At 63.4% G+C, this 55,992-nt stretch carries 57 protein-coding genes (2 of these 57 running past the window's edge); 36 read left to right on the top strand and 21 right to left on the bottom strand.

What is annotated here, in order from left to right; translation table 11 throughout:
- Positions 1-908: the 5' portion of an amidohydrolase family protein gene (locus ACQUSY_RS05865; RefSeq protein ID WP_428903571.1), read on the bottom strand. The gene continues 304 nt to the left of window position 1, outside the view; only the first 908 of its 1,212 coding nucleotides appear in the window; the start codon lies at positions 906-908; its stop codon lies beyond the left edge, outside the window.
- 68 nt (positions 909-976) lie between these two features.
- Positions 977-2,059 carry an acyltransferase family protein gene (locus tag ACQUSY_RS05860; protein ID WP_428903570.1) on the bottom strand — a complete coding sequence of 361 codons (1,083 nt, stop codon included), beginning with the start codon at positions 2,057-2,059 and terminating at the stop codon, positions 977-979.
- A 150-nt stretch (positions 2,060-2,209) separates the two neighbouring features.
- On the opposite strand from ACQUSY_RS05860, the gene ACQUSY_RS05855 reads away from it, so the two are divergent.
- Together ACQUSY_RS05855 and ACQUSY_RS05850 are read left to right on the top strand one after the other, a co-directional pair.
- Positions 2,210-3,412: an LLM class flavin-dependent oxidoreductase gene (locus tag ACQUSY_RS05855; protein ID WP_428903627.1), complete on the top strand. Its 1,203-nt coding sequence runs from the start codon at positions 2,210-2,212 to the stop codon at positions 3,410-3,412.
- 3 nt (positions 3,413-3,415) lie between these two features.
- Positions 3,416-4,060, top strand: coding sequence for an FMN reductase (locus tag ACQUSY_RS05850; RefSeq protein ID WP_428903569.1), 645 nt, complete (start codon positions 3,416-3,418; stop codon positions 4,058-4,060).
- Between the two features lie 80 nt (positions 4,061-4,140).
- On the opposite strand, the gene ACQUSY_RS05845 is transcribed toward ACQUSY_RS05850, so the two are convergent.
- The 10 genes from ACQUSY_RS05845 to ACQUSY_RS05800 all read right to left on the bottom strand — a co-directional run bounded on the left by ACQUSY_RS05845 (position 4,141) and on the right by ACQUSY_RS05800 (position 15,629).
- Entirely contained in the window at positions 4,141-4,650 is a 510-nt protein-coding gene (locus ACQUSY_RS05845) for a nitroreductase family deazaflavin-dependent oxidoreductase (RefSeq protein ID WP_428903568.1), read from the bottom strand.
- Positions 4,651-4,757: 107 nt separating this feature from the next.
- A complete protein-coding gene (locus ACQUSY_RS05840) occupies positions 4,758-5,579 on the bottom strand; it encodes an HpcH/HpaI aldolase/citrate lyase family protein (protein WP_428903567.1) in 822 nt (273 codons plus the stop codon).
- Positions 5,576-6,784 carry a CaiB/BaiF CoA transferase family protein gene (locus tag ACQUSY_RS05835; RefSeq protein WP_428903566.1) on the bottom strand — a complete coding sequence of 403 codons (1,209 nt, stop codon included), beginning with the start codon at positions 6,782-6,784 and terminating at the stop codon, positions 5,576-5,578. Before ACQUSY_RS05835 ends, ACQUSY_RS05840 begins: the two co-directional genes overlap by 4 nt.
- Positions 6,781-8,745, bottom strand: coding sequence for a formylglycine-generating enzyme family protein (locus ACQUSY_RS05830; protein WP_428903565.1), 1,965 nt, complete (start codon positions 8,743-8,745; stop codon positions 6,781-6,783). Before ACQUSY_RS05830 ends, ACQUSY_RS05835 begins: the two co-directional genes overlap by 4 nt.
- Positions 8,746-8,757: 12 nt before the next feature.
- Positions 8,758-10,134 carry an ADP-ribosylglycohydrolase family protein gene (locus ACQUSY_RS05825; protein ID WP_428903564.1) on the bottom strand — a complete coding sequence of 459 codons (1,377 nt, stop codon included), beginning with the start codon at positions 10,132-10,134 and terminating at the stop codon, positions 8,758-8,760.
- Positions 10,119-11,276 (bottom strand): ADP-ribosylglycohydrolase family protein, encoded by a 1,158-nt coding sequence (locus ACQUSY_RS05820; protein WP_428903563.1) that lies wholly within the window; start codon positions 11,274-11,276, stop codon positions 10,119-10,121. The genes ACQUSY_RS05825 and ACQUSY_RS05820 overlap by 16 nt, the downstream gene beginning before the upstream one ends.
- Positions 11,277-11,377: 101 nt before the next feature.
- Entirely contained in the window at positions 11,378-12,679 is a 1,302-nt protein-coding gene (locus ACQUSY_RS05815) for an ABC transporter substrate-binding protein (RefSeq protein WP_428903562.1), read from the bottom strand.
- 76 nt (positions 12,680-12,755) lie between these two features.
- Positions 12,756-13,580, bottom strand: coding sequence for a carbohydrate ABC transporter permease (locus ACQUSY_RS05810; protein ID WP_428903561.1), 825 nt, complete (start codon positions 13,578-13,580; stop codon positions 12,756-12,758).
- A 1-nt stretch (position 13,581) separates the two neighbouring features.
- A complete protein-coding gene (locus ACQUSY_RS05805) occupies positions 13,582-14,541 on the bottom strand; it encodes a carbohydrate ABC transporter permease (protein ID WP_428903560.1) in 960 nt (319 codons plus the stop codon).
- Entirely contained in the window at positions 14,538-15,629 is a 1,092-nt protein-coding gene (locus ACQUSY_RS05800) for a LacI family DNA-binding transcriptional regulator (protein ID WP_428903559.1), read from the bottom strand. The genes ACQUSY_RS05805 and ACQUSY_RS05800 overlap by 4 nt, the downstream gene beginning before the upstream one ends.
- Positions 15,630-15,833: 204 nt before the next feature.
- Between ACQUSY_RS05800 and ACQUSY_RS05795 the strand changes: the two genes are divergently transcribed.
- Positions 15,834-16,286 (top strand): hypothetical protein, encoded by a 453-nt coding sequence (locus ACQUSY_RS05795; protein ID WP_428903558.1) that lies wholly within the window; start codon positions 15,834-15,836, stop codon positions 16,284-16,286.
- Positions 16,287-16,364: 78 nt separating this feature from the next.
- Here ACQUSY_RS05795 and ACQUSY_RS05790 read toward each other — a convergent pair whose 3' ends face one another.
- Positions 16,365-16,529: a DUF5302 domain-containing protein gene (locus ACQUSY_RS05790; protein ID WP_428903557.1), complete on the bottom strand. Its 165-nt coding sequence runs from the start codon at positions 16,527-16,529 to the stop codon at positions 16,365-16,367.
- Positions 16,530-16,869: 340 nt separating this feature from the next.
- Between ACQUSY_RS05790 and ACQUSY_RS05785 the strand changes: the two genes are divergently transcribed.
- From ACQUSY_RS05785 to ACQUSY_RS05765, 5 genes are all read left to right on the top strand, one after another.
- Positions 16,870-19,134, top strand: coding sequence for a polyribonucleotide nucleotidyltransferase (locus ACQUSY_RS05785; RefSeq protein WP_428903556.1), 2,265 nt, complete (start codon positions 16,870-16,872; stop codon positions 19,132-19,134).
- A gap of 180 nt (positions 19,135-19,314) precedes the next feature.
- A complete protein-coding gene (locus tag ACQUSY_RS05780) occupies positions 19,315-20,331 on the top strand; it encodes an aldo/keto reductase (protein ID WP_428903555.1) in 1,017 nt (338 codons plus the stop codon).
- Between the two features lie 61 nt (positions 20,332-20,392).
- Complete coding sequence (locus ACQUSY_RS05775; RefSeq protein ID WP_428903554.1) at positions 20,393-20,995, top strand: histidine phosphatase family protein; 603 nt, start codon at positions 20,393-20,395, stop codon at positions 20,993-20,995.
- Between the two features lie 36 nt (positions 20,996-21,031).
- Entirely contained in the window at positions 21,032-21,784 is a 753-nt protein-coding gene (gene dapB, locus ACQUSY_RS05770) for a 4-hydroxy-tetrahydrodipicolinate reductase (protein ID WP_428903553.1), read from the top strand.
- A complete protein-coding gene (locus ACQUSY_RS05765) occupies positions 21,781-22,227 on the top strand; it encodes a tetratricopeptide repeat protein (RefSeq protein WP_428903552.1) in 447 nt (148 codons plus the stop codon). Before dapB ends, ACQUSY_RS05765 begins: the two co-directional genes overlap by 4 nt.
- Positions 22,228-22,244: 17 nt before the next feature.
- Here ACQUSY_RS05765 and ACQUSY_RS05760 read toward each other — a convergent pair whose 3' ends face one another.
- From ACQUSY_RS05760 to ACQUSY_RS05745, 4 genes are read right to left on the bottom strand one after another with little or no spacing between them, the layout of a single operon-like run.
- Positions 22,245-23,147, bottom strand: a complete 903-nt coding sequence (locus ACQUSY_RS05760) for a DUF1731 domain-containing protein (protein WP_428903551.1) — start codon at positions 23,145-23,147, stop codon at positions 22,245-22,247.
- Positions 23,140-23,565: an OsmC family peroxiredoxin gene (locus ACQUSY_RS05755; protein ID WP_428903550.1), complete on the bottom strand. Its 426-nt coding sequence runs from the start codon at positions 23,563-23,565 to the stop codon at positions 23,140-23,142. The genes ACQUSY_RS05760 and ACQUSY_RS05755 overlap by 8 nt, the downstream gene beginning before the upstream one ends.
- Before the next feature lie 56 nt (positions 23,566-23,621).
- On the bottom strand, positions 23,622-24,185 hold the full coding sequence (locus ACQUSY_RS05750) for a DUF4395 domain-containing protein (RefSeq protein WP_428903549.1): 564 nt from the start codon (positions 24,183-24,185) through the stop codon (positions 23,622-23,624).
- A complete protein-coding gene (locus tag ACQUSY_RS05745) occupies positions 24,163-24,615 on the bottom strand; it encodes a TlpA family protein disulfide reductase (protein ID WP_428903548.1) in 453 nt (150 codons plus the stop codon). Before ACQUSY_RS05745 ends, ACQUSY_RS05750 begins: the two co-directional genes overlap by 23 nt.
- Positions 24,616-24,691: 76 nt before the next feature.
- Between ACQUSY_RS05745 and ACQUSY_RS05740 the strand changes: the two genes are divergently transcribed.
- The 13 genes from ACQUSY_RS05740 to dapF all read left to right on the top strand — a co-directional run bounded on the left by ACQUSY_RS05740 (position 24,692) and on the right by dapF (position 38,748).
- On the top strand, positions 24,692-25,444 hold the full coding sequence (locus tag ACQUSY_RS05740; RefSeq protein ID WP_428903547.1) for an SDR family NAD(P)-dependent oxidoreductase: 753 nt from the start codon (positions 24,692-24,694) through the stop codon (positions 25,442-25,444).
- A 72-nt stretch (positions 25,445-25,516) separates the two neighbouring features.
- Entirely contained in the window at positions 25,517-26,494 is a 978-nt protein-coding gene (gene dapA, locus ACQUSY_RS05735; RefSeq protein WP_428903546.1) for a 4-hydroxy-tetrahydrodipicolinate synthase, read from the top strand.
- A 9-nt stretch (positions 26,495-26,503) separates the two neighbouring features.
- Entirely contained in the window at positions 26,504-28,180 is a 1,677-nt protein-coding gene (locus ACQUSY_RS05730; protein ID WP_428903545.1) for a ribonuclease J, read from the top strand.
- A gap of 119 nt (positions 28,181-28,299) precedes the next feature.
- Complete coding sequence (locus ACQUSY_RS05725; RefSeq protein ID WP_428903544.1) at positions 28,300-31,119, top strand: DNA translocase FtsK; 2,820 nt, start codon at positions 28,300-28,302, stop codon at positions 31,117-31,119.
- On the top strand, positions 31,119-31,703 hold the full coding sequence (pgsA, locus tag ACQUSY_RS05720; RefSeq protein WP_428903543.1) for a CDP-diacylglycerol--glycerol-3-phosphate 3-phosphatidyltransferase: 585 nt from the start codon (positions 31,119-31,121) through the stop codon (positions 31,701-31,703). The genes ACQUSY_RS05725 and pgsA overlap by 1 nt, the downstream gene beginning before the upstream one ends.
- Positions 31,690-32,169 carry a CinA family protein gene (locus ACQUSY_RS05715; RefSeq protein WP_428903542.1) on the top strand — a complete coding sequence of 160 codons (480 nt, stop codon included), beginning with the start codon at positions 31,690-31,692 and terminating at the stop codon, positions 32,167-32,169. The genes pgsA and ACQUSY_RS05715 overlap by 14 nt, the downstream gene beginning before the upstream one ends.
- A 233-nt stretch (positions 32,170-32,402) precedes the next feature.
- Positions 32,403-32,729: a helix-turn-helix domain-containing protein gene (locus ACQUSY_RS05710; RefSeq protein ID WP_147825790.1), complete on the top strand. Its 327-nt coding sequence runs from the start codon at positions 32,403-32,405 to the stop codon at positions 32,727-32,729.
- A gap of 6 nt (positions 32,730-32,735) precedes the next feature.
- Complete coding sequence (locus tag ACQUSY_RS05705) at positions 32,736-32,957, top strand: DUF3046 domain-containing protein (protein WP_428903541.1); 222 nt, start codon at positions 32,736-32,738, stop codon at positions 32,955-32,957.
- Positions 32,958-33,237: 280 nt separating this feature from the next.
- Positions 33,238-34,278 (top strand): recombinase RecA, encoded by a 1,041-nt coding sequence (recA, locus tag ACQUSY_RS05700; protein WP_428903540.1) that lies wholly within the window; start codon positions 33,238-33,240, stop codon positions 34,276-34,278.
- Positions 34,275-35,294 (top strand): regulatory protein RecX, encoded by a 1,020-nt coding sequence (locus ACQUSY_RS05695; RefSeq protein WP_428903539.1) that lies wholly within the window; start codon positions 34,275-34,277, stop codon positions 35,292-35,294. The genes recA and ACQUSY_RS05695 overlap by 4 nt, the downstream gene beginning before the upstream one ends.
- 66 nt (positions 35,295-35,360) lie before the next feature.
- On the top strand, positions 35,361-36,917 hold the full coding sequence (gene miaB / locus ACQUSY_RS05690; RefSeq protein WP_428903538.1) for a tRNA (N6-isopentenyl adenosine(37)-C2)-methylthiotransferase MiaB: 1,557 nt from the start codon (positions 35,361-35,363) through the stop codon (positions 36,915-36,917).
- Entirely contained in the window at positions 36,914-37,831 is a 918-nt protein-coding gene (miaA, locus tag ACQUSY_RS05685) for a tRNA (adenosine(37)-N6)-dimethylallyltransferase MiaA (protein WP_428903537.1), read from the top strand. Before miaB ends, miaA begins: the two co-directional genes overlap by 4 nt.
- A 38-nt stretch (positions 37,832-37,869) precedes the next feature.
- Positions 37,870-38,748: a diaminopimelate epimerase gene (gene dapF / locus ACQUSY_RS05680; RefSeq protein ID WP_428903536.1), complete on the top strand. Its 879-nt coding sequence runs from the start codon at positions 37,870-37,872 to the stop codon at positions 38,746-38,748.
- A gap of 41 nt (positions 38,749-38,789) precedes the next feature.
- Here the strand turns inward: dapF and ACQUSY_RS05675 are convergent, their stop codons facing one another.
- A complete protein-coding gene (locus tag ACQUSY_RS05675; protein ID WP_428903535.1) occupies positions 38,790-39,431 on the bottom strand; it encodes a class I SAM-dependent methyltransferase in 642 nt (213 codons plus the stop codon).
- 135 nt (positions 39,432-39,566) lie between these two features.
- Between ACQUSY_RS05675 and hflX the strand changes: the two genes are divergently transcribed.
- Both hflX and yczE read left to right on the top strand, forming a co-directional pair.
- Positions 39,567-41,090: a GTPase HflX gene (gene hflX, locus ACQUSY_RS05670; RefSeq protein WP_428903626.1), complete on the top strand. Its 1,524-nt coding sequence runs from the start codon at positions 39,567-39,569 to the stop codon at positions 41,088-41,090.
- Positions 41,090-41,764 (top strand): membrane protein YczE, encoded by a 675-nt coding sequence (yczE, locus tag ACQUSY_RS05665; protein ID WP_428903534.1) that lies wholly within the window; start codon positions 41,090-41,092, stop codon positions 41,762-41,764. Before hflX ends, yczE begins: the two co-directional genes overlap by 1 nt.
- Here yczE and ACQUSY_RS05660 read toward each other — a convergent pair.
- Positions 41,757-43,631 carry a S9 family peptidase gene (locus ACQUSY_RS05660; RefSeq protein WP_428903533.1) on the bottom strand — a complete coding sequence of 625 codons (1,875 nt, stop codon included), beginning with the start codon at positions 43,629-43,631 and terminating at the stop codon, positions 41,757-41,759. The genes yczE and ACQUSY_RS05660 overlap by 8 nt on opposite strands.
- Before the next feature lie 151 nt (positions 43,632-43,782).
- Between ACQUSY_RS05660 and ACQUSY_RS05655 the strand changes: the two genes are divergently transcribed.
- The 3 genes from ACQUSY_RS05655 (at position 43,783) to ACQUSY_RS05645 (ending at position 47,708) form a co-directional block, all read left to right on the top strand.
- Positions 43,783-44,727: a methylenetetrahydrofolate reductase gene (locus tag ACQUSY_RS05655; RefSeq protein WP_428903532.1), complete on the top strand. Its 945-nt coding sequence runs from the start codon at positions 43,783-43,785 to the stop codon at positions 44,725-44,727.
- The gene (gene metE / locus ACQUSY_RS05650; RefSeq protein WP_428903531.1) at positions 44,724-47,039 is read left to right on the top strand and encodes a 5-methyltetrahydropteroyltriglutamate--homocysteine S-methyltransferase; all 2,316 of its coding nucleotides are present in this window, start codon (positions 44,724-44,726) and stop codon (positions 47,037-47,039) included. Before ACQUSY_RS05655 ends, metE begins: the two co-directional genes overlap by 4 nt.
- Positions 47,040-47,192: 153 nt before the next feature.
- Positions 47,193-47,708, top strand: coding sequence for a nuclear transport factor 2 family protein (locus tag ACQUSY_RS05645; protein WP_428903530.1), 516 nt, complete (start codon positions 47,193-47,195; stop codon positions 47,706-47,708).
- Between the two features lie 34 nt (positions 47,709-47,742).
- Here ACQUSY_RS05645 and lexA read toward each other — a convergent pair whose 3' ends face one another.
- The gene (gene lexA / locus ACQUSY_RS05640; protein WP_428903529.1) at positions 47,743-48,438 is read right to left on the bottom strand and encodes a transcriptional repressor LexA; all 696 of its coding nucleotides are present in this window, start codon (positions 48,436-48,438) and stop codon (positions 47,743-47,745) included.
- 243 nt (positions 48,439-48,681) lie between these two features.
- Here lexA and ACQUSY_RS05635 point away from each other — a divergent pair, with 243 nt between their 5' ends.
- From ACQUSY_RS05635 to ACQUSY_RS05610, 6 genes are all read left to right on the top strand, one after another.
- Positions 48,682-49,086 carry a LysM peptidoglycan-binding domain-containing protein gene (locus tag ACQUSY_RS05635; protein WP_428903528.1) on the top strand — a complete coding sequence of 135 codons (405 nt, stop codon included), beginning with the start codon at positions 48,682-48,684 and terminating at the stop codon, positions 49,084-49,086.
- 139 nt (positions 49,087-49,225) lie between these two features.
- Positions 49,226-50,257, top strand: a complete 1,032-nt coding sequence (locus ACQUSY_RS05630) for a histidinol-phosphate transaminase (protein ID WP_428903625.1) — start codon at positions 49,226-49,228, stop codon at positions 50,255-50,257.
- Positions 50,258-50,259: 2 nt separating this feature from the next.
- Complete coding sequence (gene hisB, locus ACQUSY_RS05625; RefSeq protein WP_428903527.1) at positions 50,260-50,865, top strand: imidazoleglycerol-phosphate dehydratase HisB; 606 nt, start codon at positions 50,260-50,262, stop codon at positions 50,863-50,865.
- On the top strand, positions 50,862-51,509 hold the full coding sequence (hisH, locus tag ACQUSY_RS05620) for an imidazole glycerol phosphate synthase subunit HisH (RefSeq protein ID WP_428903526.1): 648 nt from the start codon (positions 50,862-50,864) through the stop codon (positions 51,507-51,509). Before hisB ends, hisH begins: the two co-directional genes overlap by 4 nt.
- Before the next feature lie 41 nt (positions 51,510-51,550).
- Entirely contained in the window at positions 51,551-52,300 is a 750-nt protein-coding gene (gene priA, locus ACQUSY_RS05615) for a bifunctional 1-(5-phosphoribosyl)-5-((5-phosphoribosylamino)methylideneamino)imidazole-4-carboxamide isomerase/phosphoribosylanthranilate isomerase PriA (protein WP_428903525.1), read from the top strand.
- Entirely contained in the window at positions 52,281-53,051 is a 771-nt protein-coding gene (locus ACQUSY_RS05610) for an SseB family protein (protein ID WP_428903524.1), read from the top strand. The genes priA and ACQUSY_RS05610 overlap by 20 nt, the downstream gene beginning before the upstream one ends.
- An 86-nt stretch (positions 53,052-53,137) precedes the next feature.
- Here ACQUSY_RS05610 and ACQUSY_RS05605 read toward each other — a convergent pair whose 3' ends face one another.
- Positions 53,138-53,497, bottom strand: coding sequence for a DUF1844 domain-containing protein (locus tag ACQUSY_RS05605; RefSeq protein WP_254367692.1), 360 nt, complete (start codon positions 53,495-53,497; stop codon positions 53,138-53,140).
- A 294-nt stretch (positions 53,498-53,791) separates the two neighbouring features.
- Between ACQUSY_RS05605 and infC the strand changes: the two genes are divergently transcribed.
- The 4 genes from infC to ACQUSY_RS05585 all read left to right on the top strand — a co-directional run.
- Positions 53,792-54,424: a translation initiation factor IF-3 gene (infC, locus tag ACQUSY_RS05600; protein ID WP_428903624.1), complete on the top strand. Its 633-nt coding sequence runs from the start codon at positions 53,792-53,794 to the stop codon at positions 54,422-54,424.
- Positions 54,425-54,487: 63 nt separating this feature from the next.
- The gene (gene rpmI / locus ACQUSY_RS05595) at positions 54,488-54,682 is read left to right on the top strand and encodes a 50S ribosomal protein L35 (RefSeq protein ID WP_428903523.1); all 195 of its coding nucleotides are present in this window, start codon (positions 54,488-54,490) and stop codon (positions 54,680-54,682) included.
- 33 nt (positions 54,683-54,715) lie between these two features.
- Complete coding sequence (gene rplT, locus ACQUSY_RS05590) at positions 54,716-55,102, top strand: 50S ribosomal protein L20 (RefSeq protein WP_217337872.1); 387 nt, start codon at positions 54,716-54,718, stop codon at positions 55,100-55,102.
- A 119-nt stretch (positions 55,103-55,221) separates the two neighbouring features.
- A protein-coding gene (locus ACQUSY_RS05585) for a TrmH family RNA methyltransferase (protein ID WP_428903522.1) crosses the window boundary here: on the top strand, positions 55,222-55,992 show its 5' portion. 36 nt of this gene lie beyond the right edge of the window; only the first 771 of its 807 coding nucleotides appear in the window; it begins with the start codon at positions 55,222-55,224; its stop codon lies off the right edge, out of view.

The following is a 55,992-nucleotide window of genomic DNA, read 5'->3' as shown; positions in this document are numbered from 1 at the left end:
TAGGGGCTCCAGTAGTCGCGCTGACCGTCCTGCCCAAGCCCGAGACGCACGCCCGCTTCGGTGAGGGCGATGGGGGAGAGATGCGTTGATGTCGAGGGAGCGATCGTTGCCATCGAGATATCGAGCTCGGCGAACTCATCGATCAGGCGGCGGCTGACCGCTTCGCTGACCCCGCCGAGGCCGTATGCGTGTGACATCGTCACCTTGCCCTGCATGCCGAGGGCCCGCGTGCGCTCCATCACGAGGTCGGTGCTGAAAACGCCGAGCTCGCCGGGCTCGTGAAGGTGAATGTCGACCTCAACCTGATACTTTTCGGCCAGCCCAAACACAATGTCGAGGTGCTTCGCCGGGTCGCGGTCGAGCTGGCATGGGTCAATACCGCCCATGATATCGGCGCCCTGGCGAAGCGACTCTTCGAGATATTCGACAGTGCCAGTCTCGCGCAAAATGCCCGCTTGCGGAAATGTCATGACCTGCACATCAGCGTGCTCGCTAAACCGCTCCTTCGCGGCCATCACAGCATCAAACTTCTCTAGTTTGCAATCAACGTCGACCTGCGCGTAGCTGCGCACGCGGGTCGTGCCGCGGGCAATCATCGTCTCGAGCGTGCCCGCAACGCGCGTCGGCAGGTCGATCTCGGCGGTCCGCCAATTGTTGCGGTCGTTCATCATCATGCCCCACACGCCCGGAGCGCCGGTGTGCGGTCGAAACGGCAGGCCGATGCGCGTTGAGTCAAGGTGCACGTGCACATCACTGAACGAGGGCAGTAACAGGCGACCGCGGCCGTCGACATCTCCGTCAGCGAGCGGAACCATGGCGTCGTGCGCGCTGATCTCGCTGATAGTGCCGTCGGCAATGACGATGTCGACAGCAGGGGCGCCCCACGGGCGAACGTTACGAATGAGCATGATTCCTTTCTACATACTCATCGCGGGGCGTGCCCCGATTCTGGCGGCGCGTGCCGACGTGCTCGAAACTAACGCTCGCGAAACAACCAGTCCACCCGTGGTTCCACAATCGGTCGTGCGATTTTTCGCACGACCGATGACGACAAGAAGAATGCGATGCAGACCGAACCGACGACGAGAATGATGACCCACAGCCAGTCAGGTTCGAGCCCCACGGTGATCGTGTGATTCTCGCCAGGCACCTTGGTTTCCCGCAGCGGGAAGAGCACGAAGGTGTGCAGGAGGTAGACGTACAGCGTGTAGGTGCCGAGCTTCGTCCATCGATACTCGCGGCGCGGAGCGAGGGTGAAGAACGCCCAGCACATAAGGAGGGCCAGCGCGATGACGCCGAGGCGGATGAGTCCGCCCCACGGCCCGGGGGTCACATTCTCGGGGAGTGAGAGGTCAACGTAACTCTCGCGAAAGAAGAACCAGCGCTGCATGTTGTCGGCGCGCAATGGTTCCGCGAGCACAAATGCGATGGTGAGTGCCGACGCCAGGAGGGCACCTGCCGCCGCAACCACGGCGGGGTGACGGGGCGCGAAGAAGTCTGCGCGCGTGAGGATCCCTCGGTCTTTCAGCGCCCAGCCGATCACGAAGAACGGCATCAACGCGATGATGCGATCCATGGCGAATGTCGAATCGATCGCGGGCAGGTAGCCGGCTGCGACCGAAATGACAACGGATATGGTGACGGGCCAGCGCAGGAGCGCGAGGTAGGGGATGATGATGCGGAAAACCGCGAGCGCCAACAAGAACCAGAGGGTCCACGACACGGATGCGTAGTTGAGGCTCAGATGGCCACTGATCGCGAACGAGACCGCTGACCAGATGGTTTCAAAGATGAGGTACGGAACCAACAGGTTGGTAATCACACCTTTGATGCTGGAGCGGGTGGGTGGGCCGGACTTTGAGAAGTATCCGGCCATGATCGCAAACGCTGGCATGTGAAACGTGTAGATCACGAGGTAGACCGCGTAGGCGATATCGGAGGCGCGAGACATGGGTTGAATGGCGTGCCCTGCGACGACAAGCACGATGCACAGGAATCGCGCGTTGTCCCAGAACGGATCCCTCGTCTTCTTCGACGACATCTGACTAAACGCTGTCATGGCCCCAACTTACGTATCTGCGCTGAGAAGGCAAGAGAGGTTTTTGTGCTACGGGAATAGATTCGCGTGAATGGGGTTATATCATGTATATTCAGTTGCATACAAATCGCAAGGAGCGATGGAATGAGCACTTCACAGACCTTCCCCGGTATGCAGTTCGGTTTAATGACCGTTTCTGACATCACACAAGACCCCACTACGGGGCGCACACCGTCCGAGGGCGAGCGCATCAAGGCTGCGGTCACGATGGCCAAGCACGCTGAAGAGGCCGGTCTTGACGTCTTTGCGATCGGCGAACACCACAACCCGCCGTTCTGGTCTTCGTCACCCACGACAACGCTCGCGTACATCGCGGCACAGACCGAGCGCATCATCCTGTCGACGTCCACGACGCTGATCACGACGAACGACCCCGTGAAGATCGCTGAAGACTACGCGATGTTGCAGCACCTGTCTGACGGTCGTATGGACCTGATGATGGGCCGCGGCAACACCGGCCCCGTGTACCCCTGGTTCGGTAAGGACATTCGTCAGGGCCTGCCCCTCGCGATCGAGAACTACGGCCTGCTGCACCGCCTGTGGCGGGAAGACGTTGTGGACTTCGAGGGTAAGTTCCGCACCGCTCTGCAGGGCTTCACCTCGACCCCGCGCCCGCTGGACGGCGTTGCACCCTTCGTGTGGCATGGTTCCATCCGCACGCCGGAGATTGCCGAGCAGGCCGCCTACTACGGTGACGGCTTCTTCGCGAACAACATCTTCTGGCCCGCAGAGCACTACCAGCGCCTGATTGGTCTGTACCGCAAGCGTTGGGAGCACTACGGTCACGGTGCCCCGGAGACCGCAATTGTCGGCCTCGGAGGCCAGGCGTTCATCCGTAAGAACTCGCAGGATGCGAAAAACGAGTTCCGCCCGTACTTCGATAACGCACCGGTCTATGGCCACGGTCCGTCGATGGAAGATTTCACGCAGATGACCCCGCTCACGGTGGGTTCGCCGCAGGAGGTCATTGACCGCTACGCCGGCATGCGCGAAATCTTCGGTGATTACCAGCGCCAGCTGTTCCTGATGGATCACGCGGGTCTGCCGTTGAAGACAGTCTTGGAGCAGATTGACATTCTGGGTGAAGAGGTCGTGCCGGTGCTCCGCAAGGAGCTGGCCCTAAACCGTCCCGCGAATGTTCCTGACGCACCGACGCACGCCCAGCGCGTGAAGGCGCAGTACGGCGACGCGGGCCCGCGGGTCGCCATCCCCAACGCAAACCGTGGCGACAACCTGACCGCAGGTTCCAGCCCCTACCAGGACGCCACGCCGAAGCCTGGTAGTGCCTTCGGCGCCGCTGCAACCCGAAAGTAGATCATGGACACTCGTCGTATCGTTGTCATTTCGGCCGGACTCTCCAACCCATCGTCGACACGCATGCTCGCCGACCGCTTGGCGGCCGCGACCGTTGAACAGCTCACCGAGCGGGGCATTGCCAGTGATGTCCAGACGTTTGAGCTGCGCGACTACGCGCACCAGATCGTCGACAACATGCTCACCGGCTTCGCGCCGACGGAGCTCGAGGCGATGATCGCTCAGGTGACGGATGCGGACGCTCTCATCGTCGCCACGCCGATCTTCTCCACGAGCTACTCCGGCCTGTTCAAGTCATTTGTTGACGTGCTTGACCCGGACTCGCTCGCCGCCAAGCCCGTGCTGATCGGTGCGAACGCCGGAACCGCGCGGCATTCGTTGGCCATCGACTACGCGATTCGCCCCCTGTTTGCGTACCTGCACGCCGACACGGTGTCGTCGGGTGTCTTTGCCGCCTCCAGTGACTGGGGCACCAACGCCGATGACGTGGCACCGTTGGGGCGTCGCGTCGACAAGGGCGCGCGCGAGCTTGCCGACCGTATCGCCGCCAACCAGCCGGTGCGCTCCAGCGACCCGTTCGATCCAGCCAACTACCTGGGTGAGGGCAAGTCGTTCGGCCACCTGCTGGGCGGTCTGACGGGGGAGTAGTCCTCACAATGACAGAGGTGGGCTATCCACGTGGATAGCCCGCCTTTTTGTTATGGAACCACGGGGTGCGGAACCACGGATCAGGCGTCGCGCTCCTGGAGCACGCGGGTCGGCTGCAGCAGAAAGAGTCGAACCTCGCGACCAGATTCTCGCTCGTACGAACGGTAGCCCGGCCACTGTGCTTCGATGCGGGCCCACGCGGCGTCGCGGCCCGATTCCGGGATCCGCGAGGCTTGGACCTCCAATACCCGACCCCGCACCGTGATCTGTGCGGTCGGGTGCGCAGCGAGGTTGACGGTCCAGCCGGGGTGGCGGCCGCCAGCAAAGTTTGTGCCTGCGATTATCGCGCGTCCGTTTCCGTCTGGTGTGTACATGAGCGGTACGTCACGGACCAGGCCGGTTTTCGCGCCCGTGCAGTGCAACACGAGCGATGGCACGAGTAGGCCGCTCAGTTGCACCTGATTGCCGCTGACTTTGGCGATGACGAACTCCACGGGCGGCATGAGCTTCGGCGCCCAGGCGCGGAACAACCTCGTCCGTGTGAGCGGCGCGATTGTGTGACGCACGACGGTAACGATCGGAGCTTTCATGCGAACCCATCATGTCGGAAATGACGCAGACGGTGCCCCATCGTCTGTCTGCGTGTTGGAACTTACCAGCGCTGATGAAACGCACCGGCGTTCACCGACTGCGCAGACTATTCGGCCAGCGCTACCGTTTCGCGGGCGCGTTCGATCATCGCAACGTCTAAGAAGGTTCCGTCTGCCAGCGCTATCGCCCCGGTGCCTGCTTGCGTTGCGGTTTCGATAGCAGCCAACACGAGCCGCGCGCGTTCGAGTTCGGCGGCCGTCGGGCGAAAGGCAGCGTCGATCGTCTCCAACTGCGACGGATGTATCGCAGCCCGTCCGCGGAACCCCAGTGCGCGGCCATCAGCGCATGACGCAGCCAGGCCCGTTGTATCCCGGACGTTTGCGAATACCGACATGTGGGGTGATGGCAGGCCAGCCGCCCGGGCGGCTAACACGACACGCATGCGCGCAAAGGTCAGGCCCTCGTCGCCGTCCACGCGCAGATCTCCGCGCAGATCGGCTTCGCCGAGCCCGATCGATGCCACAGCTTCATGCGCCGTAGCGATCTCGAACGCTCGCTCAACCCCGAGTGCCGTTTCCAGAAGTACGTGCAGTCGTCGCTCCGGCATTGCAGTCGCGAGCGCCTGCACGTCGGCAGCAGACTCCACTTTCGGTACCCGTACCTCCACGAATGACGGTGCCTCATTGATGAGCGCAACGTCGTCAGCGTGCCAGGGGGTCGAGGAATGATTGATGCGGACGTGGATGGCGCGGGGGGCGGAACCGCTGAGAAAGTCGCGCAGGTTGTTTCTGGCTTCGTCTTTGCGAGAGGCAGCGACAGCATCTTCCAGATCGAAGATCACAACATCGGCCGCAGATTTCCATGCACCGGCCATGCGTTCGGTGCGATCGGCTCCGGTGTAGAGGAGAGTGATAACCGGGCGGCTCATACCGCGCCCTCTTCCCGGAGCTGGGTGATTGTTGCCTCGTCATAGCCCAGCTCGTGCAGCACGCTGTCGGTGTTCGCGCCGTGCGGGCGCCCGGTGAACGCGATAACCGAATCGGCATCAGAGAGACGGAACAGCGGACCCTGCATGCTCATCGCACCCAGTTCGTCGTCAGTAATCTGGTGAATGGTTCCGAGGGCCTGGAACTGCGGATCGTTCGAGATGTCTTCGGCGTCATAGATTGGCGCGACAGCGGCTTCGGCCGCTTCGAACGCCGCAATAACATCGTCTCGTGAGCGCTGCGCAATCCACGATCCCACAGCCTCATCAAGAATGTCTGCGTGCTGGGCGCGCTCGCGGCCGGACGCAAACCAGGGTTCATCAATGAGCTCGTCACGGCCGACCAGACGCATGACGCGCTCGGCGATCGACTGTGCTGACGTCGAGATCGCGACCCACTGACCATCCGCCGTGCGATAGGTATTGCGGGGTGCGTTGTTGATGGTGCGGTTGCCGGTACGCGGCTGCACGGACTGGAGCTGATCCCACCGAGTAATTTGCGGGCCGAGCATCGCCAAGATCGGCTCGATGATGGCGATATCCACGACTTGACCGACACCGGTGCGTTCGCGCGCATTGAGTGCGACCATGACGGCGAACGCTGTCGCCAACGAGGCGACACCGTCGGCCAATCCGAAGGGCGGAAGGGTCGGCGGGCCATCGGGCTCACCCGTCATTGCAGCGAATCCACTCATCGCTTCAGCGAGTGTGCCAAACCCGGGTCGAGTGCGATACGGGCCCACTTGACCAAATCCGCTCACGCGGGCTAACACGAGGCGAGGGTTACGGGCGCTCAATTCTTCCCAGCTGAGACCCCATCGCTCAAGAGTCCCTGGGCGAAAGTTCTCGATGACGACATCCGCGGTCTCTACGAGTTTAAGGAAGACCTCGCGGCCGCCCGGCGACGACAAGTTTGCTGTCACGGTTTGCTTGTTACGCCCAAGGGTCTTCCACCACAGGTTGATGCCGTCCTTCGCGACACCGTGTGTGCGGGCCGGGTCGGGGCGCGTAGGGTGCTCAACCTTGATGACCTCGGCGCCATTGTCGCCGAGATGCATGGCAGCCATGGGGCCAGCGAACAGGGTTGCGGTGTCGATTACTCGGATGCCAGCAAGCGCGCCAGCATCTCGGTTCGTGTTGACGCTCATGATGCCTCCCCATCCCATGCAATACGGAATCCCACGGTGGCTGACCGGTCAAGCCCGAGCCCGGCACGGAGATACTTCACCGCGTAGTCGGGCGCATGAATGCCGCCTTCGATGTACCAATCGGAACCTTCTGCGCAGTAGTCGGCGCCACCCTTGATCATGGAAAAACGCGTGCGGCCGTCAGAATACTCAGAATCGGTCCAGTTCCATACGCGTGGTGTGCCACGGCCGAAATCGGCGCTCGCCGCAGCCAACTGCCACTCATCTTCAGTTACCAAGCGGGCGCCGCGCCACTGCGCGTAGGCCCGCGCGTCATCCAGGTTCACGAACGTCACCGGGTCGGCTTCTGTGCCCGCGGCAGGCGCGTCCGCAATCCAATGCGCGAGGTATCGGTGGCGCACGGCTGGTTCGTAACCTGAGGTGGCCACAAACTCTGCGAACTGCGCGTTGGTCACTTCAGTTGCAGCCACTCGCACGGCCTGCTCCAGTATGACTTCGCGTTGCAAGGTTCGTGCGTCATGGAGGCGCGGTGGGAGCGGCTTGAACTCGTCAACGTACGGTGCACCCTGATACATTCCCGTCTCACGAGCGCGGTACCGCACCGTGAGTACATGCTCGCCACTCGCAATCGGCACCGATGGTTCCGATGCCGGCTGACTCGATGTAGTAGCGCGCCCGACCGGACGTGCCATGCGGTGTTCAAACGCCGGAGAGCCTGCCGGGATTGCGTTGGCGGCTTCCACCGCCGCCGCAAGTTCGGCGTACCACGCAGGAGCATCTGCACTGACGGTGGTGGCCGCGGCGATTGAACGCCCCGGAACCACGACGACGGGTGCGTCGTCGCCATCCGTGAGAGGCCCAGTCCAGTCCGTCGTACCGCGGTTCACGAGCGTGAACAGCGTGACGCCGTCCTTCTCCCAGGCGGAGGCGTAGACGCCTGCCGATTCTGCTGCTGCGCTTAGCGGGGCGAGCGGAGTCCACTCGCCGGTCAGAAGGAGATCTTCAGCTGCGCGGGCGACAGTGAGTAGACGCCGTAGCGTGTTGGCGTCGCGTTCGCTCCAACCGACCCACACGCCAAAAACGACCTCCCACACCATGAGGCCTACGCCGTTGAGCCAGGCCGATTGCAACTCTTCGCTGTGATCACGGTGCCAGCGCCGGACATGATGTTGCATGTGGCGACGCTCGTACCAGTGTGCGCGCAGAACACCCGGCACCTCGGAGTCAGCAAAGAATTGGGCCCACGATGAAGCGTGGTCTTCCGTGCGCTCGACGGCGAGCTTGCTTTCGCCTTCGAGAACGATGCCCTCTTTCGCTGTGTTTAGGGCGGAGACGAGTTCGGGATCAGCCTTCTTCAAAGTGTCGAGAAAGACACCGTCGGCGTCGAAGTCACGGATGACCGCGGTAAGCTCGTCCTGATCGGTGCCGCCACGTCGGGTGCCGATATCCCACGGGTTGTAGTCGACGAAGACGCGCAGTCCAGCTGCGTGGAGGTCATCAACGAGCTGGCGGAGCCCGGGAACATCGCGGTAGTAGTCCCACTGATTGCGGTCATCGAGACCGATGATCGGGTACGCGTGCCACAGCACGACGCCGTCAAGCCCCGCGAACCGCTCCTTCGCATCCGCGATGAAGAGTTCTGGCGTGAATCGGTTCTCGTCAAACGAATAGAGCAGTTCATCCCACAACCACACCTGCGCAATCGTGCGGCAATGGGCCGCCCACTGGGCGCGCGGGTTGTCGTAGGTTGCGCCCACATAGTTGTGACGCGAGCGGGCGTCTTCTCGCCACGCATGGAGGCGAGTACGCCACGCGTCGCGATCGCCGACCCGAGCTGGCCCAGAGAATATCTTGGCTTCGTCGAGCGCGACGCTGAGTTCGGGCGTGAACGTGGCGGTCAGGTCGATGGGTGTCGGCTGATCGATCGGCCGGGGGACGAGGGGATCAAACGTGTACGTCACGTCACATGCTTTCTATTGCGAGTGCGTCGAGGAAATAAGGGCCAAAGTGCGGTCGACCAGATCAGTGATCTGCTGATCGCCACCCGGTAGCGATGTTGCGATGCTGTTGCGCAGCGGTGTCGTCCATCGCGGCTCGATGCCGTCGAATCCCGCAAGTGCGCCAACGACAGCTCCAACGGTGGCGCCTGCAGAATCGGTGTCCCACCCGGCAGTCACTGCGATCGAAATGCTGGTTGCGAAGTCGCCGCCGCCCGCCTGCAGCGCGTAGGCGATGACGGCAGCGTTGTTCAGGGTGTGTACCCAGTGCAAGGAGCCAAACTCATCGTGGATCGCGTCGAGAGCCTGGCGAACACCTGCTTCGCTGGTGTCACCGTCACGGCCACGCTCGCGGCCGAAGGCTACAGCGTGCGCAAGCCGACTCTGTGGAGGAATGATTGTCCCGGCGGCATCCAGTACTTCGTCGGTGTTCGAAGCGGTCAGCGCGGCCGCGCCGAGTGCGGCCGCCCACATCGCACCGTAAACACCGTTGCGGGTGTGGCTGAGGCGCGCGTCTTCATATGCCAGCCGAGCGGATGCGAGTACATCGCCCGGATTCACCCACCCGAAGACATCGGTGCGAATCAGGGCCCCGATCCACTCGCGGAATGGGTTGTGATACGTGGCCGTTTCGGGAACGGGGCGAGCATCGAGAATATTGCGATACGCCGCGCGCTCTGCTGTGAAAGAGCGACCAGCGGGCAGAGCATCGAGCCACAGCTGGGCGACGTCTTCGGTGGTGAACTCGCGACCGTGAGATTCCAATAGCGTCAGCGCGAGCAACGGGTAGTTCAGGTCGTCGTCTTCTGGCATGCCGTTGATATTTTCCGCCAGCGAGGTGGGTGCTGACCGTTTGTTCCATGGCCAGCGGGCGTTGACGTCAGCTGGCAATCCTTCGGCGGTAAACCAGTCGTTGAGCGGCCAGCGGCCAGTCGCGCGCAGAATCTCTTCAATGCCCTGGCGCGGAATCTTCTCCACGGGTTTGCCGAGCAGACAGCCTGCGGCGCGCCCTGCCCAAGCTCCGTGCACGCGTTCGCGCAGGTCGTCACCGACAGGCTTGCGGGGTGCCGGTGACAGAGTCGCAATGATGGCGCTCCATGACTCTGGTTCGTTTGGGCTGGGTGCGGCAGGCTCCTCCTGGAGTTCGTCGAGCAAACGGCGAGCGAGCGGGCGCAACGCGACCATCGCTGGATCGGTGCCAGCCCCGCTCACTTCGGGAATCGTGGTTCCTCCCGCCGCTTGCCAGGCCGCAACGACAGCATCGACGTGTTTGCCCTCGACACGAGCTTGAACGATTTCGTGGGGGAGGAGGTCTTCGGGCTGAGCCCACGTGAGTCTCACAACGATGCCCATTCGCTCAGTCGAGCGTTGCGCGCAGCGGCGCGCTCACGGTCGGCGATGAGGATGTCGCGTGCGGCGCTGGCCATAAGCCGACCGGTCTCACGGATGTCCATCTTGCTTGCCTGCTCAATGTCATCGAGCCAGTCAGTGGGGACGACCTCAGTACCGCCGAGACCAGCGCAAATCGCGGCCGCCATGACGGCAATAGAGTCAGCGTCGCGACCGTAGTTGACGGATGCGAGAACGGAACCACGGAAATCACCACGGTGGGCGAGCACGAATGCGAATGCAGCGGGTAGCTCTTCGATAGCCTTCGTGCGTGATGGCCGACGAGCGTCCATCGACATCTGGCGGTATTCGGGGCCGACGGAGTCGAAGGGCGCGACGACCTCGCGAACACGTGCGGCGAGAGCGCGTTCGTCGTCGTCATCCTGCGGAACCGGTGAATCGCGGAAAGCAGCGATAACTGCGCGCATAGCGTCGGCGGTTCCATCATGGGAGAGATCCAGGCAGGCCGCTGTCACGTCATCGAGAGTGGCGCCCGGGGCAACGGCAGCGGCAACCATGGCTGCGAAAACGCCGGCGGCCTCGCGGCCATAGCTGGCTTGGTGAGCGCCAGTCACGTCAATCGCCTCGGCATAGGCGCCGGCCGGGTCGCCTGCGTTCGCGAGACCGATCGGAGCCACATACATAGCCGCGCCACAGTTGATGATGTTGCCGACGCCAGCCTCACGTGGGTCAACGTGGCCGTAGTGCAAGCGGGCGACGATCCACTTCTCTGCAAGGAAGACGCGCTGCAAAAGCAACGCGGTTGATTCAAGCTCGGGAATCCAGCGCGGCTCGCCAATCATGAGCGGCACCAGGTCTTCGGCGACGGCGTAGGCGTCAAGGTGAGTACGTCGCTTCGCGTAGACCTCGACGAGAGCGCGTGTCATGAGAGTGTCATCCGTGATGTGGCCATCACCCTTGTGGTACGGCGCGATGGGGCGGGCGTTGTGCCAGTTTTCGAACCACGGCTCCACGATGCCGGTGACGCGGCCCCCATGGCGTTCTTCAATCTGTTGCGGGGTCCATCCTTCGACGGCGCCGCCCAGGGCATCGCCCACAGCCGCTCCGGTAATGACAGCGATCGATCGGTCCTCGAGCCAGCTCACGGTTACTCCTGTCGTGTTGCGCTTGCGCGTCGTGCTTTTTGCGCCATGCGCAGTGTTTAGGGAGGGGGTGAGACATCGTCGTGTCTCACCCCCCTCGGTTACTACTTGGTGATCGCGTCCCAGCCGCTGAGCAGCTCGTCTGCCGTCTTCTTCGAGTCGTTCTCGCCAGCGATGTACTTCTGGTACGCCGGGGTCGCAACCGTGTCCTTCCACTGCGCGTAGGCGTCAACGAAGAGGTAGGGGGCGCTGGTCATGTGCTGACCCGACTTCAGGATCTGGTCCCAACCGGTTTCGCCAGCCATCTCTGCGGCGAGGGCTTCCTGGCCGGACGCGGTTGCCGGGATCAGAGCATCAGCCTTGTTGAGCGCTGCGAGGTTTTCTCCCTCGGTGAAGAACTCAATGAAAGCTGCGGACTCTTCAATGTGCTCCGAGTCGATGTTCACCGACAATGTCTGCGGGTTAGCGGCCTGGCTTGCACCCTCCGGACCCTCGAGCGGCGGCAACGCAATCCAGTCGAAACCTTCCGGAGCGTCTTTGGCAATGTTGGCGGCTTGGAACGAACCTTGCATCGTCATCGCGATTTGACCCGCGTAGAAGGACGCGAGCACTTCACCACCGGACTGCGTGAGGCCGACAGGCAGCATCGACTTGTCTTTGTGTGCCATCGTGTCAACGAGGTCGGGCAGCGCCATCTCACCCTCACCAATGATGAGCTTGGCGTCGGATCCAGAGCCTTCGAAGTACTCGCCACCGAATTGCGGTGCCATCGCCATGTACGCGGCCGTCGGGCTCTTGAGGCCCCAGCCGAGGCCGTAGACGTCAGCGGTGGTGGTTGCCTTCGCAATCTCCTGCAATTCGTCCCAGGACATCGTGTCGCCGCTCGGGATCTCTACTCCAGCAGCATCAAGCAACGTCTTGTTTGCGAACACCATGTATGACTGCAGTTCGGTCGGGTAGGCGATGACCTGACCATCCACCGTCACCGAGTCGAGGATGCCCTCAGGGATGTCCTTTTTACGCTCATCCGACATGTATTCGGAGAGATCCGCAAGGTAGCCGTCGCGTGCGAACGGAACAATGCTGGCCGCTTCGTAGTGGATGATGTCGGGTGCTGCGCCGCCGTTGAACTGGGTGATGAGCTTGTCGTAAATGCCGTCCCAACCCGCGGGCACGATTTCGACCTGAACGTCGGGGTTTGCTTTGTTCCATTCGTCGACGATGGCCTCTGTTGCCGCGATAGCGGCGGGCTGGTCAGACAGCGACTGGAAGGTGAGCGTAATGGGCTCGCCGCCGGCGTCACCGCCGTTGGTGTTGCCGGTGTCAGAACCACCGGCCGAGCAACCAGTCAGGACGAGAGTGGTCAGTGAAAGACCGGCTGCGATGGATACGCCACGAGAATTCATGGGTTTACCTTTCGAGTGGGTGTTACGGAACATCTGCGTTAAACCGAAACTGCTGTTGTTGGGAAGGGGAGGGGGTTTACCCCTTGACGGCGCCGGACATGAGTCCGCCGACGAGCTTGCGTTGCATGATGGCGAAGAAGATGATGCTCGGAATCGAAGCCAAGACAGCACCGGCGGCCAACGGACCCAGAGATACCTTTCCTTCGCCACCGATAAACATCTTGAGCGTGATGGGTAGCGTGTAATTCTCCGGCGATTGCAAGAGCACGAGAGCAAAGAAGAACTCGTTCCAGCTCGAAACGAAGCTGAACATTGCGGTGGCGACGACACCAGGGGCGAGCAACGGAAACACCACGCGCCGCAACGCTTGGAATCGGCTGGCGCCATCCATGGCCGCTGCCTCTTCGAGTTCCACCGGAATTGCCGCGACATAACCCTGCAACATCCACAGCGCGAATGGCAGCGTATACGTCGTGTGCACCAGGGTGAGGCCCAGCAGGCTGTCGTTGATGCCGATCGTTCGGAGGATGAGGAACAACGGCAGGATGATCAGAATGACCGGGAACACCTGGCTCACCATGATCCAGCCAACACCTGCCGCGCGGATTTTGCCTTTCAAGCGAGCAAGCACGTATGACGCCGGGAGCGCGATCAGGATGACCAGTGCCGTTGAGGCTAGGGCCACCACGGCGCTGTTAACGGAGGATGAGATCAGGCCCTGCTTCGCAAGGGCATCCGAATAGTTCTCGAAGTGCCATTCGTTAGGAATGAGCGACACATTGAGTGAGTTCAACTCGCCAGAGGACTTGAACGACGCTGAAATCAGCCAAATCAGGGGGAACCCGAGGAAGAAGATGTATCCGACGAGTGCGATGTACTGAGCGACGCGACCGATGCGCACTTTACTTCTCCTTCTCTTCACGGAACTGTGCGCGGAGGAACAGCGCGAGCAACAGCACAACGACGATCACAAGGACGACACCCATCGCAGCGGCGTAGCCGATGTTGCGGTTCTTAAATGCCTCGATGTAGGTGAACAGCATGGGAAGCATGGTTTTACCGCCCGGGCCGCCCTCGGTGAGGACGTAAATGAGCGAGAACGAGTTGAAGTTCCAAATGAAGTTCAGCGATGTGATGGAGACGATGATGGGTCGGAGCGACGGCAACGTCACGGTCGTGAATCGACGCCAAGCGCCAGCCCCGTCAACGGCGGCAGCTTCATAGAGCTCGGACGGAACCTGCTGCAGACCAGCCAGGAGGGTGACAGTTGTCTGAGGCATGCCGACCCATACACCCACGACAATGACGGCAGGCAAAGCCAGTGAGAAGTTGCCGAGCCAGTTGATGTCATCAGGCAGTCCGACAGCGCCCATAAACGCGTTGAGCGGGCCGGCGTTGGGCGAGTAGATCATGCGCCACATGATGGCGACAACCACCGGCGGCATCGCCCAGGGGATGAGTGCGAGGAGTCGCGTGAGACCCTGCAACTTCATGTTCGAGTTCAGTAGCAGCGCAAGCCCCATCGAAGCGACGAGCTGTAGGGCGGTGACGGAAACAGCCCACACCATGCCGATCCGGAAAGAGTCCCAGAAGAACCCGTTGTCCATCAGCCGGACGAAGTTATCCATCCCGACAAACTGATACTCGGGATTACGGACCAATCGTGCATCGGTGAAGGCGAGTGCGATCCCCATCACGAGCGGCGCAATGCTCAACACGATGATCGGCAGGAGCGAAGGCATGACGAGGAGGATGGCCTCGCGCCGCCGGCTGCGCTCGATGCCGCTAATGCGTGACTTTCGCTTTTTGGATCCGGGCGGGTGCTCCGCCAGATCAAGTGCGGTCGGCAGACTCTGCGTCATTGTGGAGTTCCATCCGATTCTGAGGGCGTCGTGGCGAGTGCAGTCAGGAGGGGGTCGGGAGTACCGGTCGACTCCCGGGCGATGAGCGTGGGGCCGACGTGAGCTTGACGCACGTCTGTCTGGCGCGAGGTATCAGGCGCGATACGTTCCAGCACGATTTGAGCAGCCATCCGTGCGCGCTCAGTAGAGCCGAGGGAGACGCTCGTGATGCTTGGGTGGAACAACGAACCAATTTCGGTGTCGTCGATACCGGTGACGGCTAGATCTTCTGGCACGCGGATGCCGAGGCCGCGTGCGGCCCGGATTACTCCGATGGCAAGCAGATCGTTTGCAGCGACGATGGCATCCAGCGGTGCGTTGCCGCGCTGCGAGCGTGAGAGCAACGCATGCGCGGCGGTAAGGCCAGCAGCCACAGTGAAGTCGTCAGCAATCTCGACCGGTGCGTCGTTGTTCGGTAGGTGTCGTTGCTGGGCATCTCCAAATCCACGCTGTCGCGCTGCACCAGGAGTGGTGTCGAGCGGACCATTTACGAAACCGACGCGGGTGCGTCCGATGGCGAGGAGGTGCTCGACGGCCAGGCCAACGGCAACGGCCGAATCCGTCGACACCGAGTCGATTCCGTGTTCGGGGAGCGGGCGGCCGATCACGACGATCGGCATGGGCGCGCTTGTCAGCGCTTCCAGGAGGTCGTCGTCGACGCGGAGGGGCGAGAGGATCATCGCGTCGATGACGCCAGCACTCATCGTGCGAACGAGATCGGCCGTGCTGCGCGCAGTTTCACCCGTCTGCATAACGACAACGCGGTATCCCCCGGGGGCGACTGCTTCATGGATGGCGGAGAGCATTTCCACGTAAACCGGGTTGCCGATGTCAGCAACTGCAAACGCGATTTGCTTGGTCTGGCGCATGCGCAACGAGCGCCCGCTGGCATCGGGGCGGTACCCGAGTTCGGAAGCAGCGGTTCGGACACGATCGATCATGGCCTCACTGGCGCCCTGGCCATTCATGGCGCGTGAGGCTGATCCCAACGACACGCCAGCGCGCTCGGCGACCTCAACGAGCGTGATCTTGCCTGGTCGTTCGTCCACCGCTGGTCCCAATCATCGTTGATTCGATCTCTCGGAAACGTTTCCAATTCGGGTGAGACTAGGGCTGGAAACGTTTCCGTTTCAGCACCGTATCACTCATTGAAGCGAGGCGCCAGAGCGTTAGTGAAAGTTCCCGACGATGCCATCGCGATAAAACCGGTGCAACGCGGAGCCCGGTAGATGAGCAGCACATACGGTTGAATCATGACCCGCATGCTTTCGCTGTGGCGCATCATCATTCCCACGCTGTGGCTCGGCATGATCATTGCGCTGTCGTTTATCGAGCCGATCCTCAAGTTTCAAGCTCCCGGCATCACGACGCCGCTCGGCCTAGGCATTGGCCGGCTGACGTTCGTTGCGATGGCGATCGCGGGTTGGACTTTGCTGATCGCGACGACACTCGTGAGCCTGCGCGGTATTACGCGTGGCGACATCATCAATCTGGCACTGATGTGGGTGGTGCTGGCCACGCAGACCTTCATCGTGCGCCCGCCGCTCACTGCCCGGAGCGACATCATTATCGCCGGGGGAGAGCCGGGCGAATCCGTGCTGCACTACGTGTACATCGCAACCGACGTTGCGTTGCTGACGTTGCTCATTATCTGGGTGACGCGAGCGGTCCGCCGGGCCGCAGCCGTGGTTCCGGCTACCGCATAGTCGGTTGCAACGATGAAGGGGTGTGATCCGTATGGATCACACCCCTTCAGTGCTTTTCTCCGCGTCAGCGGATCGTGTTTACCCGCTCTTGCGGCGGAACTCGCGCTTGTGGCCAGCAACATCATGCGTGCCGGTCACGGCACCGCGCGCGTCTTCGTGCGCTTCGCCGGTACGCGATTGCGCGTTCTTCTTGGCTAGTGCCTCACGGAACTTGGCCTTCATATCCTCGTTATTGTCAGACATGCGGTCAGCATACCGGCGCACTCCGGGGGATGCCAGGGCGAATCGCTGCGAGCCAGTTTTCTGGCTGATCGGTGCAGAAACCGCAGATTGTCAGGCCCTACTGATAGCATCAGAAAGGTTCACTACTGGTGAGCTGACAACTCAATATCAGCGGAGCGGACTGGGCAGAAAGCTGGTCCCCTGTGGTGGGTTCCTCGTCGAGACGCCGAGTGATCTTCTACTGGTGGCCAGCATTAGCGGTTCGCATCAATGATGCACGCTCTTTTCTGACCGTTCCGCTCCTTCACGAAACTCGCTCCTCACACGGAGGCGCGAGTCAAAACAAAGAAGGAGAGACCTCTTGGAAGGTCCTGAAATCACCGCTGCTGAAGCCGTTCTCGACAACGGACGCTTCGGCAAGCGCACCATCCGCTTCGAAACCGGTCGCCTCGCTCAGCAGGCACAGGGTGCCGTAGCTGCTTACCTCGATGACGAAACCATGTTGCTGTCGGCAACGAGTGCATCGAAGAGCCCCCGCGAGGGCTTTGACTTCTTCCCGCTGACCGTCGACGTTGAAGAGCGTTCGTACGCAGCAGGCAAGATCCCCGGTTCGTTCTTCCGTCGTGAGGGTCGCCCGTCGACCGAGGCAATTCTCGTTTGCCGCCTCATTGACCGCCCGCTGCGCCCGTCGTTCGTCGACGGCCTGCGCAACGAGGTTCAGATTGTTGTGACCGTGCTGTCCATCGCTCCGGGCGAGTACTACGACGCGCTGGCCATCAACGCTGCCTCCGCATCGACCCAGATTTCCGGTCTGCCGTTCTCGGGCCCGATCGCTGGTGTTCGCCTCGCGCTGATCCCGGGTATGGGCGCGCACGAAGACCAGTGGGTCGCGTTCCCGAACCAGGAGCAGGTCGGTCAGGCTGTCTTCGACCTGATGGTTGCTGGTCGCGTTGTGAAGAACAACGACGGCACCGAAGATGTCGCCATCATGATGGTTGAAGCCGAAGCTACCGAGCAGAGCTGGGACCTCATCAAGAGCGGCGCTACCAAGCCGAGCGAAGAGATCGTTGCTGCTGGTCTTGAGGCGGCAAAGCCGTTCCTCAAGCAGCTCGTCGAGGCTCAGGCTGAGATGGCTTCGCACTCATCGAAGGAGCCGGGCGTCTACCCCGTCTTCCTGCCGTACAGCGAAGAGACCTTCGCGTTCGTCAACGAGAAGGCATACGCCGAGCTCGTCGACGTGTACCAGATTGCTGACAAGCAGGAGCGTCAGAACGCTGACGACGCGATCAAGGACCGCGTCAAGGCAGAGCTCATCGCCAAGGTCGAGGCAGGCGAACTGTCGGCCGTGGCAACGCTCGAGTTCTCGGCTGCTTACAAATCGGTTACCAAGAACATCGTTCGCGGTCGCATCCTCTCCGAGGGTGTTCGCATCGATGGTCGTGGCCTGGCAGACATCCGTCCGCTCGACGCTGAGGTGCAGGTCATCCCGCGCGTTCACGGTTCGGCTATCTTCCAGCGCGGTGAGACCCAGATCCTGGGCGTCACGACGCTGAACATGCTCAAGATGGAGCAGCAGATTGACTCGCTGTCGCCGACGACGAGCAAGCGCTACATGCACCACTACAACTTCCCGCCCTACTCGACAGGTGAGACGGGCCGTGTTGGTAGCCCGAAGCGCCGCGAAATCGGCCACGGCTTCCTCGCAGAGCGCGCACTTGTTCCGGTGCTCCCGAGCCGCGAAGAGTTCCCGTACGCGATCCGTCAGGTCTCCGAGGCTCTCGGCTCCAACGGCTCGACCTCGATGGGCTCGGTCTGCGCATCGACGCTGTCGCTGCTCAACGCTGGTGTGCCGCTGCGCGCCGCTGTTGCCGGTATCGCCATGGGTCTGGTTTCGGACGAGGTTGATGGCGAGACGCGCTACGCAGCGCTGACCGACATTCTCGGTGCCGAAGACGCCCTCGGCGACATGGACTTCAAGGTCGCTGGTACGCGTGAGTTCATCACCGCTATCCAGCTCGACACGAAGCTCGATGGCATCCCGTCGTCCGTGCTGACGGCTGCCCTACAGCAGGCACACGACGCTCGTAACACGATCCTCGACGTTCTGAACGCCGCAATCGACGAGCCCGACGAGATGGCACCGACCGCTCCGCGCGTGATCTCGGTTCAGATCCCTGTCGACAAGATCGGTGAGCTGATCGGCCCGAAGGGCAAAACGATCAACTCGATCCAGGACGAGACTGGCGCTCAGATCTCCATCGAAGAAGACGGAACCGTCTACATCGGTGCAACCGATGGTCCGTCGGCTGAGGCTGCTCGTGCGCAGGTCAACGCGATCGCTAACCCGACCAACCCCGAGGTTGGCGAGCAGTTCCTGGGTACGGTTGTCAAGATCGCTACCTTCGGCGCGTTCGTTTCGCTCCTCCCGGGCAAGGACGGACTGCTCCACATCAGCGAGGTTCGTAAGCTCGCCGGTGGCAAGCGCGTTGAGAACGTCGAAGACGTTGTCTCGGTCGGCCAGAAGCTTCTCGTTCGCATCACGAAGATCGACGACCGCGGCAAGCTGTCGCTCGAGCCGGTCACCGATGAGAACGAAGCAGCAGCTGAGGCTCCTGCCGAAGACTAATCGCTACAAAGGGCCCATCCCCTCGGGGATGGGCCCTTTGCCTTTGTAACCGGAACGTTATGCGCTGTTTCAGAAAAGTTCGCGTCAAACGCAAAATTCCCAGAGAACGCGTTCTACTCTCGGAGAAGACGAAGTGCACCATGCAGGGGTATGGCGCAAAAAGTCGGAAGCGGGTAAATCATGACCAGCGGAGAAGCCATCGCTCACCCCTCGGTTGTGCTCGCGCCAGAAACCCACCCCTCCGCACCGATTCCGGTTCAAGGGCGATCGCTCGGTAGCCGGATCAGGGTGCCGCTTGGCGAAACCGGGTTCTCCATCTTCCCCGTCATTCTTGGCGGTGGTGAGTTCGGCTGGAACGTTGACCAGCAGCACTCCAACGCGATTCTGGATCGCTTCTTCGATCTCGGTGGCAACATGGTGCACACCGCAGACAGCTTCGCTGCCGGTCGGAGTGAGCTCATCATCGGTCAATGGCTGTCATCGCGCGCCGTGCGCGATGACGTGGTCCTGGCCACGCGTGTCGGCGGACACCCCGACAACCCCGGTCTTGGTTCCACCAACCTCGTGCGCGCGGTAGAAGCGTCGCTGCAACGACTCGGAACCACGCACATCGACGTTCTCTACCTGGATGGCACCGACACGCGCGCCGCCACGGAAGACACCCTCGCGACGGCGGAATGGCTCGTCGACACGGGCAAGGTACGCGCCATTGGTGCGCACCGATTCAGTGCCGAACGCCTCGTAGAGTCGCGAATTCTGGCATCCGCCGGCTACCCGCGCATCACGGTCGTCGACGTGCCGTACAACATGGTTCGACGTGATGAATTTGACGGCGACCTGCGCCTCGTCGCCGGCGCCCAGGGGCTGGCCGTCACGCCGTCGCACCCGCTCGAACACGGGTTCCTCTCCGGCGCCCACCGCTCACGCTCACGCCTGCAGCCTGGCGCTCGCGCCGACCAACTTCGCACCAACATGAACCGTCGCGGCACGCGCCTACTGCGCGCGCTTGACGCGATTGCCGCAGAGCTGGGCGTACCGGATGCCGCGGTCGCTATTGCGTGGCTTCGTGCACAGCGACTCATCGTCGCGCCCATCGCCAACGTGTACTCCACGGCGCATGTCGATGAGCTGATGCAGGGCGTTGGTGTCTCCCTCGGGCGTGCCCACCTTGCCGAGCTAAACCGCGCTCTCGGATGACCCGGAGCGCTCGCCTCGCCCGGTAGGGTGGAGATGATCCGGCAAAGAGACGAGCGAGTTCGTGACGCACTATATCTACCTGGTCCGGCACGGTGAGCAACAGGGCGCCGAGCACGGGCTTCCTGATGGCCCCCTCTCTCCTCGAGGCGTTCGCCAGGCCGAAGCTATCGCCGACCGACTTTCGGGTGTTCCGCTCGACGCCGTGTGGCATTCACCGCTCGAACGTGCGAGCGAAACGGCCCGCATCATCGCGGAGCGCCTACCCGCCGTCGAGCCCCAGCCGCACGCCCTGCTCTTTGACTGCATTCCCACCGGAATGGAAGAAGACACTCCTGCCGCATTCGAGCCGTTCTTTGGTTCCATTACCGAGGAAGAAATCGAAGCGGGTAAGGCACAGATGTCTGACGCGATGGCGGAGTTTCTCGGTCGTAAGCCCGGCGACGTTCACGAGCTGCTCATCACCCACAACTTCGTGATTGCGCGGTTCGTTACCGAGGTTCTGGGAGCACCGGCTTGGCGCTGGATGACCCTGAACCAGGCGAATGCGGGTCTCACGATTCTGGCGCAGAAGCAGAGCCGCCCGTGGACCCTCATCACCCACAACGACCTCGCGCACCTCGCATTCGAAGACCGCACCGGTCTGCCCGAGAACACGCTCGTCTGACTCGTCGCGCCTGAGCCCGCGATTTAGGATGGAACAATGACCACCCGCGTTGCCCTCGTTGGCGCCTCCGGCAAGCTCGGAACCATTATTCGTCGCGTTATCGACTCGCTCGACGGCTTCGAGGTGACGCACGCGCTCGGCTCACGCGACACCTTCGCCTCGTTTACCGAGGTTGACATTGTCATCGACGCGACCCACCCGGCGGTGAGCACCGAGGTCGTGGCCGAAGCCATTGCGGCTCGCGTGAACGTGCTCGTCGCTACGTCGGGCTGGTCGGCCGACCGCATCGCGGCGCTGCGCCCCGACGTCGTCGAAGCGGGCATCGGCATCGTCTTCATCCCGAACTTCTCGCTCGGCTCCATCGTCGCGACGGCTCTGGCAGCCGCCGCCGGCCGCCTGTTTGACTCGGTCGAAATCATTGAGGCACACCGCGATACGAAGGTCGATTCGCCGAGCGGAACCGCGGTGCGAACTGCCGAGATGATTGCTGCGGCTCGTGAGATGCCGGTTGCTGCGCCGCACGTTGACCAGCGCGCGCGTGGCCAGCAGGTGGCCTCGGTGCCGGTGCACTCGCTGCGTCGCCCGGGTGTCATCGCCCGGCAAGACGTCATTTTGTCGGGCCCGGGGGAGTCGGTAACGATCACGCACGACACGATCGACTCGGCCGCGGCGTACGCGCCCGGCATCGCGATCGCCGTGCGCTCCGCACTCGACGTCACCGGCATCGTTGTGGGCTTGGAGAACTTCATCGACATCGGCATTGGTGCACCAGCCGGAGCTGACTCGTGAGCAACCGCATCGGTGCCGTCATCATGGCGGTCGTGCTTGCGCTCTACATCGTCTTTGTCGCGCAGCGCGGTGTCATCATGCTCTCGACCGGTGACCCGATTGCGATCGCAATGGGTGTTGCCCTGCTCGCGCTTCCGCTCATCGGTGCGTGGGCGCTGTGGCGCGAAGTGCAGTTCGGTCGGCACTCGCAGCGCCTCGGCAATGTACTGGAGGCCGAAGGCGCACTGCCGCAAGAAGATGTTGCGACCTACCCGAGCGGCCGCCCCCGCAAGGAGGCAGGCGACGAGCTGTTCCCGCGCTACCGCGCCGAGGTTGAAGCGAACCCCGACGACTGGCGTGCCTGGTATCGGCTCGGATTGGTCTACGACGCCGCCGGTGACCGCACCCGCGCGCGTCAGGCGATTCGCAAGGCGATTGCCATCGAGAAGCACGCTACGGCGTAACGCACCCGCTGGTTGCGCTAAGCGTCCAACCGCAGCGGCGCAAGCGAATCATGGATCGCTTCTTCCGCCGTTTCGTAGCGGAACACGAAGCCGTTCTCGAGTAAGCGTTGTGGGCGCACTTCAGCGTCGATGAGCAACATATTGTTGGCGGCTTCGGCACCGATCACCGCGCGCAGTGCGAATGCGGGTACCGGAACCACGTAGGGCTTGTTGAGTTCGCGCGCGACAGCGAAAGTGATGTCGGTTGCCGTGGCGCGCGTGGGGCCGGTGAGGTTGACGGGGCCTGCGAGCCGGTGTTCGGCGACAAATCGCAGACCGGCAACGGCGTCGTCGAGGGAAACCCACGGCCAGCTCTGCGCGCCGGAGGCGAGGCGCCCCGCGAGACCGAGCAAAGTGAGCGGAATAAGGGGTTTGAGCACACTCTCCGGGTGCAGCACGACGCCAATGCGGGCGTGCGTGGTGGGCGTTGTGGTGAGAGACGCCGCGGCTTCGGTGACCTCGGCGAGCTCGGCAGTGAAACCGGTTCCGATCGCTGCGTCTTCGGCAACAACGCCAGCGTCGAAGCCGTAGATGCCGGCAGCGGAGGCATGCACGAAGTGTGGGGCGTCGTCACCCAGCTGCATGAGCGCGCGAGCAATGAGGTGGCGCGGAATGACGCGCGACTGTCGAAACTCAGCACGTTTCTTCTTCGTCCACGGCAACGATCCGACGGAGGAACCGTTGAGGCAAATGACCGCGCTCGCACCACGCAAGACAGCGGGATCGAGCTCATTGCCGTCGAGCCAGCGCACTTCGTCGGCGCTGGTCGGCTCGCGGCGCACGAGCCGCACGACGCGAACGCCGTCGTTTTCGTATGACGAAACGAGGGCGCGCCCGATAGAACCGGACGCGCCCCCGATAACGACGAACTCGTTAGGCAAGCGTTGCCTCGAGCGTGATATCAATGCCGGCGAGTGCTGCCGAAACCGGGCAGCCCGCCTTTGCCTCGGCCGCGATCCGCTGGAAGTCTTCCTCCGAGAGTCCCGGAACCGTGGCGTTCAGGTTGAGGTGGCTGCCGGAGATACCGACACCGGGCTGGAACGTGACAGACGCGGTGGTCTGCAGGCGCTCCGGGGGAGTGCCGTTCTGCGTCAGCGCGTGCGACAGCGCCATGCTGAAGCACGAAGCGTGAGCGGCGGCGATCAGCTCTTCGGGCGTGGTCGTCGAGTCAGAACCCTCCGAGCGTGCCTTCCAGTCGATGTTGAACGTGCCGACACGCGACGTGTCGAGGGCGACGGTTCCGGAGCCTTCGCTCAGGGAGCCTTCCCACACTGTTGTTGCTTCACTGGTTACCGCCATGGGTCCTCCTGTCGTTGGCCTACGTGTTGAGCCTAACGAGGTTTTGGGGGCCGTGGCTAGGCCGCTGGGCGCGGCTTCAGCCGTCGCAACACCAGGTACATCTGGCAGCCCAGGCAGAAGTCGAAGGCGACGTTCAAAAAGGCTGCGGCGAAGGCGAACCCAGCGGCAACAGGAATCGCCAGCGGAACGCCGAGCAAGTGCAGAATCACACCAATACCGCTAACCGCCAGCCCGACGCCCTGCGCGAATCGTGGCGGGCGCGGGTCTTCGAGCTCTGTCGGTTTGGGCAACCGCGGCGCGATGACGGTGCGGTAAAGCACGCCCCACGGCGCCGTGCGCGGCGAAAGCACACCCCACGCGAAGAGCGCGGTGACGATCGCGAGCAGAATGAACCCGACGTCGGCGACGCGTGCCGCTATCGGGATAGCCGGTAAGACGAAGCCGCCAGCAACATATCCAAAGTCAATGGGCTCGGTGCTGAACCACCCGAAGCTGGCGCCGATGAGGCGTGCAGCGCTGACGCCGACCAACCCGAAGACGACCGTCACTGCAAGCAGAGTTGCGGTGATGCCAGCAGCAAAGCGCGGGCCGCGCGGGTCAATACCGTGAGGACGAGACATGCTGCTCCGTTCGGAGGGCGGCGAGGTGCTCGCGCACCGCATCAAGTGTGGGGGTGCCGGCGATGCGCGCGCGAATGGAACCATCGCTGGCTATGACGAGGGTCGTCGGGGTTTGCATGATGCCAAAGCGGGAGGCGAGATCGACGCGGTGAGTGAGATCGACGTCGACATGCACGATGCCGGCCTCGTCAGCGGCAAGAGCTGACAGCAGGCGTCGAACTCCGGGGCAGCGAGCGCAGGTTGCCGTCGAGAACTGTACGAGCGCGGCGCCATCGGCAAACCGCGCGAGGCCAATCTCAGCGGGGTCGACGACCGTGCCAGTGGGCGCCGTTACCGTGATGCGGCCATCCCGGGAGCGCAGGTACACGCCCAGCACCGTGACCGAGACGATGATCGCGGCAAGCGAGGCCAGGGCTGTTCCGATTTCCACGTCAGGAAGCGTACGACTGCGAGCGCGCGAAGTGGCTTATGTGTCCAAATCTTTCATTTACCCCTAGGTTGGCCTCATGCCCCGCACCGCACTGATCACTGGCGCCAGCTCCGGGCTCGGCGCTGAATACGCCCGCCAGCTCGCCAAGCAAGGCGCCGCACTCGTCTTGGTTGGGCGCTCCACTGACGCGCTCCAAACGGTCGCCGACGAGGTCACCGCAGCTGGTGGTTCCGCCACCATCCTGGTCGCAGACCTGCTCAACCCTGACGATCTTGCTCGGGTGGTCGAGCGCGTGAAATCAACCGCTGAACCGATTGAGCTGCTGATCAACAACGCCGGCTTCGGGTTGCCGCTGGAATTTGCGTCAAACGATGTGGCTGCTGAGCTTGACCACCTGACTCTGCACGTTGCCGTGCCCCTCCAGCTTTTGCACGCGGCACTGCAGGTGATGCGGGAACGCGGCGGGCGGATCTTGAACGTCGCGTCGATTGCGGCCTACATTCCGCGCTCGACATACGGTGCCTGTAAACAGTGGCTCGTGTCATTCTCGCGGTGGGCCAACGGTCACTATGACAACGTGTCGGTGACGGCCGTATGCCCGGGCTACACGCACACGAATTTTCATGAGCGGATGGGCCTCGCCCCCGGCAATGAGGGGATTCCGGGCTGGATGTGGCTGAATGCGCCCGACGTTGTCGCGGAGTCTCTTCGCGATGTCGCCCGAGGTAAAGCGGTGTCGATTCCGTCACTGAAATACAAGCTGATCGCCAAGCTGACCGGGATTCTTCCGGACCGCACATTGGCTCGGATGGGTTCGCGCGGGCGGTAACTCCTCGAGCATCGCCGACATTTCGTGCCCTACTGTTTCGCGGGCACGCGGTGCGACCGCTACTCTGGGAGCATGGCCGCTACCCCCAATCCCTTCGGACAGGTTCTTGTTGCGCTCGTCACTCCGATGACGGCTGACGGTGAAGTGGATTGGCCCGCGGTCGAGAAGCACATCGACCGGGTCATCACCGACGGTGCTGACGGCATTGTCGTCACCGGAACCACGGGTGAGACGTCGACACTGACAGACGCTGAGAAGCTGAAGCTCGTCGAAGTGGGCAAGAGCGTCTCTGCCGGTCGCGCCAAGATCATCACTGGCGGCGGCTCCAACGAGACGGCGCACGCGATCGAGCTGTACAAGGCCAGCGAAAAGGCTGGCGCCGACGGCCTCATGATCGTCACGCCGTACTACAACAAGCCCACGCAGGCGGGTATCCTCACGCACTTCCGCCTGGTCGCTGATGCCACTGACCTTCCGGTCATCCTGTACGACATTCCCGGGCGCACCGGCGTTCCGATCAAGTACGAAACAATCCTACGCCTCGCGAACCACCCCAACATTTTGGCCGTCAAAGACGCGAAGGGTGACTTCAGCGAAGTCAGCCGCGTGCTCAACCAGACGGATCTGATGTATTTCTCTGGCGATGACGCCAACGTTCTTCCGCACCTGTCGATTGGTGCAACGGGCCTCATCGGTGTGACGGCAAACATTGCTGCCGCACCGTACCGGGCCATCGTGGACGCCGTAAACCGCGGCGACCTTCACGCGGCAACCGAGCAGCACCGCAGCTTGGAGCCCCTGGTACGCGCAGCAATGACGCACGTTCCGGGCACTGTCGCAGCAAAGTACATCCTGCACGGCCTCGGCCGTATCAATAGCCCCCGTGTCCGTCTTCCGCTCGTCGGACCGGAAGAGTGGGAAGCCGCCAAGATTGAAGACGAATTGGCGCTTGTGCGCGACGTCGCTGGCATTGACTTCTCGAACTTCCGCCCTGACCGCAATGCCGCTGCAGGCGGCGCGCTGCCGAAGGTGCACGGGACGACTCGCTGAAAGGCGTTCATGCCCACCACGATTTATTCACCTCCGCCGCTTGAACCCGGCACCCTTCGCGTAACGCCGCTCGGCGGTCTCGGCGAAATCGGTCGCAACATGACCACCTTCGAATACGAAGGCAAGATCATTGTTGTCGACTGTGGCGTGCTGTTTCCGGAAGAGCACCAGCCCGGTGTCGACCTGATCCTGCCCGACATCGAATCCCTGCGCGACCGACTGGACGATGTCGAGGGCGTCGTGCTCACGCACGGTCACGAAGACCATATTGGTGCGGTTCCGTACCTGTTGCGCCTCAAGCCCGACATTCCACTGATCGGCTCGCAGCTGACGCTCGCGCTCGTCGAAGCGAAGCTCAAAGAGCACAAGATTCGCCCCTACACGCTCGTCGTGAAGGAGGGCCAGCAGGAAAAGGTTGGGCCCTTCGACCTGGAGTTTGTTGCGGTCAACCACTCGATTCCTGACGCACTGGCTGTCGCGATTCGCACGCCCGCTGGTATGGCACTAGCAACGGGTGACTTCAAAATGGATCAGTTGCCGCTCGATGGCCGTCTGACCGATCTGCGCGCGTTCTCGCGCCTGGGCGAAGAGGGCGTTGACCTGTTCCTCGTTGACTCCACGAACTCGGACGTTCCTGGATTCACGCCGACCGAACGTGGCATTGGCCCGGTGCTTGACCAGGTCATCGGTAAGTCGCCGCGCCGTGTGATCGTTGCAAGCTTCTCCAGCCACGTGCACCGCGTACAGCAGGTGCTGGATGCCGCCGCTGTACACGGCCGCCGCGTCGCGTTGCTCGGCCGCAGCATGGTGCGCAACATGACGATCGCCGAAGAGCTCGGCTACCTCAAGGTGCCAGAGAACATCCTGATCGACTACAAGAAGGCGCGCGATCTTCCCGAAGACCAGATCGTCTACATGTCGACGGGTTCGCAGGGCGAGCCGATGGCTGTGCTCAGCCGCATGGCCAACCTTGATCACGCGATTGAGCCGGGCCCCGGCGACACCGTGATTCTGGCCTCGAGCCTCATCCCGGGCAACGAGAACGCGGTCTACCGCGTCATCGACGGGCTGACCAAGCTCGGTGCCAATGTTGTGCACAAGTCCAACGCGATGGTGCACGTCTCCGGTCACGCCGCGGCCGGTGAGCTGCTGTACTGCTACAACATTCTGAAGCCGAAGAACGTGCTGCCGGTGCACGGCGAATACCGCCACCTGGTTGCCAACGCCAAGCTCGCGCAGCAGACCGGTATTGCGCCCGAGCGCACGATTCTCGCTGAGAACGGCACCGTGATGGACCTCAAGGCCGGCGACGTCACCGTCGTCGGCCAGCTCGACGTCGGCAAAGTCTACGTTGACGGTTCCAGCGTGGGCGCGATCACCGACGCTGACCTCAAGGACCGCCGTATCCTCGCGGAAGAGGGCTTCATTTCTGTCATCGTGGTCGTCGATTCGTCGACCGGTGCCGTGATTTCCGGGCCCGACATTCATTCGCGCGGCTTTGCCGAAGATGACGCTGTCTTTGACGACGTGCGTCCGAAGATTGAAGCCGCACTGGCCGAGGCCGCCGCTGCGGGTGTGCGTGACTCGCATGCGCTCAGCCAGGTGGTGCGTCGTACGATTGGCCGCTGGGTCAACCAGCGACTTCGTCGTCGCCCGATGATTGTTCCGCTCGTCATCGAAGCCTAAGTATCCTGACAAAACGTGCCGCCTTCGCTCAGAAGCGCGGCACGTTTTGCTTTGCCTGGTCTTGCGCCTAGCCGAGCGAAATCCGGCTAAATGTCGGGGCCTCGACGTACCGTGGAGGCATGGCCAGGACGAACAGCCAAGCCGCGAAATCTGACGCGCCCGCAAAGGGCACGTCGTCGCGCGCAAAAAAGGTACAACCCGCACCCAAGAACTACGTCGATGAGCCGGTGAAGCCGGCAGCGTCGACGCGCGCATTCACGGGTCTCGCACACGGGGTTGGCGGCATGTTCCGGGCCTTCGGCCCGGAGTCACTGGAGAAAGATCAGCGCCGCGATGGCCTGCCTTTCCTGCTCGTGTTGCTGGCGATCGCCGGCGCCGTCAACGAGTGGTTCTTCATCGGCAACGATGTTGCCGCCACGATCAGCGCCTACTCGTTCGGCGGTCTGATCGGTCGCGTTGCCTTCGTCTTCCCGGTCATGCTCATTCTTCTGGCCGGCTGGCTTTTCCGTCACCCATCGTCCGTTCACGACAACGGGCGCATCGGTATTGGGTTCGGTATTTTCACCCTGGCGCTGGCAGCCTTCTGCCACATCGCTGGCGGCAAGCCGCAACCGACGCTGTCGGAGACAGCGGCCGCAGACGCCGTACAGGGCATGCCCGCGCTGAGCGCGGCTGGTGGCCTATTCGGCTGGATGCTGGGTCAGCCGCTCTCGTTGCTGACCGACGTGGTCGCCTACATTCTGTTGTCGCTACTGACCGTGTTGAGCGTGCTGATCCTCACGAAGACCCCGCCGAACCGTATTCCGCAGCGCGTGGGTGACCTGTACGCATGGTTGTTTGGTGAGGACCGTCAGGAGAAGGGCGAGAGCGCCGGCCCGACCTTCCGCGATACCGAAGACGAAGCGGCCAAGGGTGACGAGAGCGTGCCCTGGTGGCGTCGCAATAAGTCGGGCCGCGAAGAAGCCGACGACTCTGGTCTCGACTCCGACGCGCTCACCGCGCTCCTTGATCCTTCGAAGGACGACGGGAGCTTCGAGCAGGCCGTGACGAAGGCGACCCCCGCCGCACCCACGCCGACAATTTCTCCCGATGCCGCCACGCAGGTTCTCACTGACCTGCGCAACGCCGCAGACTTCTCCACGAAGACCGCCGCCACGTCGATCAAGGACGACCTTGATCAAAATGAGACGGCCACCGATCTGCCGGGTCTGTCCGGATTCGGAACCGATGGGCCGGGCGAGCGCGGAATGGGTTCGCCCGTTGCGCCGTACACGTTGCCCAGCGACTCCGCGCTGAAGGAGGGCGCGCCGGGCGTTGCCCACTCGGCAGCGAACGATGCTGTCGTCGCGGCCGTCACGGGTGTGTTCGAGCAGTTTGGTGTTGACGCGAAGGTCACCGGATTCTCCCGTGGCCCGACAGTTACGCAGTACGAGGTTGAGGTCGGCCACGGCGTTAAGGTCGAGCGCATCACCGCGCTCACGAACAACATCGCCTACGCCGTCGCCTCGAACGAAGTGCGCATCCTGGCGCCCATCCCGGGCAAGAGCGCCATCGGTATTGAGATCCCGAACACCGACCGCGAGATCGTCACCCTCGGTGACATCCTGCGCTCGGACGCGGCGAAGAAGAGCACGCACCCGATGACGATTGGTGTCGGTAAAGACGTTGGTGGCGGCTACGTTGTCGCAAACCTTGCGAAGATGCCTCACCTTCTCGTTGCCGGTTCGACCGGTTCCGGTAAGTCCAGCTTCGTGAACTCGATGATCACGAGCCTGCTGATGCGCTCCAAGCCGAGTGAAGTTCGCATGGTGCTCATCGACCCGAAGCGCGTTGAACTCACGTCGTACACCGGTGTTCCGCACCTCATCACGCCCATCATCACGAACCCCAAGAAGGCCGCAGAAGCGCTGCAATGGGTCGTGAAAGAGATGGACATGCGTTACGACGACCTCGCGTCGTTCGGCTTCCGTCACATCGACGACTTCAACAAGGCCGTCGTTGCCGGCGAGATCGAGGTGCCGGCTGGCAGCGAGCGCGTACTCAAGCCGTACCCGTACCTCCTCGTCGTCGTCGACGAGCTCGCCGACCTCATGATGGTCGCCCCGCGCGACGTTGAAGATTCGATCGTGCGCATCACGCAGCTCGCTCGTGCGTCGGGTATCCACCTCGTGCTCGCAACCCAGCGACCGTCTGTCGACGTCGTAACGGGTCTCATCAAGGCCAACGTGCCGTCACGTCTCGCGTTTGCCGTGACGAGCGTCACCGACTCCCGCGTTATTCTCGACCAGCCCGGCGCTGACCGCCTCATTGGTCAGGGTGACGGCCTCTTCCTGCCGATGGGCGCTTCCAAGGCTCTCCGTGTGCAGGGCGCCTGGGTCAGCGAGTCGGAGATTGAGAAGGTCGTCAAGCACGTCACCGGCCAGGCCCGCCCTGAGTACCGCGCTGACGTTGAGCAGGTTGCTGAGAAGAAGGAAGTTGACGCCGACATCGGTGACGACCTCGAACTGCTTCTGGCCGCGGCCGAGCTCATTGTTTCGAGCCAGTTCGGGTCGACCTCGATGCTGCAGCGCAAGCTGCGTGTCGGCTTCGCCAAGGCCGGTCGCCTCATGGATCTGCTCGAGTCGCGCGAAATTGTCGGCCCGTCCGAAGGATCCAAGGCGCGCGATGTGCTGGTGACGACGGAACAATTGCCGTCGGTTCTCGCCCGCTTGCGTGGCGAGGAGCCGCCGTCGGCAGCCCCTGCTGCGCCTGTCGCACCCGTTGACCCGGTGGCGCCCGCATTGGCGGCTGCACCCATGGTTCCGGCCCCGCAGCCTGCCTATGATGAGTCCGACCGCTACGGCGAAGACGCGATCGCGGCACAGTACGACGGTCTTCCGGTGGTGGAGAGCGATGACGATGGCGACGAAGACGCCTGGAACCTGACAGGACGCGACTAATGGCTGTACCCCGGCAACTGCCCAACGCGATCACCATCGTCCGCATTCTGTGCGCACCGGTGTTCTTCTGGATGCTGCTCGCCGATGGCGGGCGCGACGAGACGCTGCGCTGGGCCGCCGCGATTCTGTTCATCGTCGCGATCGCGACGGACGGCATCGACGGCTACTTGGCACGCAAGCACAACATCGTCACTGACCTGGGTAAGCTGCTTGATCCGATTGCCGACAAGGCGCTCACCGGACTCGCGTTTGTGGGCCTGTCGATTCTTGCCGAACTGCCGTGGTGGATCACGATTCTCGTGCTCGTACGCGAGATCGGCATCACGATCATGAGACTCGCGGTAGCGTCGGATCACGTTGTCGCCGCTGCCTGGATGGGCAAGGTCAAGACGGTGGCGCAGGCGCTGGCGCTGTCGCTCGCGCTGCTGCCGCTGTGGAATGTCGTCGGCGACTGGATTCACATCGTTAACGCTGTGACGATGACGATCGCCGTCGTATTGACCGTGGTCAGCGGCATTGACATCGTCGCCGCCGACCTTCGCGGCCGGCGCGCTCAACGTGGCAAGGGTCATGACAACGCCTGAACAGGTTCTTGCCGAGTGCGCCCGCCGAGGGTACTCGTTGGCGACAGCAGAGTCGTTGACGGGCGGGTTGCTGGCAGACGCGTTCGTGTCGGTTCCCGGTGCTTCAGCCGTCTACCTGGGTGGGGTCGTGTCATATGCGACCAGCGTCAAGGAGACGGTACTCGGCGTTGACGGCGACCTGCTCGCACGCAAGGGTGCCGTCGACCCGGATGTTGCCCTGCAGATGGCGCGCGGTGTACGCGCGGCGGTCGGTGTGAGCGGGCCAGCAGATGTGGGCGTGGCGACGACCGGAGTAGCGGGCCCGGACCCCGCCGACGGGCAGCCCGTGGGTACCGTCTACGTGGCGGTCTCCACCCCAGAAACCGAGCTCGTGGTTCCGCTTCTCCTCGCAGGAACCCGCGCAGAGATTCGCGCCGCCAGCGTTGGCGAAGCGGTCACGGCAGTGGGTCGTGCACTCGGGCTTTGACGAGTAATCTCACGTGCAGAGAAGATGGCGCGGTTTCGTGCCAGCGGGAGCTGATTTCGTGCGGTGACGAGCCGTATTCAGCGAATACATAGGGTTCTGGGGAATGAACCTCGGCCATTCGCGGTTGTTCTGAGGGAATCGAGTAATACGCTCGATGAAACCGGTTCGAATCGTTAGCGTTCGTAAGGTACTGTTGACCACCCAGCTAGGGTGTTCACTTGGAGGAGGACGAAATGATCTTGGTACGTCAGGAAATTGGCGACGTGCTTCGCGACCTCCGCCAGCAAAAGGGACAAACCCTTCGTCAGGTTGCGAGCCGCGCAAGTGTTGCGCTGGGCTACCTGAGCGAGGTCGAGCGCGGTCAGAAAGAAGCGTCCAGCGAAATTCTCGCCGCCGTTGCTGAAGCGCTCGATGTTCCGATCTCTGTCGTGATGCGTGAGGTGGGGGATCGCATCGCCGTTCTGGAGGGTCTGACGACCTTCGAGACGGTCAGCTCCTTCCCGGACACTGTTCCCGACGAGCTGGTGGCTGCTGTCGAGCCTGAGCTGTCGCTGCACTAAGCCTTAATGCGCCGTAGCGAGTTCTTGCGTGCCGTCGACGGTGAGTTCGGTGGGCGGGCATTGACGATGCTGGAAGATCTGCATCTTCCTGGCATCGGGATGACGCCTAACGCCGCACTTGCTGCCGGTGTGCCACCGCGAGAGATTTGGCTGGCGCTGTGCGCTGAGGCCGATGTTCCGCAAAGCCGGTGGCACGGCGCCGGGCGCATCGACCGCGCGCGTCGGTAATGCAAAATCTCCGGCCGATTTTTCGGCCGGAGATTTTTCTTTTTCGAAACTTTCTCCGGCGTGTCCTCGAATATCCGTTCTAGTTGGGCGTAGGCTCCTTCACAACGGTTGATGAGCGCGCTTTTCTCCACGGTTTGACCCTTGACATGAGCAATGTCGGAGGCCCGGCGTAGTGTCAGCGTCATCACCAACCGACGCCTTGTCGAAGGTACGCCCCGCACACGTGGGGCGGCGCGACAGCCTATAGGCGACAGAGAACGCGAGCACTAAGGAGCACGTCATGCCATCACCCGCAGACCGCGAAAAAGCACTAGAAACAGCCCTTGCCCAGATCGACCGTCAGTTCGGTAAGGGTTCCGTTATGCGCCTCGGCAGCGACGAGCGCGCACCCGTTGCAACGATCCCGACCGGGTCGATTGCCCTCGACGTTGCGCTCGGCATTGGCGGGCTTCCGCGCGGCCGCATCATCGAGATCTACGGCCCCGAGTCTTCCGGTAAGACGACCCTGACCCTGCATGCTATCGCCAACGCTCAGCGTGCCGGCGGTATTGCCGCGTTCATTGACGCTGAGCACGCGCTTGACCCCGAGTACGCAAAGAAGCTGGGCGTTGACATTGACGCGCTTCTCGTTTCGCAGCCCGACACGGGTGAGCAGGCGCTGGAGATTGCCGACATGCTGGTACGCTCGGGTGCCATTGACCTGATCGTCATCGACTCCGTGGCTGCCCTCGTGCCGCGCGCTGAAATCGAAGGTGAAATGGGTGACTCGCACGTCGGTCTCCAAGCTCGCCTCATGTCGCAGGCGCTGCGTAAGCTCACCGGTGGCCTCAACCAGACCAACACCACGATGATCTTCATCAACCAGCTGCGCGAAAAGATCGGTGTGTTCTTCGGTTCACCAGAGACCACCGCCGGCGGTAAGGCGCTGAAGTTCTACGCGTCGGTTCGTTTGGACATTCGTCGTATCGAGACGCTGAAAGACGGCTCGGAGGCCGTCGGTAACCGCACCCGCGTCAAGGTCGTGAAGAACAAGATGGCTCCGCCCTTCAAGCAGGCTGAGTTCGACATCCTCTACGGCGTCGGTATTTCGCGCGAAGGTAGCCTGATCGACTTCGGTGTCGAACACGCCATCGTCAAGAAGTCGGGTGCTTGGTACACGTACGACGGTGAGCAGCTGGGTCAGGGCAAGGAAAATGCCCGTAACTTCCTGCTCAAGAACCCTGACACGGCTAACGAGATCGAAAAGAAGATTCTCGGCAAGCTTGGCATCGGCGGCGCCGTCGCCGAAGAAGCAGCTACCGAGGAGCGTCGCTCGGCATGAATCGTGAAGTGAATCACGGAGGCGACGAGCTCGCTCCTGTGATTCCGATCTTCGGGCGGCGTGACGACAACCCCGCGCCGCCCGAAGACGTCACGCCTGCGTCCAATACAGCGAGGCCCGACAACTCCTGGGTACACGACGAGAACCCGGTTGAATCAACCGACGCCGACGGCTGGTGGGTTGATCCGGAACAGACTCCTCTCCGGCCGCTGTCATCGGCACCATCGGCGGGCGTTGCTGACGATGAGGCGGGTTCACGTCGCCGTCATCCGACATCGGCACCCACCACGTTGCCATCGGCCACGCGTCGCAAGAAGCCCACCCTGATGCGTGCGTCTGAGCTCCAGAAGCCCGAGGGGGAGCGACGTACGGAGTCGCTGCCCGACGTGCCCACTGGATCGTCCGAAGCGCGGGAGGAACGCACGGGGCGCGGCACGTGTGCCCGCACCGGCGGGCCGCACGCAGACGCGCCGCGCTCGCGACCGCGATTGCGTGTTGTCGAGAGCGTCGACGACGAAGCACCCGAGGCTTCGCCCCAAGAGCATCGAGAACAGGCCGAGGCTGCGCTGCTGAAGAAGCTCCGAGGCAAGGGGCTTTCGATCTCCGAGGCGCGCTCGTACCTTCGCGGGCTCAGTTTCCCCGACGATGTTCAGAACGACATCGTCGATGCGTTCGTTGCGCGCCGCTACCTCGACGACGCGGTGTTGGCAGAGCAGATCGTGTACGCCGGGTCGACCCGCAAGGGCCAGGGTCGCCGGGCGATCGCGCTGGCGTTGTCCCAACGCGGTATCGATCGCGACGTGGCCGACGCTGCCATGGCTGAGCTTCCCGATGACGACGACGAACGCGCGCTGGAATATGCCCGCACGAAAGCGAACAGCCTGTCGCGCCTCGAACCCGACGTGGCGCTGCGACGCCTCATGGGGCAACTTGCGCGTCGCGGATTCTCCGGAAGTGTTGCACGAGACGCAGCGCAACAAGCGCTTCGCGAGGTTGACCGCCCGCGGTTCCGCTAGCGAGGGCGGCGGCGACTCACGGCAAGAGGCCTGGGTGCGTCAACGGGAACGTAGAATGGCACCATCATGTCTTCACCCTCCAACGCCCCGACGCTGATCGAGCCGTCGCCCGCCGCGCTCCGCCCCGACGGTACGCAGCGCACCTATGAAGTGCGCACCCTCGGCTGCCAGATGAACGTTCACGACTCTGAGCGTCTCTCCGGATCCCTGGAAAGCGCCGGTTACCTTCCCGCCGAGCTTGGCGAAGAAGCTGACGTCATCGTGATCAACACGTGCGCCGTACGCGAGAACGCTGCCGGCAAGCTGTACGGCACGCTCGGCCACCTCGCGTCGGTCAAGCGCCGCAAGGAGGGCATGCAGATCGCTGTCGGCGGCTGCATGGCGCAGATGGACAAGCAAGCCGTCATCGACAAGGCTCCCTACGTCGACGTGGTCTTCGGAACCCACAACCTGGGCTCGCTCCCGGGTCTACTCGAGCGCGCACGTCACAACGACGAGGCGCAGCTCGAGATTCTGGAGTCGCTCGAGATCTTCCCCTCGACGTTGCCCACGAAGCGTGACTCAGTTTCCAGCGGTTGGGTTTCGATCTCCGTCGGCTGCAACAACACGTGCACCTTCTGCATCGTGCCGTCGCTTCGCGGCAAGGAGAAAGACCGTCGCCCTGGCGACATCCTCAACGAGATCAAGATGCTCGTCGATGATGGCGCCGTTGAGGTCACCCTGCTCGGCCAGAACGTGAACTCCTACGGCGTTGAGTTTGGCGACCGCCAGGCATTCAGCAAGCTCCTGCGTGCAGCTGGCGAGATTGAGGGGCTCGAACGCATCCGCTTCACGAGCCCCCACCCGGCAGCATTCACCGACGACGTCATCGACGCGATGGCTGAGACTCCTGCCGTTATGCCGTCCCTACACATGCCGCTGCAGTCGGGCTCTGACACGGTGCTCAAGGCGATGCGCCGCTCGTACCGCTCCGCTAAGTTCCTCGGCATTCTCGACCGCGTGCGCGAGAAGATGCCGAACGCCGCGATCACGACCGACATCATCGTTGGCTTCCCGGGCGAGACCGAAAAAGACTTCCTCGAGACCATGCGGGTCGTCGAAGAGTCGCGCTTCGCGAGCGCCTTCACGTTCCAGTACTCCATCCGCGAGGGCACACCCGCAGCGACGATGGAGAACCAGGTGCCGAAGGAGGTCGTGCAGGAGCGCTACAACCGCCTCCTCGCCCTCCAGGAGCGCGTCGGCAATGAAGAGGCGCAGAAGCAGGTCGGCCGCGAGGTTGAGGTGCTCGTGGGTGCCAGCGAGGGTCGTAAAGACTCCGCAACCCATCGCCTCTCTGGTCGCGCCGAAGACAACCGCCTCGTGCACTTCTCCGTGCCCGAAGGTTCCGCGGTTCCGCGCCCCGGCGACGTCGTCACCGTGACCATCACGCGTGGTGCCCCGCACTACCTGGTCGCTGACGTGGCTGACGGTGAGAAGCTGCGCATTCGCCGCACGCGTGCTGGCGATGCGTGGGATCGTTCGCAGGCAGAGTCCTGTGGCGTGCCCGCACCAGCAACGTCCGTTGGCGACGACGGCAAGCGCATCGTTGGCCTCGGCCTGCCGGTGTTGCGCCCGCAGGCGTGACGAGTTCACCGCGGCTGATCGCCGTCGTCGGTGCCACCGGTACCGGCAAGAGCGATCTCGCCCTCGACCTCGCTGACGAATTCGCGCGCCGCGGCGAGACCGCTGAGGTCGTTGGCTCCGACGCGATGCAGCTGTACCGCGGTATGGACATCGGAACCGCGAAGCTGCCGGTTGAGGAGCGCCGCGGCATCCCGCACCACATGCTCGATGTGCTCGACCCGGCTGAAGACGCCGCCGTCGCGTGGTACCAGGGAGAAGCTCGTGCTGCCGTCGAAGCCATCCAGGCACGCGGCAATATCGCGATTCTTGCCGGTGGTTCCGGCCTCTACGTCTCCAGCGTGCTTTTCGACTTTCAGTTTCCGCCGCGCGACGAAGAGCTTCGCGCGCGCCTTGAGGCTGAGCTGATCGAGCATGGCCCCGGCGCGATGTTCCAGCGCATTGCCGAAAAAGACCCGGAGACCGCGGCACGCATCGACCCGCACAACGGTCGTCGCCTGGTGCGCGCGCTCGAGGTACTGGAGCTTGGCAAAGACACCCACAAAGCAGCGCTCCCCGAAAAACCCATCGACTGGCAGCCGCACCGCATCATCGCGACCGGCATCCCACGCGATGAGCTCGTGGTGCGCCTCGACGCGCGCGTTGACCGCATGTGGGAGCAGGGCATGGCCGCCGAGGTTGAAGACCTCCGGGGGCACGGGCTGGAAGACGGAACCACGGCACCGCGGGCGATTGGATACGCGCAGGCGCTGGCCCAGTTGCGCGGCGAGATGACCGAGGCCGAGGCGATCGCTGAAACGCAAGCGCTCACGCGCCGCTACGCGCGCCGCCAAGTGTCATGGTTCCGTCGCTACAAGCACGCGCAGTGGATTGACGCCCGCGAGACGACCGCAGCTGACCTGCTCGCGACGCCGTAATCGTGCGACGGCATCGAGAGCGTCAATAGACTGGACTCATGCCTCAGATCGCGTTTACCAAAGGCCACGGTACCGGCAACGACTTCGTCATCATCGCTGACCCCGATGGCGAACTCGACCTGACCGACGACCAGGTCGCCGCACTCTGCGACCGCCACTTTGGTATCGGTGCTGACGGGTTGTTGCGCGTCGTGCGCTCCGCCGCGATCGCCGAGGGAGCCGCGATTCTCGCGGAAGACCCCGCCGCGGAGTGGTTTATGGACTACCGCAACGCCGACGGCTCGAAGGCCGAAATGTGCGGCAACGGCACCCGCGTTTTCGCGAAGTACCTGTTGGACTCGGGCCTCGCCACGATCGAGCCGGGTTCCACGTTGCCGATCGGCACCCGTGCCGGCATCAAAGACCTGACGCGCTCGGCACAGGGGTTCCAGGTCGACCTCGGCCGGTGGAAGCTCGAGGCCGCCGAACCTCTCGTGCGAACGCGGGGCCTGGCCGTCGCGCGCCCCGGCCTCAGCCTGAACCTCGGCAACCCGCACGTTGTCGTGGCTCTCGCCTCGCACGCCGAGCTCGATGACCTCGACCTCGCAGTCATCCCGCATCTCGACCCGGCACCCGCAGCCGGCGCGAACGTTGAGTTTGTCGTTCCGGAAGACCCCATGATCGTCGACGGCGTCGGCCACATCCGCATGCGCGTGTTTGAGCGCGGCGTAGGGGAGACGCTGTCATGCGGCACAGGCATCGCCGCCGCGGCGCTTGCTGTACGGCACTGGGCGGGCCCGCACGCACCTCACAATTGGCGCGTCGAAGCTCCGGGCGGTGTTGTGGGCGTGCGGATGTTTCCGACCGAAGAGGGCGAACACGTCGGGCTGTCTGGCCCCGCAGCGCTGGTGTTTAGCGGAACCATTTCACTCGCGTAGAGGCACGTCGCGGCGCCCGCCCAAAGGCGGAACTTGACGGCCTACGCGAGGTCGAGGGTATCGGTGCTCGGGGAGCCGTGCTTGCGCACGCGCAGCACGCGGTAGCCCTTGCTTGTCGCGTGACGCGACGTCGTGAAGGTCGAATCGAGCGTCGCGTCAAGCCAGCGCTGGAGCGAGTCTGAGCCGAGGTTGCGGGCAACGACGAGCCACGCGTCACTACGCTCATCCAGGCGCGGCAACCACCGGCGCAGGAGGCTGTGCAGTTCGTCCTTGCCGACACGAATCGGTGGGTTCGACCAGATCGTGCGAAACACGATGTCGTCGGGAACCTCATCGGGCTTGCAAACGCGCACGTTGTCGAGGCCCAGCGATTCGGCGTTCTGGCGCGTGAGATCGAGCGAACGCTCGTTGACATCGACAGCCCAGACGGTTGCGTGCGGCGATGCCATCGCGAGGCTCAGCGTGATCGGACCCCAGCCGCAACCAATGTCGAGCAGATTTCCGCCGGGGGCGGGCGTGGGCACGTTATTGAGCAGCACGGCGGTGCCCGCATCCAACCGCTCGGGAGAGAAGGTTCCGCCCGCCGTGGTCAGCTCCACGGCACGGCCCTGCAGCGTCACGTGAATGGTGCGCGGGGTGTACGAGCTGGACGGTGTGGCACTGAAATAGTGATCACTGCTCATGAGGGTCAAGACTATCGGAGCAGAGGCCTTCATGGAGGGTTAGGCTTGACTGAACCGCGTAGGCGGTGCGAGAGGACGATTACCCTGCCCAGCGACAACGAATTCCCCGACGACGCCCGTTCCCGCGATGACGCGATGAACGACGCCGCAACCAATGCGCCCGGCGACGTCAACGGTGACGGCATTGACCCCGTCGAGCGGGTTCTGGCTCACGCCGAACGCCGCACCACAACGCGGGTGTTTGGTGCTGCCCAGGCTCTGCAAGACGACGCAACGGCCGGTCACGGCTCGACAGATGGTGAGCAGTGGGATCTGGAGGCGCGTCACGCGCTGCGCCGTGTTCCGGGCCTCTCAACCGAACTCGAAGACGTCACCGAGGTCGAGTACCGCCAGCTGCGTCTGGAAAACGTCGTGCTCATCGGTGTGTACCCGCAGGGCGCGCAGATTGACGCCGAAAACTCGCTGCGCGAACTGAGCGCGCTCGCCGAAACCGCCGGCGCCATCGTGCTCGATGGTCTGCTGCAGCGCCGCCCGCACCCCGATCCCGCCACCTACATCGGTCGCGGTAAGGCGCAAGAACTTCGCGACATCGTGGCGGCGCTCGGCGCTGACACCGTGATCGCCGACTCCGAACTCGCACCGAGCCAACGCCGTGCCCTGGAAGACGTCGTCAAGGTCAAGGTCATCGACCGCACCACCGTCATCCTCGACATCTTCAGCCAGCACGCCAAGAGCCGTGAGGGTAAGGCGCAGGTCGAGCTCGCGCAGCTCGAATACCTGCTGCCGCGCCTGCGCGGTTGGGGTGACTCGATGAGCCGCCAGGCCGGTGGCCAGGTCGGTGCCGGTGGTGCCGGTATGGGGTCGCGTGGTCCCGGTGAAACCAAGATCGAACTTGACCGCCGTCGCATCCGCACGCGCATGGCGCAACTGCGTCAGCAGATCCGCGACTTTGCTCCTGCCCGTGAAGCGAAGCGTGCTGAGCGCAAGCGCCACACGATTCCCTCCGTAGCGATCGCCGGATACACCAACGCCGGCAAGTCGAGTCTGCTGAACCGCCTCACCGAGGCCGGCGTGCTGGTCGAAAATGCGCTGTTCGCAACGCTGGACGCGACCACGCGCCGCACCGAGACCGCCGACGGCCGCGTCTTTACGCTGACGGACACGGTCGGCTTCGTACGCAACCTGCCCCACCAGCTGGTTGAAGCGTTCCGCTCCACCCTCGAAGAGGTCGCCGGAGCCGACGTCATCTTGCACGTCGTTGACGCGGCGCACCCGGATCCGGGGAGCCAGCTGCAGACCGTGCGTGATGTCATGGCCGACGTTGGGGCCCGTGACGCCCGGGAAATCGTGGTGTTCAACAAGGCCGACCTCGTCGATGACGACACCCGCCTTGTATTGCGCGGCCTGCAACCCGACTCGTACTTCGTGTCGAGCCGCACGGGCGAAGGCATCGCCGAACTGCGAGCCGCTGTCGAAGACGCCCTCCCGGTTCCGGCTGTCGAAGTCCACGCCCTCATTCCGTACGACCGTGGCTCGCTCGTCTCGCAAATCCACGAAAGCGGCCTGCTCATTTCGTCGGAACACGAGGCCGAAGGCACCCGCGTGCACGCCCGTGTCGGCGAACGGCTCGCTGCTGAGCTTCAGCAGTACGCCGTCTGATGTGGTGGAAGTTCTTCCTTCCCGCCAACACGTCAGGCCGGAAGGACACGATTGACCGCTGGGTGCAGCTCATTGTTGGGCTCGCGCTCTACGGCTTCGCGCTGGCCCTCATGGTGCGCGCCCACATCGGCGTCGCGCCGTGGGATGTGCTGAGCTTCGGCCTCATCGAAAACTTCGACCTCACGTATGGCATTGCCACCGTCGTGATTTCGGTGGTCGTGCTGCTGCTGTGGTTTCCGCTGCGGCAACGTTTCGGCATCGGCACCCTGATGAACGGCCTCACCGTCGGACTGTGGGCCGACCTCGCGCTCATGTTTGTGCCGAAAACCGACGAACTGTGGCTCCGATGCGTGTACTTCGCCGTGGGCCTCGTGATCCTCGCATTCGCGACGGTGCTCTACATCGACGCCGACTTCGGCCCGGGCCCGCGCGACGGCCTGATGACAGGCCTCGTGCGCGTCACGAAGCAACCGGTGTGGCTTGTGCGCACGGTACTCGAAGGTAGCGTGCTGATCCTCGGTTGGGCGCTCATCGGCTGGGGATTCGGAACCACGGTGGGCGTGGGCACGCTGATCTTTGCGTTTGGCGTCGGGCCGCTGATTCAGCTCTTCTTGCCGCCCGTGACACGGTGGCGGGCGCGCCGATCGGCACGCCTCGCTGATCCCGCTAACTGAGCGCGAGCGGCGGCACGTCGGTCTCGAACCCGAACACGGTGGCCAACAGCCCCAGCTCGGCCTCGAGCGACGCGATCAGCGTCTCGGGCTTACGGAACCCGTGGCCCTCACCGTCGAACAGCACGTACGCATGTGGCACGCTGTTTGCGGCGAGAGCGTCGCGGATCGCCTCGGCTTGGCTCTGCGGAACCACGGGGTCGTCACTGCCCTGTTCCAGCAATACCGGGCTGGAGATTTTCGCCGCGTGGGTCAGCGGTGAGCGCTCGACGTACAGGTCGTTGGCTTCGGGGAGGGGCCCGATGAGGCCATCGAAGTACCGTGATTCAAACTCGCCGTCATCGCTCGCAAGAGCGCGGGCATCGGTCACGGGGTAGCGGGCGATGCCCGCCGCAAACCGGTCGCTGCGCGCGAGGGCGTTGAGCACGGTCCAGCCGCCAGCTGAGCCGCCACGCACCGCGATACGCTCCGGATCGACACGGCCCGAGGCCGCGAGAGCGTCGGCCGCAGCAATCACGTCATCAACATCAACAACGCCCCACTGGCCGCGCAGACGCTCACGGTAGGCGCGGCCGTAGCCGGTTGAGCCGCCATAGTTCACTTCGCACACGGCGATGCCGCGGCTGGTGAAGTACGTGATCGTCGGCGATAGCGCAGGGGAGGTGTGGTCGGTCGGGCCGCCGTGCACCATGATCATGACCGGCGGCAGCTTACCCGCCTCCGGCTCAGAGGTCGGGTTCACGGGCGCGTAAAAGAACGCGTGCACGTCGCCGTGTGGGCCTTCCAGCTTCATCGGCTCGGCCTGTGGCAACACCGAGGCATCCCACGTTGTCACGCCGCCAGCAATCGGCCGCAGCACCGCCGCATCATCGACGTCGAGCAGCCACACCCCACCCGGCACCGCCTCGCCAGCCCCGCTCACCAGCACCCTGGTTCCGTCGACGTCTTCGACCATCACTCCTGAAGACAACGGCGTCACAATCTCACGCTCACCATCGGGGGTGATCAGCACGAGGCGGTCGCGGCCGTCGGTACGCACCGCGAGCACGCGACCGTCATCGAGAAGACGGAACCACGACAGCCCCTGCACCCACAGGGCGCCGCCGGTGTCGGCATCGACGGGCGCGACGGGCAAGGAAGAAGCGGAACCAGCGGGCGTTGCGCGGAGGTTCCACCGGCCGGTGCGGTCATCGGCAAAGAACAGGTCGCCGCGGGTACTCCACTGGGGCTGCACGCCTGCACCCTCGGAAACAGAAAATGGGTGGTTCTCGGTGATCAGCGAGCGTACGTAAACGTTGGCACGATCCCACGGCATGTCGGGGTGGTTCCAGCCCACCCATGCGAGGTTCGCGGCGTCGGGGCTCAGCGCCGGCTGGGCCACGAAGTCGGTACCCGAGGCGAGGCTCATGACGGAGTCATTGAGGTCGCCACGCGTCGCGATCGTCACGATGTCGCGATCGATGCCCGCTGGCAAGCGTCGCTCTCGCACCGCTAGCAGCAGACCGGCGCTCATCGTGAGGCCGCCGTACGTCGCCGTTTCGTCAACCGGGGTGAGGGGGCGTGGCTCGGTGCCTGGTGTCAATGCCCAGACGCGCTGGTCACTCGCTTCAACGAAATACACCGTGCCATCAGCGCCCGCGCTCCACGCGCCGCCGCCATACATGTGTAGTCGAGAACGCACGTTCCATGGTTCCGGCAACAATGGTTCCGCTGTTCCCTCCCGAAACACCGTCATTCGCCCGGCCACGGACTGTGCCCAGAACGCCTCACCGTTGACGAAACGGGCACCGTCGAAGCGAGCGGAACCCGCGGCTGCGTCAGCGGCTGAAATGGGTGAAGGCCAGGAGCCGTAGGGGAGTGAACGTGCCATACATCGAGGCTATCCGGTGCTTGTGTCACGGGGCGGCGAAATATTTCGTCATCGTGAAACACATTTCGTCACCCACGATTGTGGGCCTCGAAACGCTCGGTCGTAGCGTTGTGCCCACGACGTCCGTATCGACCCTGGAAGGAGACGCACAATGGCTGAAGAAATCGCAACGGTTCCGTTCTCCTTCGAGCTGTACCCGCCCCGCACCGACACGTCGGTGCAGGCGCTTCACCGCACCATTGATGAGCTGGCCGCCGTCGCGCCGCAGTTCATTTCGGTGACGTATGGGGCTGGCGGATCCTCCGGTGGGCGCTCCCTCGAAGTACTCAAGTACATCCGCGAGCACACGAACGTTGACCCGCTCGCGCACCTCACGTGCGTCGGCAACACCTACGCGGGTGCCACGACGCTCATTCGCGAGTTTCTGGACGCCGGCATCACCTCGTTCTTGGCCCTTCGCGGCGACCCGCCAGCAGGCACGCGGGAAGAAGACATTAATCTCGGTGACCTGGAGAGCTCGGCGCAGCTCGTGCAGCTGATCGACCGCGTTCAGGCTGAGCGCGTGCCGTTTCGGGTGAGCGAAGTTCCTGGCATTCCCGGTGCCGGTCGCGTTGACCGCCGCAGCCGCGTACGTATTGCGGTCGCTGCCTTCCCGAACGGCCACCCGCGCTCGCGCCACGCGAGCGAACACATCGACGCGCTGCTCGCGAAGCAGGCTGCCGGTGCAACGCTCGCGATTACGCAGCTGTTCTTCCACGCCGACGCGTATCTCGCTTTCGTTGAACGTGCGCGGCAGGCCGGTGTCACGATCCCGATTTTGCCCGGCATCATGCCGATCACAAACCCGGCACGGCTCAACCGCGTGCTCGAGCTGAGCGGTGAAGAGCTACCCAGCGAGCTTGCCATCGCGCTCGAAATCGAGCCGACCACCGAGGGCCAGCGCGAACTCGGTATCGAGTATGCCGCCAACCTCGCTCGAGAGGTCGCTGATGGCGGCGCTCCCGGCATTCACCTTTACGCCTTTAACAACCACGACACGGTTCTCGCGGTGCTTCGCGAAGCCGGAATCCTCATCCAAAAGGAGAACGTACGATGACTTTCCCCGCAGGAACCATCCTCGGCTACCCGCGCATCGGGCGTCAGCGTGAGCTGAAGCGTGCCGTGGAGTCGCACTGGGCTGGCAAGACCACCGCGGCTGAGCTTGAGGCGACGGCTGCGTCGCTGCGCGAAGTAACCCGCAACCGCCTGGCCGAGCTGGGCCTCGGCAAGGACGACTCGTCGATTCCTGAGTCGTTCTCCTACTACGACCAGGTTCTCGACATCGCCGTCACCCTGGGCGCCCTGCCGGCTCGCTTCGCACACTTGCGCCAGGCAGACGGCTCGTACGGCCTCGACGCGCTGTTCACCGCCGCACGCGGTGAGGGCGAGCGTGCGCCGCTCGAAATGACCAAATGGTTTGACACCAACTACCACTACCTGGTTCCGGAAATCGACGAGAACACCGCGTTCTCGCTCTCCAGCAGCCGTTTCGTTGACCAGGTCGCGGAGGCACGCGCAGCGGGCTTCACGACGCGTCCGGTTATCGTCGGACCCGTGACGTTCTTGGCGCTCGCGAAGGCGACCGACGAGGCTGCCGAAGGCTTCTCACCGTTGTCGCGCCTGCAGGACGTGCTGCCGGTCTACGTCGAGCTTCTGGCCGCACTCAAGGCCGCTGGTGCTGAGTGGGTCCAGCTCGACGAGCCCGCGCTCGTCAGCGAGAGCTTGCCGTATGGAGCCGCTGAGCTGGCCGAGGCCGCTCGCGTCGCCTACGACGTGCTCGCCGGTGCGGCTGACCGCCCGCAGATTCTCGTCGCTGCTGGCTACGCGCAGCTGTCGCCCGAAGCGTGGACCGTGCTTGCTGGCTCCGCTGTCGACGGCATCGCTATCGACCTGCGCCGTGGTTCCGTCCCCGCGCCCGCCGCGGGCCTTGAGAACAAGGTTCTCGTCGGTGGCGTGATTGACGGTCGCAACATTTGGCGCGGCGACCTCGCCGGTGCTTTTGACAAGCTCGGTGAGTTGGCGTCGCTGGGTGCCGCGCAGGTGGCTGCCGGAACCACGACGTCGCTGCAGCACGTTCCGCACGACGTTGCTGACGAGACGCAGCTTGACGCGCGCCTGGTGTCGTGGCTCGCGTTTGCCGACCAGAAGGTTGCGCAGATCGTGACGCTCGCGAAGGGCCTGGCTGAGGGTCGCGACGCGATCGCAGCCGAGCTTGACGCCGCAACGGCAGCGCTCGCTGACCGTGCATCGGCACCCGGCGTTCGTGTTGACGCTGTGCGTGCTCGCACCGGTGCGCTGCAGGCTGACGACTTTGTGCGTGGTAACGAAGACGAGCGCGTCGCCGCGCAAGACGCGTCGCTCAACCTGCCGGTGCTGCCGACGACGACGATCGGTTCGTTCCCGCAGACCGGCGAGATTCGTAAGGCTCGCGCCGCTCACGCTCGCGGCGAGATCGATGATGCGGCCTACGACGAGTTCTTGAAGGCTGAGATCGCCCGCGTGATCGACCTGCAGCACGACCTCGACATTGACGTGCTCGTGCACGGCGAGGCTGAGCGCAACGACATGGTGCAGTACTTCGCTGAACTGCTCGATGGCTTCGCCGTCACGCAGAACGGTTGGGTGCAGTCCTACGGTTCGCGTGCGACGCGTCCGTCACTGCTGTGGGGCGACGTTTCACGCCCCGCGCCGATGACGGTGCGCTGGGCTGAGTATGCGCAGTCGCTGAGCAAGAAGCACGTCAAGGGCATGCTGACGGGCCCCGTCACGATCCTGGCCTGGTCGTTCGTGCGCGACGACCAGCCGCTGGCTGAGACCGCCAACCAGGTTGGTCTCGCGCTGCGCGACGAAATCGCTGACCTCGAGAACGCCGGCATCGCGATCATCCAGGTCGACGAGCCCGCCCTGCGCGAACTGCTGCCGCTCAAGGTTGCTGACCAGGCTGCCTACCTCGACTGGTCGGTCGGATCGTTCCGCCTGTCGACGGCTGCCGTTGCTGACGCGACCCAGATCCACACGCACCTCTGCTACTCGGAGTTCGGTGTTGTGATCGACGCGATCACGGCCCTCGACGCCGATGTCACCTCGATCGAGGCTGCCCGCAGCCGCGGCGACGTTATCGACGACATCCGCGACGCTGGCTTCCCGCACGGAGTCGGCCCCGGCGTATGGGACATCCACTCGCCGCGCGTGCCGTCGGTCGACGAGCAGGAGTCCATCCTGCAGCGCGCCGCTGACGCCCTCCCGCACAAGCTCATTTGGGCTAACCCGGACTGCGGCCTCAAGACCCGTGGCTACGACGAGACCGTCGAATCGCTGCGGAACCTCGTGGCAGCAACCAAGAACGTGCGCGAGAAGATCGGCGCGTAACGCTTCTGAATTCGGGCCCGCCTCACTCATGCGTGGGGCGGGCCCTTTTTGTGTTGCCGTTGTCTCTGGTGCTGCCGATCTCGGGAGCTGCGACGTGGTTCCGGAACCATGGGGTGCGGGGATGACACTGGCAACCGCGCATAAGATGCGCGTATGGATGCTGATGCCGCGTTGCGCGGGCTCATGACCGTCATCGACGAACACCGGTGGTCGGCGATGGCGGATTTTCTTCATCGCGACTTCGAGTGTGAGCTTGTTCACACCGGTGAGACGTTTGACCGTGACGGCTGGATTCGAATGAACGCGGAGTATCCCGATTTTGATCGTCTGCAGATCGTCGAACTCGTTGGTGACTCGGACCGCGCAGCGTGTCGCTCACACGTCACATCCAAGAATGCGAGCGGTACCCAGCATTTCGAATGCGCGAGCTTCGCTCAGGTGCAGGAGGGGCTCATCATCCGGCTGACGGAGGTCTGGACAGACGTCAACCAAGTCGCGCCGCCAGGAGCGCGGCCCGCCGGCCNCTCAGGTGCAGGAGGGGCTCATCATCCGGCTGACGGAGGTCTGGACAGACGTCAACCAAGTCGCGCCGCCAGGAGCGCGGCCCGCCGGCCCGTAGCCGTGCCGCTTGGCCTGGGCAACGGCAAAGCGGCCTGCGCTTACCGGTGAACGGTGGGCGCAGGCCGCTGGATATGTCTGTGGGTTAGACGGCGCGAAGCACAGCTACAACCTTGCCGAGGATCGTGGACTCGTCGCCCAGGATTGGCTCGAAAGCGCTGTTGCGGGGGAGAAGCCACGTGTGGCCATCGCGGCGACGCAGGACCTTGACGGTGGCCTCCTCGTTGAGCATCGCCGCAACGATGTCGCCGTTCTCGGCGTCGCTCTGCACACGCACGACCACCCAGTCGCCGTCGCAGATTGCCGCGTCGATCATCGACTCGCCACTCACCTTGAGCATGAACAGTTCACCCTTGCCGACGAGCTGACGGGGCAGCGGGAAGATCTCTTCAACCTGCTGCTCTGCAGTGATCGGAATGCCAGCAGCGATCTGGCCAACGAGCGGAACCAGAGCGGCGTCGCCGACGGAAGGCGCGGCATCTGCCGGGTTTTCGGTGGCGATGCCCGGGATGTCGATCAAGACTTCCATCGCACGGGTCTTGCCGGGGTCGCGGCGCAGGTAGCCACTGAGCTCAAGCTGGCCCAGCTGGTGCGTGACGCTACTCAGTGACTTGAGGTTCACGGCGTCACCAATCTCACGCATGCTCGGCGGGTAGCCGTTGCGTGCGATCGACCGTTGGATGACCTCAAGAATGGCCATCTGCTTGTCGCTGAGGCTCTTTCGACGACGCGTACGCGGGGCCTCGCTGCCCGTGCCGCTCACGTTCTCTTGCGCGCTCATTGCGTTCTCCTTTGCCACCCAACGACCAATGTCGGAGGTTGATGATGTGCTTTCGCTATCGAAACCGTATCCGACTTTTCGGATAAAGAAAGACTTTTGTTCGAGTGTGTCGAAACATTCTTTTGAAACTGATTCGAAAAATAAGTTGACATGTTCGAACCTAGAACATAGATTCGGAACGTAGCTTCGCTTCCGGCCCTCCCGGCCGAGAGCCGGAGGCGAAGCACACCACAAGGAGGAATCATGAGCACCATCAGCATCCAAGCCACTGCTCGTCCGGCTCGCGTCGTTTTGACGCCTCGTGTCGGTGCCGCAGCCGGTGGTTCCGCGGTCACGACGCGCCTTCGCATCACCGATCGTGGTCGCCGCGTCCTCGCCACTCTGGTCGCTCTCCCCGTGGTTATCGCTGCCGCGGTCGCCGTGTTGAGCGGCGGTTCCGCTCTCGCTTCACTTTATGAGGGCACGCCGGCAACATTCGAAACCATCAACGTGATGCCCGGTGACTCGCTGTGGTCAATCGCCGGAAAGGTCGCCCCGCAGGCCGACCCGCGCGATGTTATTGACGGCATCATCTCGCTGAACGCGCTGCCGTCGTCGGCGATTGAGCCGGGTCAGACTCTCGCGATCCCTGCCGAGTTCACGGAGTAGCCCGAGCGCACGTGGCGACGAAAGTGAGACTGTGCGTAATGTTCGAGTTCTCGGTTTCGACGGCCACGCCCTACCGACCTACCATGGGGGAGTGACGATCTCCTTCAGTGATCTGCCCATCCGCGACGAGTTTCGCGGGATGACTCCGTACGGCGCCCCGCAGGCGCCGCTACCGGTCGCACTGAACGTTAATGAGAACACTCATCCGATTCCGGATGACGTGGCCGCAGACATTGTCGAATCACTTTCTCTCGCTGTGCATGACCTCAACCGATACCCCGACCGCGAGTTCACGCTGCTGCGCGAGGCATTCGCCGGGTATTTGGGGCACGGCTTGACGGCCAGCCAGATCTGGGCGGCCAATGGTTCCAACGAGGTTCTGCAACACATCCTGCAGGCGTTCGCGGGCCCCGGCCGTGCGGTGATGAGCTTTGCTCCGACGTACTCGATGTATCCGCTACTGGCGCGTGCGACCGGAGCCAGCTGGTTCGCTGGCGAGCGCGGAGCCGATTTCGAGCTGACAGCGGCGTCTGCCGTCGCCCAGGTCGACGAGGTAAAGCCCGACGTCATTCTGCTGTGCGCCCCCAATAACCCGACCGGCACGCCGCTGACACTCGACGTCATCGAGGCTGTCTACGAGGCCACCGATGGCATCGTTGTTGTCGATGAGGCGTACTTCGAATTCGCTCCGCATGAAGCGCCGAGCGCACTCACGCTCCTCGAGGGTCGCCCGCGACTCGTGGTGTCGCGCACGATGAGCAAGGCCTTCGCGTTCGCCGGCGCACGCGTCGGGTACCTCGCCGCAGACCCAGCGTTTATCGACGGCCTGCGCCTCGTGCGCTTGCCCTACCACCTGAGCGCGCTCACTCAGGTGGCAGCTCTCGCAGCCCTGCGGCACGCCGACACGATGCTGGCCACCGTCGACGACATTGTCGAGCAGCGCGACCGTATCTCGGCAACGCTGTCCGCCCTGGGCTATCGCCCGTACGAATCGTGGACCAACTTTGTGCTGTTCGGCGGCGTCGCCGACCCGCAGGCCACCTTCCAAGCCCTCTATGAGCGCGGCATTCTGATCCGCGACGTTGGTATCCCCGGTCACATGCGTGTGTCAGCCGGTACCGAAGAAGAAACCACCGCGTTCCTTGATGCCCTCGCCTCGCTAGGATTCTGAGTATGACCGCCCCGCGTATTGCCTCTCGCCGCCGCTCGACGAGCGAGTCCACCATTGAGCTCGAACTGAACCTTGATGGCACCGGTCAGAGCTCGATCGACACCAGCGTGCCGTTCTTCGATCACATGCTCACCGCCTTCGCGAAGCACTCGCTCACCGACCTCACGGTGAAGGCCACCGGTGACACCCACATCGATGCGCACCACACGGTCGAAGACACCGCCATCGTGCTGGGTCAGGCCATTCGCGAAGCACTCGGCGACAAAGCTGGCATTTCTCGCTACGGCGACGCCCTGGTTCCGCTCGACGAAGCTCTCGCGCAGGCCGTCGTAGACATCTCGGGTCGTCCGTTCCTGGTGCACACGGGTGAGCCCGCCGGCTTCGAGTTCCACCTCATCGGTGGCCACTTCACCGGTTCGCTCGTGCGCCACGTTTTTGAAGCCATCACGCTGAACGCCGGTCTCACCGTGCACGTCAACGTGAAGGGTGGTCGTGACCCGCACCACATCGCCGAGGCAGAGTTCAAGGCCTTCGCGCGTGCATTCCGCCAGGCCAAGGCTCTGGACCCGCTGGTCGCGGGCATTCCCAGCACAAAGGGTGCACTGTGACCCGTCCGATCGTCGCGGTGCTCGACTACGGGTCGGGCAACGTTCACTCTGCCGTGAAGGCACTCGACGCGGCCGGAGCCGACGCGCGCCTCACGAAAGACAAGAAGCTGGTCATGGAGGCCCACGGCCTCGTCGTGCCCGGCGTCGGTGCCTTTGCCGCCGTCATGGGGGCGTTGCGAGCCGAGCGTTCAGAAGAGTTGATCGACCGTCGCCTGGCTGGTGGCCGTCACGTGCTCGGCATTTGCGTCGGCATGCAGGTCATGTTTGAACGCGGCGTCGAGCGCGGCGTCGGCGCTGAGGGCCTGGGGGAGTGGCCCGGTGTCGTGCGCGAGATTGAAGCCCCCGTTCTGCCCCACATGGGGTGGAACACGGTTGAGGTCGGCGAGGGCAGCACGCTGTTCCGCGGTATCGAAAACGAGCGGTTCTACTTTGTGCACTCCAACGCCGCACAAGACTGGTCGCTTGAGGTCATGCCGCCGTTCCCGCAGCCCAGCGTGACCTGGGCGACACACCACTCGCGTTTCATCGCGGCCGTTGAGAATGGGCCGCTTTCGGCGACCCAATTTCACCCGGAGAAGTCCGGCGAAGCCGGCATCACACTGTTGAAGAATTGGATCGGCACGCTGGGCGGGGCTACGCTCTAACTTCTGTGCCCTTTGCACGACATTTGCTTCATAGAGGACTCATGAACGACTTCACGAACACTCCCGCTTTGGCTCTTTTGCCGGCTGTCGACGTCGCGGGAGGCAAGGCTGTGCGCCTGACTCAGGGCGAGGCAGGCTCAGAAACGAACTACGGCGACCCCGTTGACGCTGCTGCCCAGTGGCAAGAGCAGGGCGCCGAATGGTTGCACCTCGTTGACCTGGACGCTGCGTTCGGTCGCGGTGCTAACACTGCGGTGATCCGCCGCGTCATCAAGCAGGTGCGCGGTCTGAACGTTGAGCTGTCTGGCGGCATCCGTGACGATGCGTCGCTCGAAGCCGCACTCGAGACCGGCGTCACCCGCATCAACCTCGGTACCGCTGCACTGGAGAACCCGGAGTGGGCTGCCAACGTCATTGGCCGCTACGGCGAGGCGATTGCCGTCGGTCTGGACGTGCGCGGAACCACGCTGGCGGCTCGCGGATGGACGCAGGACGCAGGCGACATTTGGGAAGTTCTCGCCCGACTCGAAGACGCCGGTTGTTCGCGCTACGTTGTCACCGACGTGACGAAGGATGGCACGCTGCGCGGGCCGAACCTCGAATTGCTCCGCGAAGTGTGCTCGCGCACCGTCAAGCCCGTTGTTGCGTCGGGTGGTATTTCTTCGCTTGACGACATCGCTGATCTTCGCGACCTGGTTCCGCTCGGTGTTGAAGGCGCAATCATCGGTAAGGCACTGTATTCCGGTGCGTTCACGCTGGCAGAGGCCCTGGATGTCGCAGGAGACAACTAACACTGGCGATTCGGCTGGCGTTCCCTGGGAAGGCCGCCGATTCGAACCCAACCCGGCTGCTGGCGATGACGGCTCTGCCGACTCGGCACTGTATGCCGCACTCACCAACTTCCGTGATGGTTCCGGCGATCAAATCACCATTGTCGAAGCCCTGCGCACCGCGCGCGTTCTCATCCCGTTGATCGCTGAAAAGGGTGACGAGGGGGTCGGACCGACGGGCCTTGCGGTCGATAAGACGCAAGAGCTGTCGATCGTGACGGTTGCCGCACCCGATGGCCGCACGGTGTTGCCGATCTTTTCGAGCGTTGACTCGATGCGCACGTGGGATCCACTAGCCCGGCCGATTCCGGTGGCGGGCGTTCGTGCGGCTCTGTCGGCAGCCTCCGACCAGACCGACCTGCTTGTTGTTGACCCGACAGCTGAGACCGAGTTCGTCGTGCGCCGCCCCGCGGTCTGGGCGCTCGCGCAAGACGAGGCGTGGGTGCCGAGCCACGAGTCGCCTGAGGTTTTCCAAGCGTTGCAAGAGTCGGTCGGCACGGAGCTTGCCGTCATCGATCTCACTGTCGCTTCCGGCGACCCCGACGCGCGCCTGCGCGGCCCCGAGCTCATCGTGACGCTTCAGCTCGTCGACGGACTCGACCAGACGCAGCTCGATGCCGTGTTGCAGCGACTCGCGCAGCGGTGGGCGGCGGACGACCGCATTGCGGTGCTTGTCGACTCGCTGTCAGTCAAGCTCCAGCGCGCGAACTAGCGCCACCCGCGGCCCAATACGAGGCCGCCCACAACGCAAAGCGGGCGCCGGTGCCGTGCACCAACGCCCGCTTGTGGCTGTTGTGATTAGTTGACCGGACCGGTCCACTTTTCGCCCGGTCCCTTGCCGATCGGGTCGGGGATTGCCGATGCCTCACGGAAAGCGAGCTGCACCGAGCGCAGGCCATCGCGCAACGAGCGCGCGTGCATGTCGCTGACCGCGGGTGCACCCGCGGTGATGAGGCCCGCGAGAGCGTCGATGAGCTTGCGTGCCTCATCGAGGTCGATCTGCTGTGCCGCATTCGGGTCGTCGGCAAGACCGAGTTTCACAGCAGCAGCGCTCAGCAGGTGAACTGCGGCGGTCGTAATGACCTCGACCGCGGGAACATCGGCAATATCGCGTGCAGCTTCAGACGCTGCCTGGTCCGCTTTTTCCCACTGCGCCAGGCGCTCAGGGTCGTGTTCGTGGCTGTTTTCTGCCGGAATCGTGTTCACGTCTAACTCTCTGCTAAACTAATGCGGGCTCTGGAGCATTACGCTCCAGTACGAAAGTGGATCACATCCCACCCGCGCTTGCCGTTCTAGGCTACCGGGTCTGCGCTCCGCCTCCGAATCTGTCGGGGGTAGTTAGGGTGCATAGCCGACGTCTCACGTCGTGCGGGTGGAGTGATCATACCTTCGCCCGCGGTACGAACCCTCGTATTGCGGTGGCCATGAACCACGCATCCAGAGGAGTTCCGCATCAGCGATCCCCGCACCAACGAGCGCATTCGCGTTCCGGAGGTTCGACTCGTCGGCCCCGGTGGCGAACAGATTGGCGTTGTCGCCATTCAGGTCGCGCTCCGCCTCGCACAGGAAGCAGACCTTGACCTTGTTGAGGTTGCTCCCAACTCGAAGCCTCCCGTCGTCAAGATCATGGACTACGGGAAGTTCAAGTACGAAGCTGCTCAGAAGGCTAAGGAAGCTCGCCGCAACCAGGCGAACACCGTCCTCAAGGAGGTGCGTTTCCGCCTGAAGATCGATGCACACGACTACGAGACCAAGCGCAAGCGCGCTGAGGGCTTCCTCAAGACTGGCGACAAGGTCAAGGCAATGATCCTGTTCCGCGGTCGTGAGCAGTCGCGTCCCGATCAGGGCGTTCGTCTGCTGAAGAAATTCGCAGAAGACGTCGCAGAGTTCGGAACCGTCGAGTCGAACCCGACGATCGACGGCCGCAACATGGTGATGGTGATCGGACCGCACAAGAACAAGTCTGAGACGAAGGCTGAGCAGAACGCTGTCCGTGCAGCGTCGAAGCAGGCAGCACGCGACGCTCGTACCGAGAAGCCGTCTGCTCCCGAAGCAGCCGAGTCCGCAATGGACTCTGCCGAATAGGCACATAAGCCTCGCCCCCGGGCGAACCAGACGCCCCCAGGGCGAAACATTAAGGAAGAGAAGATGCCGAAGCAGAAGACCCACTCGGGCAGCAAGAAGCGCTTCAAGGTCACCGGTAGCGGCAAGATCATGAAGCAGCAGGCAGGTATGCGCCACAACCTCGAGGTGAAGGCCAGCAAGCGTAAGCGTCGCCTGAACGCCGACCAGGTTGTATCTGGCAACGACTTCAAGGTCATCAAGAAGCTCCTCGGCCGCTAATAGCGCCCGTTTGAAGATTAGGAAACACCAGAAATGGCACGTGTAAAGCGGGCGGTTAACGCCCACAAGAAGCGCCGCGTTATTCTCGAGCGCGCATCCGGTTACCGCGGACAGCGTTCGCGTCTCTACCGCAAGGCCAAGGAGCAGGTCACCCACTCCCTCGTCTACGCATACCGCGACCGTCGCAAGAACAAGGGCAACTTCCGTCGCCTGTGGATCCAGCGCATCAACGCTGCGACCCGTGCAAACGGCATGACGTACAACCGCTTCATCCAGGGCCTCGGCCTTGCTGGCATCCAGGTTGACCGTCGTATGCTCGCTGACCTCGCGGTCAACGACGCGGCTACGTTCACGAAGCTCGTTGCTGCTGCTAAGGCTGCTCTGCCTGCAGACGTCAACGCACCGAAGTCGGCTGCGTAAGCACTTCGCTTTTTCCAAGGGCGTCCTCCACTGCGGAGGGCGCCCTTGGTGCATTGTTGGTGCGGTGAATTCCTGTGCCGTTCCGCGGCCGGACGATGCCGTCACCCTAGACTGAAGACGTGCTCGAGAACCCACGGTCCCCGCGTGTCCGCGCTGTTGCCAAGCTGACGAAGCGCAGTGCGCGTAACGAGTCTGGCCTCTTCCTCCTGGAGGGCCCGCAGGCCGTGCGAGAGGCATTGCAGTACCGCGCTGACAGCATCGTTGATCTTTACGCGACACCCAGTGCGTGGGAGAGGCACACCGACCTCCGCGACGGTGCCGAAAAGCACGGGATTTACGTCACGCTCGCGAGTGAGGCTGTCGTTGACGCGATGGCAGACACGGTCACGCCACAGGGTGTTGTCGCGGTCGCGAAGCAATGGCCGGCTAGCCTCGATGATGTTTTCGCGGCCAAGCCCGTTTTGCTTGCGGTGTGCGAGCAGGTGCGTGACCCCGGAAACCTCGGAACCATCATTCGCGCCGCAGATGCGGCTGGCGCTGATGGGGTGATCCTGACCGGCAAGACGGTCGATCCGTACAACCCCAAGGTCGTGCGCTCGACGACCGGTTCACTCTTTCATGTGCCGATCGTTGTGGGTGCCGATGTCGTCGACGTTATGGAGCGTTGCCGTCAGGCCGGGCTCGCGGTGATCGCGGCTGATGTTAAGGGGGAGGACCTCCTGGAGGCCCGGTCGGCTGGCGTGCTGGCGAGGCCGACGGCCTGGCTGTTCGGCAACGAGGCGCGTGGTCTGGAGGACGAGGTTCTCGCGATGACAGATCGGGCGTTGAAGCTCCCGATCTATGGTCGTGCCGAGTCTCTCAACCTGGCGACGGCAGCGAGCGTGTGCCTG

The organism is Microbacterium daqui, assembly GCF_050408675.1.
Lineage (GTDB): Bacteria > Actinomycetota > Actinomycetes > Actinomycetales > Microbacteriaceae > Microbacterium.
The sequence above is the reverse complement of the archived record's forward strand: the minus strand, read 5'-3'. Positions and strand labels throughout refer to the sequence as shown.

What these genes read in the sequence shown, in the direction of transcription:
- ACQUSY_RS05705 (WP_428903541.1), top strand. Translation starts at nt 32,736, where the DNA reads ATGCGCCGTAGCGAGTTCTTGCGTGCCGTCGACGGTGAGTTCGGTGGG.
- dapA (WP_428903546.1), top strand. Translation starts at nt 25,517, where the DNA reads ATGGCCGCTACCCCCAATCCCTTCGGACAGGTTCTTGTTGCGCTCGTC.
- ACQUSY_RS05780 (WP_428903555.1), top strand. Translation starts at nt 19,315, where the DNA reads ATGACCAGCGGAGAAGCCATCGCTCACCCCTCGGTTGTGCTCGCGCCA.
- ACQUSY_RS05695 (WP_428903539.1), top strand. Translation starts at nt 34,275, where the DNA reads ATGAATCGTGAAGTGAATCACGGAGGCGACGAGCTCGCTCCTGTGATT.
- ACQUSY_RS05795 (WP_428903558.1), top strand. Translation starts at nt 15,834, where the DNA reads ATGACCCGCATGCTTTCGCTGTGGCGCATCATCATTCCCACGCTGTGG.
- metE (WP_428903531.1), top strand. Translation starts at nt 44,724, where the DNA reads ATGACTTTCCCCGCAGGAACCATCCTCGGCTACCCGCGCATCGGGCGT.
- recA (WP_428903540.1), top strand. Translation starts at nt 33,238, where the DNA reads ATGCCATCACCCGCAGACCGCGAAAAAGCACTAGAAACAGCCCTTGCC.
- ACQUSY_RS05860 (WP_428903570.1), bottom strand. Translation starts at nt 2,059, where the DNA reads ATGACAGCGTTTAGTCAGATGTCGTCGAAGAAGACGAGGGATCCGTTC.
- rplT (WP_217337872.1), top strand. Translation starts at nt 54,716, where the DNA reads ATGGCACGTGTAAAGCGGGCGGTTAACGCCCACAAGAAGCGCCGCGTT.
- ACQUSY_RS05850 (WP_428903569.1), top strand. Translation starts at nt 3,416, where the DNA reads ATGGACACTCGTCGTATCGTTGTCATTTCGGCCGGACTCTCCAACCCA.
- yczE (WP_428903534.1), top strand. Translation starts at nt 41,090, where the DNA reads ATGTGGTGGAAGTTCTTCCTTCCCGCCAACACGTCAGGCCGGAAGGAC.
- ACQUSY_RS05855 (WP_428903627.1), top strand. Translation starts at nt 2,210, where the DNA reads ATGCAGTTCGGTTTAATGACCGTTTCTGACATCACACAAGACCCCACT.
- rpmI (WP_428903523.1), top strand. Translation starts at nt 54,488, where the DNA reads ATGCCGAAGCAGAAGACCCACTCGGGCAGCAAGAAGCGCTTCAAGGTC.
- priA (WP_428903525.1), top strand. Translation starts at nt 51,551, where the DNA reads ATGAACGACTTCACGAACACTCCCGCTTTGGCTCTTTTGCCGGCTGTC.
- ACQUSY_RS05610 (WP_428903524.1), top strand. Translation starts at nt 52,281, where the DNA reads ATGTCGCAGGAGACAACTAACACTGGCGATTCGGCTGGCGTTCCCTGG.
- hisB (WP_428903527.1), top strand. Translation starts at nt 50,260, where the DNA reads ATGACCGCCCCGCGTATTGCCTCTCGCCGCCGCTCGACGAGCGAGTCC.
- ACQUSY_RS05790 (WP_428903557.1), bottom strand. Translation starts at nt 16,529, where the DNA reads ATGTCTGACAATAACGAGGATATGAAGGCCAAGTTCCGTGAGGCACTA.
- dapB (WP_428903553.1), top strand. Translation starts at nt 21,032, where the DNA reads ATGACCACCCGCGTTGCCCTCGTTGGCGCCTCCGGCAAGCTCGGAACC.
- ACQUSY_RS05725 (WP_428903544.1), top strand. Translation starts at nt 28,300, where the DNA reads ATGGCCAGGACGAACAGCCAAGCCGCGAAATCTGACGCGCCCGCAAAG.
- ACQUSY_RS05840 (WP_428903567.1), bottom strand. Translation starts at nt 5,579, where the DNA reads ATGAGCCGCCCGGTTATCACTCTCCTCTACACCGGAGCCGATCGCACC.
- ACQUSY_RS05635 (WP_428903528.1), top strand. Translation starts at nt 48,682, where the DNA reads ATGAGCACCATCAGCATCCAAGCCACTGCTCGTCCGGCTCGCGTCGTT.
- ACQUSY_RS05755 (WP_428903550.1), bottom strand. Translation starts at nt 23,565, where the DNA reads ATGGCGGTAACCAGTGAAGCAACAACAGTGTGGGAAGGCTCCCTGAGC.
- ACQUSY_RS05730 (WP_428903545.1), top strand. Translation starts at nt 26,504, where the DNA reads ATGCCCACCACGATTTATTCACCTCCGCCGCTTGAACCCGGCACCCTT.
- ACQUSY_RS05805 (WP_428903560.1), bottom strand. Translation starts at nt 14,541, where the DNA reads ATGACGCAGAGTCTGCCGACCGCACTTGATCTGGCGGAGCACCCGCCC.
- lexA (WP_428903529.1), bottom strand. Translation starts at nt 48,438, where the DNA reads ATGAGCGCGCAAGAGAACGTGAGCGGCACGGGCAGCGAGGCCCCGCGT.
- ACQUSY_RS05710 (WP_147825790.1), top strand. Translation starts at nt 32,403, where the DNA reads ATGATCTTGGTACGTCAGGAAATTGGCGACGTGCTTCGCGACCTCCGC.
- ACQUSY_RS05825 (WP_428903564.1), bottom strand. Translation starts at nt 10,134, where the DNA reads ATGGGCATCGTTGTGAGACTCACGTGGGCTCAGCCCGAAGACCTCCTC.
- hflX (WP_428903626.1), top strand. Translation starts at nt 39,567, where the DNA reads ATGAACGACGCCGCAACCAATGCGCCCGGCGACGTCAACGGTGACGGC.
- dapF (WP_428903536.1), top strand. Translation starts at nt 37,870, where the DNA reads ATGCCTCAGATCGCGTTTACCAAAGGCCACGGTACCGGCAACGACTTC.
- ACQUSY_RS05655 (WP_428903532.1), top strand. Translation starts at nt 43,783, where the DNA reads ATGGCTGAAGAAATCGCAACGGTTCCGTTCTCCTTCGAGCTGTACCCG.
- ACQUSY_RS05845 (WP_428903568.1), bottom strand. Translation starts at nt 4,650, where the DNA reads ATGAAAGCTCCGATCGTTACCGTCGTGCGTCACACAATCGCGCCGCTC.
- ACQUSY_RS05815 (WP_428903562.1), bottom strand. Translation starts at nt 12,679, where the DNA reads ATGAATTCTCGTGGCGTATCCATCGCAGCCGGTCTTTCACTGACCACT.
- ACQUSY_RS05740 (WP_428903547.1), top strand. Translation starts at nt 24,692, where the DNA reads ATGCCCCGCACCGCACTGATCACTGGCGCCAGCTCCGGGCTCGGCGCT.
- ACQUSY_RS05835 (WP_428903566.1), bottom strand. Translation starts at nt 6,784, where the DNA reads ATGAGCGTCAACACGAACCGAGATGCTGGCGCGCTTGCTGGCATCCGA.
- ACQUSY_RS05675 (WP_428903535.1), bottom strand. Translation starts at nt 39,431, where the DNA reads ATGAGCAGTGATCACTATTTCAGTGCCACACCGTCCAGCTCGTACACC.
- ACQUSY_RS05630 (WP_428903625.1), top strand. Translation starts at nt 49,226, where the DNA reads ATGACTCCGTACGGCGCCCCGCAGGCGCCGCTACCGGTCGCACTGAAC.
- pgsA (WP_428903543.1), top strand. Translation starts at nt 31,119, where the DNA reads ATGGCTGTACCCCGGCAACTGCCCAACGCGATCACCATCGTCCGCATT.
- miaB (WP_428903538.1), top strand. Translation starts at nt 35,361, where the DNA reads ATGTCTTCACCCTCCAACGCCCCGACGCTGATCGAGCCGTCGCCCGCC.
- ACQUSY_RS05750 (WP_428903549.1), bottom strand. Translation starts at nt 24,185, where the DNA reads ATGTCTCGTCCTCACGGTATTGACCCGCGCGGCCCGCGCTTTGCTGCT.
- ACQUSY_RS05660 (WP_428903533.1), bottom strand. Translation starts at nt 43,631, where the DNA reads ATGGCACGTTCACTCCCCTACGGCTCCTGGCCTTCACCCATTTCAGCC.
- ACQUSY_RS05715 (WP_428903542.1), top strand. Translation starts at nt 31,690, where the DNA reads ATGACAACGCCTGAACAGGTTCTTGCCGAGTGCGCCCGCCGAGGGTAC.